This window comes from Halomonas sp. G11 (assembly GCF_001663515.1).
Lineage (GTDB): Bacteria > Pseudomonadota > Gammaproteobacteria > Pseudomonadales > Halomonadaceae > Vreelandella.
Window position 1 is genome coordinate 1 of sequence record NZ_LYXG01000002.1, and the last position, 57,671, is coordinate 57,671.

Sequence of the window (57,671 nt, forward strand, 5' to 3'; positions counted from 1 at the left end):
CCGAACCGTAACCGCCTCTTGTGGCGTGACCCATCGGTCGACGGCTTGAAAACCGGCTGGACCTCCGAGGCGGGTTACTGTCTGGTGTCCTCGGCTAAACGAGACGACATGCGGTTGATTTCCGTGGTCATGGGAACCGATTCTGAAGAGGCCCGGGCTCAGGAAACCCAGAAGCTGCTCAGCTACGGCTTCCGGTTTTTTGAAACCATGAGCCTTTACGAACGTGGTGCCGTGCTGGCCACGCCGCGTATATGGGGGGGCGATGTCAATGAGGTTCGCGTCGGGGTGGATGAAGCCGTCACCATGACATTGCCGCGTAACCGCAATGACGAGCTGCGCGCCCGCCTGAACCTTGATGCTGAGCTCCAGGCGCCGCTCAGCGTTGGCGACAAAGTAGGTACGCTTGAGATTCACATGGGTGACGATGTCGTCGGTGAGCGGCAGCTAGTGGCATTGGAAGACGTTGAGGAGGGGGGCTTTTTCAAGCAGTTGCTTGATCAGGTGCGCCGCTTTTTCTCTAATCTGATCAGTGATTTTACTGACTGATGCTCGGCTGTCTTGCCGTCGAAGCAGGAATATCATTTGCAAAACCAGTGAGTTTGTCATGTCAAAAGGTGGACAAAACAGCTTTCGCGATCTGCGTCAGCCGGCGGCACAAGAAGCGCCCAAGATCAGCTTTCCGTGCCCCTATCCGTTAAAAGTAGTGGGCGATGCCACCGAGGATTTCCCGGCACGGGTTTGCCAGGTGATTGTTCGGCACGCGCCCGACTTTGATGAAACGACGATGCAAGTCATTGATAGCCGAAACGGACGCTTTCAATCCGTAAGGGTCACCATCACGGCCACCGGTGAACAACAGCTGAAGCAATTGTTCGACGAGCTGAAGGCCACAGGCCTCGTGCATATGGTGGTGTAATGACGGCACCGCCCATCGAACTGCATGTATTGGGCCGCAAGCCCTATCTGCCGGTTTGGCAGGCCATGCGTTCGTTGACGGATCATCGAGATCCACAGACGCCTGATCAGTTCTGGCTGGTCGAGCACGACCCGGTGTTTACCCAGGGACAGGCCGGTAAGCCCGAGCATGTGCTGATGCCGGGCGACATTCCGGTCGTGCAGACCGACCGGGGCGGGCAGGTGACCTACCATGGCCCTGGTCAGGTGGTGTTGTACCCGTTGCTCGATGTGCGGCGAGGTAAACTGGGCGTGCGCACGCTGGTGACCGCGCTGGAAAATGCGGTGATCAGCGTACTGGCAGATTACGGTGTGTCGGCAAGGGCGCGTCCCGATGCGCCGGGCGTCTATGTGAAGGGCGACGCAGGGGAGGAAGCCAAGATAGCGTCGCTAGGTCTGCGTATCCGCCGCGGAGCGAGTTTTCACGGTGTGGCGCTCAATGTCGACGGGGACCTGACGCCCTTTTCTTACATCAACCCCTGTGGCTATGCGGGCATGCCGATGACTCGCCTGGCCGACTGGGTAACCTTGTCAAGCGACCACCGGGTAGGCGAGCAGTTGGCTGAGGCGCTGGCTTTTCAGTTAAGTCGTTCTCTGGTATCGGCCGTGCAGCCGCCACCGCTGCTTGCATAGCGGTGGCGCCGTGGGGCTGATTAGCCGACATTGAGGGCCGGTATGATATTGGGATCCGGCTCTTCCTGGCCTGGTACCGCAGCTGGCGACGCCAGCCCGAGGTTGTTCTTCTCGAACACACGGTCGGCACGATAGCTCGAGCGGACAAGCGGACCCGATGGCACTTCCATGAAGCCTTTCTCAAGCCCGATTTCGCGGTAGCGGTCGAACTCTTCAGGCGTTACCCAGCGCTCCACTGGCAGGTGATTCTTGGTCGGACGCAGATATTGTCCCAGGGTCACGATATCGACGCCGATTTCGCGCAGGTCGTCGAATGTCTTGAGAATCTCTTCGTCGGTTTCACCCAGGCCAAGCATCAGGCTGGTTTTGGTGATCACGTCAGGACGGTAACGTTTTGCGTGGGCCAGGACGTCAAGGGTCTTGCGGTAGCCTGCACGCGGGTCACGGACGCGGCTGGTCAAGCGTTCAACCGTTTCGACGTTTTGGGCAAAGACTTCCAGCCCTGAATCGGCAACTTGCTCGATGGCCGCTGGTACCCCGTCGAAATCCGGCGTCAGTGCTTCAACCACGACGTGAGGGGTGCGTGCCTTGATGGCGCGAATGCAATTGGCGTAGTGGCTGGCGCCACCGTCGTCCAGGTCGTCGCGGTCCACCGAGGTAAGCACGATATAGCGTAGGCCCATCAGCTCGACGGATTTTGCCGTGTTGTCTGGCTCCTCATGGTCGAGCCAGCCTTTCGGATTACCGGTATCGACCGCGCAGAAACGGCAGGCGCGCGTGCATACCGACCCCATCAGCATGATCGTCGCCGTACCGTTGCTCCAGCACTCGCCCATGTTGGGGCAGTGGGATTCAGCGCAGACAGTGCTGAGCCGGTGGGTGGCAACATTCTTCTTGACCGCCTCGAAGCGCTCGCCACCAGGGATTTGAGCGCGAAGCCATTTGGGCTTGCGATCCAGAGAAGGGGCATCGGCGTCTGCTTTGCGCTGCTTCATGCCATCTTTAATCACCGTCATGCCGTGTTCATTGCGGAATTTTTCACCGCTGGGGACACGTGGCGAGGTGTTATTGCTCATAGCGAGAGAGCCTCTCTACTGGGCGGCAGGCAAGGTCATGCGGCGATGTAAGCCATGTCCGACTGCATGCCGATTGATACGTAGGTAGTAAGCCATAATGTAACATAGGTTGGCTTTTGCATGACACCGCAGGCTGGATACCTGTTGCCGACGGTCGGCACATCGTTAATAGATTATACCAATGGGTCGGCGTTAGGCATCGACGTGATGCGGGGAAAGGCCTAAACTATATTGCGTTGCAGCATCATTGCTTTCGGGTTCGGTGCTACCGCATCAACCCAATGGGAGACTCTATGAATTTCTTCGCTAACCTTCTGTTGCCGACTCATACCAACCAGGATAAAGCGACGGCATCTGTCGGTGATGCCATGGCCACGCTGTTCGATCCTTTCGGGTTTGGCCGCGCCGCTTTTGATTACTGGCGAGATAGCGTTGAGCGTAGCGTGCTTTACCTGGACGTGATGCGCGAGCGTGGGAATCAATACCTGGCACACATGGAACAGACCAAACCCAGCGTGCTGGGGTTTGACACCGAAGTGCTGGTGGATGGACGTACCTTGCCGCAGCCCACCAACTATGAATTGCTGCGCGTGATACCGCCGGAAGGCATTGAAACGGATCCTGAAAGCCGTCCTTTTGTGGTGGTCGACCCTCGAGCCGGTCATGGACCCGGCATCGGTGGTTTCAAGCCCGACAGCGAGCTTGGCGTCGCGCTGAAAGCTGGCCATCCATGCTACTTCATCGGCTTCCTGCCGTTTCCCGAGCCCGGACAAACGGTTGAAGATGTGGTCGAGTCCGAGGTGGCGTTTCTGCGTCATGTGATCGAGCGCCATCCTGAAACCAGCGAGAAGCCCATGGTGGTCGGCAATTGCCAGGCGGGCTGGCAGATCATGATGGCGGCGGCCCTGGAGCCTGAGGTGTTCGGCCCGATTCTGATCGCCGGTGCGCCGCTTTCGTATTGGGCAGGCGAGCATGGCAAGGCTCCCATGCGCTATACCGGTGGCATGACTGGTGGTAGCTGGATAACCGCCATGACCAGCGACCTGGGTAATGGCCTGTTCGACGGCGCATGGCTGGTACAGAACTTCGAACGTCTCAACCCGGCGAATACCTATTGGAAAAAGCAGTATCACCTGTTTGCCAATATCGATACCGAGTCAAACCGCTACCTCGAGTTCGAGCGCTGGTGGGGCGGCCACGTAGTCCTCGGTGGCGAAGAGATTCAATATATCGTCGATAACCTGTTTGTCGGCAATCGGCTCTCAACTGCCCAACTGGTCACTCGCGATGGCCGTCGCATCGATTTGCGCAATGTGCGCTCGCCGGTGGTGGTGTTCTGCTCGCGGGGCGACGATATTACGCCGCCGCCTCAGGCATTGGGTTGGATCCGCGATTTATACGAAGATGAAAAAGATATCATTGCCAATGAACAAACGATTGTTTATTGCCAGCATGATACAACCGGGCACCTGGGTATCTTCGTGTCGAGCAGCGTGTCGCGCAAGGAGCATACCGAGTTTACGGCCAACATGGATTATATCGATGTGATGCCGCCGGGGCTTTACGAAACCACGATTACGCACGCCGATGACCGCCACGACGGCGAAAGCCTCGAGCGGGACTATCTGCTCGAGTTCTCGCCGCGGGATTTTGAAGAATTAGACCGTGAAGTCATGCACAAGCCCGAAGATGACCGGCGTTTCGCCACCGTGGCGCGTATTTCCGAAATCAATCTTGGGCTGTACCGGCTTTATATGCAGCCCTGGCTGCAGGCGGTCATGACCCCTGAAGCCGCCCGTTGGATCCGTCGCATGCACCCCATTCGGTTGGGCTACAAGCTACTTTCTGACCGAAATCCGATGAGTGTGCCGCTGCCCGTCATGGCCGAGCAGGTGCGTCAGTCGCGTCATCCGGTGGACAAGGACAACCTGTTCAAGGCATTTGAAACCATGGCCTCTGACCAGATCGTGACAGGCCTCAATGCCTGGCGCGATGCCCGTGACGGCGCCACCGAGCGACTCTTCATGGATATCTACGGTCAACCCCTGCTACAGGCCGCAGTTGGGCTTTACGGTGACGCTCACGTGCACCGCCGTCGCCCCGGCGACGAGCCGGAACATCGCCGCTTCCTGGAGCAGCGCGAGAACGAGCTGCTGGCCAAGATTGCCCAGGGCGGGTCTCACGAAGCGGTCATGCGTGCTGTTATTTACGTACTGGGTGGCGCGCCTGCAACGGACGAGCGCAACTTCAAGCGGCTGCGCGCTTCCCGAGCGGCATTGGAGCCCAGCGCCAACTTAAGCGACTTCAAGCGTCTGGTGCGTGAACAGTTCTTTATCCTGAAACTGGATCGGGAGCAGGCGCTCAACACGCTGCCTACGCTGCTCGAGGGCCAGACCAACGACGAGATCGATGCCCATCTTTCGCATCTGGAGGATGTGCTGTCAGCCAGTGGCGAGCTCTCTGAGCATGCCGCATCGCGCTTTGCGCAGGTCAGTGAGTTGTTTAATCAGGCCCGGCCTGTTGAAAAAGCCGTTGCGTCAAGTCCACAGACGCCCCAGCAGGCTCCCCAGGCAGCACCGGACAAGGCATCGACTGCCAATGCCAAGAAGTCCACGACGCCACGGCGCAAATCGCCGCCTAAGCAATAGCGGTTCAATCGAGTGCCACACGCCCCTGCCCAACGGTGGGGGCGTTTTTGCGTTGGGGGCCGCCTTGCGAGGCGTTGATTTTTGGGTTGCCGTTGCGCAATCGGCAGTCTAGTGTCTAGCTACAAATTAGTTGAAAAATGTGATGTTCTTCATCATCGGGTAGACGGCATCCTCGTGCTCACCACTGGCGCTTCGTTATGGGCTGGGGTAGGGTAGGCGCATTTTTTCGCCCGCACGGTTTTGATGACTGTTGCGGCAACGTATTCATCGCACCTCAGCGTGTGCACTCAGAAAGTGGAGCACTATGGGTAAGTCACTGGTCATCGTCGAGTCGCCCGCCAAGGCGAAGACGATCAATAAATACCTCGGCAACGATTTCATCGTAAAGTCGAGCGTGGGTCACATCCGTGACCTGCCGACCAGCGGCTCGGGTAAGACAGCCTCTGACCCCAAGGAGCGCGCTCGCCAAGCCGCGGCTACACGTAAAATGTCGGCGGACGATAAAGCCGAATATAAGAAGCGCAAGGCGCAGGACCAACTGATACGGCGGATGGGCATCGACCCCAACAATGGCTGGAAAGCGCATTACGAAGTGCTTCCCGGCAAGGAAAAAGTCGTTGCCGAACTCAAGAAGCTGGCCGAGAAGGCCGATGCCGTTTATCTGGCAACGGATCTGGACCGCGAAGGGGAAGCCATCGCCTGGCACCTGCGCGAAACCATCGGCGGGGACGACAGCCGCTATAAGCGCGTAGTGTTCAACGAAATCACCAAAAACGCCATTCAGGACGCTTTTAAAGCCCCTGGGGCGCTGAATATTCCGCGCGTTGAAGCCCAGCAGGCCAGGCGTTTTCTTGATCGTGTGGTGGGCTTCATGCTGTCGCCGTTGCTCTGGGCCAAGATCGCCCGGGGGCTTTCGGCGGGGCGTGTGCAGTCGGTTGCCGTGCGCTTGATCGTCGAGCGGGAGCGGGAAATACGCGCCTTCATTCCCGAAGAGTTCTGGGATGTGCACGCTGACCTTGCCTCGCCGGATGGCGAACAGGTGCGCTTCGTGCTGGCTCGTCAGGACGGCAAGGCCTTCCGCCCAACGTCTGAAAAAGACACCCTGGCGCGTATCGAGCGGCTCAGGAGCGCGTCGCTTTCGATCACCTCGCGGGAAGATAAGCCCACCAGCTCGAAGCCGACAGCGCCTTTTATCACCTCGACATTGCAGCAGGCGGCCAGCGGACGGCTGGGGTTCTCGGTCAAAAAGACCATGACCATGGCCCAGCGTCTTTACGAGGCGGGCTATATCACCTACATGCGTACCGATTCGACCAATCTTTCGAAAGATGCGGTGGACAACGTACGGACCTTTATTGGTGAAGAATACGGGCCGCGTTATTTGCCCGAGGAAGCCAACCGATATACCAGCAAGGAAAGCGCCCAGGAGGCCCACGAAGCCATTCGTCCGTCGAGCGTTGACCGGCAGGCAACCGATCTGGTGGGCATGGAGCGTGATGCGGAGCGTCTTTACGAGCTTATCTGGCGTCAGTTTGTGGCCTGTCAGATGACCCCCGCCGAGTATCTTTCCAGCACGCTGAGTATCGACGTTGACGGCTATGAGCTGCGTGCCAAGGGGCGTGTGCTGAAGTTCGACGGCTACACGCGAGTAATGAAACCCAGTGGCAAGAATGAAGACCAGCGCTTGCCGGATCTGCCCATCGGCACGCCCATGTCGCTCGAGGCCCTTGACCCACAGCAGCATTTTACCAAGCCGCCCGCACGCTACACCGAGGCAAGTCTGGTCAAGGAGCTGGAAAAGCAGGGTATCGGGCGTCCGTCGACCTACGCCTCGATCATCTCGACGATCCAGGATCGCGGCTACGTAAAGCTCGAGAGTCGCCGGTTCTACGCCGAAAAGCTCGGCGATATCGTGACGGAGCGTCTAAAGGAGTCCTTCCCTGATCTGATGGACTTTTCGTTTACTGCCCGCATGGAAGACAGCCTGGACGAAGTCGCCGAAGGTGAGCGTAACTGGCAGGCCCTGCTGGATGCCTTCTATGAAGAATTTCGGGAAGAGCTGGTCCAGGCTGAAAGCGAAGACGGCATGCGGCCCAACCAACCGGTGCCCACCGATATCGACTGCCCCGCCTGCGGTCGTCATATGCAGATACGTACCGCCTCGACAGGCGTATTCCTCGGCTGCAGCGGTTATAACCTGCCGCCCAAAGAACGCTGCAAAACCACCATCGACCTGATTCCCGGTGAAGAGGCCGTGGCGGCTGACGCGGGTGAAGAAGCGGAAACCGACGCGCTGCGTGCCAAGCGTCGTTGCCCGGTCTGCAGCACGGCGATGGATAACTATCTGATCGATGAGACCCGTAAGCTGCATATCTGTGGCAATAGCCCGGACTGTGAAGGCTACGAGGTTGAAACCGGCAAGTTCAAGATCAAGGGCTATGACGGCCCGCTTATCGAATGCGATAAGTGCGGTGCGGACATGCAGCTGAAGTCAGGGCGCTTTGGCAAATATTTTGGTTGTACCAACAGTGAATGTAAAAATACCCGCAAGCTGTTGAAGAGTGGCGAAGTGGCGCCGCCGAAGATGGACCCCATCGATATGCCGGAACTGGCCTGCCAGAAAGTCGATGACCACTACGTACTGCGTGACGGTGCCAGTGGGCTCTTCCTGGCAGCGAGCAAGTTTCCCAAAAACCGTGAAACGCGGCCGCCGCTTGTCAAAGAGCTCAAGGCCCATGCCGAAGAGCTGCCTGAGAAGTATCATTTCATCCTCAAGGCGCCCAGCGAAGACCCGGACGGACGCCCTGCGCAGATTCGCTACTCGCGCAAGTTCAAAGAGCAGTACGTGATGACCGACGAGGATGGCAAGGCGACAGGCTGGAAAGCGACCTTTGAAGGCGGCAAATGGCACGTGGAGGATAAGCGCAAAAAATGAGTGATCGTTCGCGTACCAATCAGTTGCTCTATCAGGCTGAACTGCTGGCGACTTCAGCCACTGAAGATGACGAGCATGACGTGGTGAGAGTTATGGCGCAGGAAGAGGGTGCGCTTGCCCTCTTTGAGATGGCGCTTACGTCGTTGCTGCGCGAAGTGACAGAGCACGCTCGTTTGACGCAGCACGATTGGCGCTACCTGTTGTCTGAGGAAGGGCCGGCGATGGCAGAGCTTCAGCGCCTGCGCGACCTGGCTCACCATCCGGATTCTTGGCTAAACTGGCTGGTGGGGCAGCTGGAAAAACTGCACAGCAGTGAAGGCGTGGCCAAGCGCCGAGCTTCCCAGCCCGGGATGATCGCGGTCGGCGATCAAGCCAGTTTGCGCGAGCAGCTTCAGACCCATCTCGAGTCGGCCAAGCGAGAGGTCGCCGCGCTGCGCGAAACCAGTCAAGAGTGGTAATGAGCAGAATGGTAATGAGCGCAGAGTGGTAATGAGCTTAGTACTGTGAGTGGTAATGGGAAGTTAACTAGACCGCGTTGCTCTATGAAGCCGCGATGTAGGAAGGGAGAAACAATGCGCTACAACCAAGTAAAAGATTTGATTAACTGGGTCGAAGCCTACCATGGGCGTCTAGCGGAACAGTACCGGGCCAAAGCCGGTGCTGCCGAAAGCGAAAGACTGCAGATGGTGCTCAACTATCTGGCGGACCATGAAACGCGCATGCAGGCAGGCTTGCGCGCTATCTTCGATGAGTCGCATGAAAAGCGCGACGTGCTGGATACATGGTTTGATGATCCCAATGACTTTCCACAGCCGCCGCAACTGGAGCAATTGGCCGATAAGCCCGTTGGCAATTCCATCGACTCGGTCATGGAATCGGCCGTTGAAGCGCATCGCACCCTTGAGGCGCTCTACCGCCACCGGGTCGACCGGGCGGTCATCGAACCGGAAGCTGAGTTTTTTAACGCCCTGGCGGAAGGCCACAATGCTGAACTCCGCCGTATCGTGGCAGGCATTGAAGAGCTGCAGGGCGTCTAACGCTGTATCGCCCTGACCACCATCTTGATGAGAGTACTGAATGAAGCCGGTAACCCGTCGCCGTTTTCTGGCCTTAGCCCTTGGCTGGCCAGTTGCTGCCAGTGCAGCGGCCAGCGTCACCTTGTCGTCCGAAGTCTACCCCGACCTGGTTGCCAACCAGCTTGAGCGTGCCGCATCGCCCCGTGAGCCCTATGAACAATGGGTGCTGATCGATGATAAAGCCTCAACGCTGACCGTGTTCCGAGGATATACGGTGGTAGAGGAGTTCCATCCTGTCTCACTCGGCCGTGGTGGTGCCAGGACTCAGCGGCTTCGCGGTGATAACACCACGCCTCTGGGCGAGTTCCGGGTTAACCGCTTCAATTACGACAGCAAATGGCATATTTTCATGGGCGTCGATTATCCGACCCCCGCTCACGCTCGGATGGCCCTACAGCAGGGTATTTATTCCCAGGCGGATTATGATGCCTACTTTGATTATTATCGCCGCCACCGGCAGCCGCCCCAGGATACTGTGCTCGGTGGCGCCATTGGCATTCACGGTTTGGGTGAGGCAGATCCCGACATCCATGACCGCTATAATTGGACCCAAGGCTGTGTGGCCGTCACTAATTCGCAAATTGAACGCCTGACTGAGCTTGTCGAGGTTGGCACTCGCGTGGTGATCCGCTAAGCTGGTGTTGTAGAAGGAAGTTCGAGGTTTTAAACACGTGGCTATAGACAACCGTTGTTGATTGTAATAAAACAGCGTTTGACTTACGTGCTTCGCGGCACAAGTCACGGTCAAGAACCTGCACCGCAGGTAGACAAATTTAGGCTCATCTCATAGGCTTATGTTTGTCATACCCTTAACGTTGTACCCAAGGAAGATTCAAGGAGAACACGATGACTTTCAAGACAACTCTGAAGATGTCTGCTGCTGCTGCTTCACTGGCCATTCTGGCTGGTTGTGCCTCTACTGGCGCGCTTGAAGAAGTACGCATGACAGCTGAATCAGCACAAGCTGACGCCGCTGAAGCACGTAGCACGGCTTCTCAAGCTCTGAACACTGCAAACCAGGCTCAGCGCGACGCGCAAGCTGCCCTGCAGATGTCTGAGCAGAACCGTGCAGAAATGGAGCGCATGTTCGAGCGCTCTATGCAGAAGTAATATGACTTAGCGGTTGCGAGAGCTCAGCTTTCGCAACCATTAGGCATATGAAAAACCCCGCCTCGGCGGGGTTTTTTTGTGGCCAGTTGTTGGGCCTGGGCCGTTTATGCCTCTTCATCGGCCCGGCGGCTGTCGGTTAGTTCGATCTGCTTGAAAATGCCTTGCTCCAGAGGGTCGGTTTCCTCTTCGGCTGCGGGCTCTTCCGGCTCGACGGCGGGCGCCTGGGGCCCGTACAGGGCGATAAACTGGCCATTGGGCGACTCAACGGCACGTCTTACCTGGGAATAGTCCACCGGAACATCGTCTTCGGTCAGCTCCGAGATGCGATTGAGGGCTTCCAGCAGCGGTTCAAAGTCTTCCAGGTTTTCTTCCAGCTGCGGGTAAGACTGTACGAACAGGGTGCCGTCAGACGCCCAGCCGGCCTTGAAAGGGACGTCAATCAGGTTCACCGGGGTGCCGCTGGGGACGCGCTCGTAGAGCGACTCGATATCTTCCGGGTACATGCGGATACAGCCGCGGCTGACACGCATGCCGACACCGTCAGGGCGGTTGGTGCCGTGGATCAGGTAGCTGGGAAGCCCCAGCAGGATTGCGTGTTCGCCTAGCGGGTTGTCAGGGCCGGGTGGCACGATGGAAGGGGCGGGTTCGCCGCGCTCGGCGGCTTCGCGTCGCATGGAGGCGGGCGGTGACCAGGCTGGGTCCTTGACCTTGATGGTGGTCTTGGTCTTGCCGACCGGTGTGGCGAATTCGTCACGCCCCACGCTCACCGGATACGTCTCGACGATGCCCGGCTTGTCAGCGGGGTAGTAGTAAAGCCGCAATTCGGACAGATTGATCACGATGCCTTCGCGTTCTACCGGCGGCAGTATGTACCGGGATGGAATGACCACCTCGGTGCCTTCGCCAGGCACCCAGATGCTGACATCAGGATTGGCCATGCGAATTTCTTCATAGCCAATGTTATGTCGCCGGGCCACATCGATAAGCGTGTCTTCCGGATTGTCGATCGTGATGGTGTAGCGTTCGCCAATAATGTCGCCCTCATCGGGAATACGGAACTCCCCGCGCGGCAGGTTGTTTGGCGACTTCTGCGAAACGAGTTCTGCGCTTTCAATGGCGATGTCGCTCAGTTCGGGCGTGTTCTGGTTTGCCTGCTCGTGCTCGTCGTCGGCAGACTGAGCCATCACCGGCGCTGAAAGGCTTGCCGTCAGCAGAACCGCAAGGCTGGTAGGGCCCCAGCGAAAAAAAGTATGACGAATGTTCATGAGTAATCCTAATCAGTGAATACATCGCTAACGCAGGCGATGACAACATGTTCAGTTTGCCGCAACCGTCAGGCTGCCGCCACTTTTTGATTGAGTGTGGTTAACAGTGACTCGATATGTTCAAACCGCTGGTCGACTTTTTCCATGTCGAGTTCAAAACGTAACGTATCCGAACCGTCCAGGCGGTAGTGCTGCGGCGAGCTTTGAATAAGCGTGACCAGAGTGTAGGGATCCACCTGAGTGTGGGTGTCAAAGATGATTCGGCCGCGTTTCTCACCGGCCTCTAAGCGCTTGATGCCAAGCTGTTCGGCTCGCTGGCGCAGTCGCGTTTGGCGTATCAGGTGCTTTAGCGGCGCTGGCAACAAGCCAAAGCGGTCAATCAGTTCCACCTGCAGTTCCTTGAGCTCGGCGTCACTTTGGGTGTTGGCGATGCGTTTGTACATGACCAGCCGCTGTTGGACGTCGTGAATGTAGTCGTCGGGAATCAGCGCGGGCAGGTTCAGGCTGATTTCGACGCCGCTATCGAAGGGGGCATCGATATTCGGCGTCTTGCCGGCACGAATGGCTTTCACGGCGCGGTCGAGCATTTCCATATAAAGGGTATAGCCGATGGTTTCCATTTGGCCACTCTGCTCATCACCGAGCAGTTCCCCCGCACCGCGGATTTCCATGTCGTGACTCGCCAGGGTGAAGCCTGCGCCCAAGTCATCCGAGGCGCTGATCGCCTCCAGGCGCTTGACGGCATCCCGGGTCATGGCCTTGGGCGTCGGGGTGAGCAGGTAAGCGTAAGCCTGGTGGTGGCTGCGGCCCACACGGCCGCGCAGCTGGTGCAGCTGTGCCAGGCCAAACTTGTCGGCGCGTTCAATGATGATGGTATTGGCACTGGGCACGTCGATTCCGGTTTCAATGATGGTCGAGCAGACAAGCACGTTGAAGCGGCGGTGATAGAAATCAGACATGACCCGTTCAAGGTTGCGTTCGGGGAGCTGGCCATGGGCGACGGCGACGCGGGCCTCAGGGATCAAGGAGCGAATACGTTCTGCGGTATTCTCAATGGTCTTGACTTCATTGTGCAGAAAGTAGACCTGGCCACCACGCAGTATCTCACGCAGCAGCGCCTCTTTGATAACGCCGTCCTGATGTTGCTGAACAAAGGTTTTGACCGATAGGCGACGGGGCGGTGGTGTCGCGATGATCGACAGGTCACGAATGCCGCTCATCGCCATGTTGAGCGTTCGGGGAATGGGCGTGGCCGTCAACGTCAGAATATCGATCTGGGCGCGCAGGGTCTTGAGCTTTTCTTTCTGGGCGACACCAAAGCGGTGTTCTTCATCGATGATCAACAGGCCCATCTTGGGCAGCTCAACGTTATTGCCGAGCAGCTTGTGGGTGCCAATCACGATGTCGGTCTGGCCGTTCTTGATATCGTCCAGCGTCTTTTTCATCTCCTTGCCGTGGGTAAAGCGCGAGATGAGGCCGATATTGACCGCGGTGTCGGCAAACCGGTCGCGGAAGTTCTCAAAATGCTGACGGGCCAGCAGGGTGGTAGGGACCAGCACCACCACCTGGCGGCCCGACTGAACCGCCAGAAAGGCGGCGCGCATGGCAACCTCGGTCTTGCCGAAGCCCACGTCGCCGCAGACGACCCGGTCCATGGGTTGCGGCGATGTCATATCGTCGATGACGGCTTCAATGGCGGCTTGTTGATCGGCGGTTTCTTCAAACGGGAAACTGCCCGCGAAACGCGCATATTCATCACCCGGTGCTTCATACACCACGCCCTGCTGGGCTTCGCGACGGGCATAGACATCCAGTAGTTCAGCGGCGGTGTCGCGAATTTTCTCGGCGGCTTTCTTGCGGGCTTTTTCCCATTGGTCCGAGCCCAGCTTGTGCAGCGGGGCCAGCTCATCGTCGGCGCCGCTGTAGCGCGAGATCAGGTGAAGGCTATCCACCGGCACATAAAGTTTGGCGCCGTCGGCATATTCCAATGCCAGGAACTCATTGGCCTGACCGCCTGCCTCAAGCGCTTCCAGGCCGATGTAACGGCCTACGCCGTGGGCCTGGTGGACCACGGGTGCACCCTTGCGCAGCTCTGAGAGGTGGCGAACGGCAAATTCGTTATCGTCGGTGGCCTTCTCACGGCGTCGACTCTGGCGGACCACATCGCCGAACAGCTCTGTCTCGCTGATGACGGCAAGCGGCGGGTCGGTCAGCCAGAGCCCGCTGTCAATCAGCCCCTCGGTGATGGCGATGTGCTGGTCACTGGCAAGGAAGTCTTTAAACCCGTCAACGTGCGGCAGTTTCAGCGACAGTGGTGCCAGCACGTCTTCAAGGGCTTCGCGTCGTCCGCGTGACTCGGCAACCAGCAGCACGCGTGAATCCTGCTCGTGCTCGAGGAAATTGGCAAAGTCGTTCAGCGGCCGTTTGGCCCGGGAATCGATCGCCACCGTTGGCAGTGGCTTGGCTTCGGGCGTCAGGGCGTGCTGCTGTTCCGGGTCGTCACTCAGTTCAACCCGTGGGCGCTGCTTGATGGCAGAAAAGACATCGCTGACCGGAAAGAATGCACGGTGTGGCGGCAAAAGCGGTCGTGTGGGGTCGACCCCCAGGTTGGCGTAGCGGCTTTCGATTGCCTGCCAGTGCTGTTCGGCCGCCGCATAGACACCCGGCAGCAGGGCGACCCGGGTATCCTGGGTCAAGTGGTCAAACAGCGAGGCCGTTTGCTCAAAAAACAGGGGGAGGTAGTGTTCCAGCCCCGGCGAGGGAATGCCTTTGAGGGCATCGTTGTACAGCGGGCACTGGCGCGGATCGACATCGAAAAGCGTCTCGAACTGCTCGCGGAAGCAGGCGATCGATGAGCGGCTCAGCGAGTATTCATGGGCCGGCAGCAGTTCGATCCTGTCGAGCTTGTCGGTTGAGCGCTGGCTGCCCGGGTCAAAATGACGCAGGGTATCGATCTCATCGTCGAACAGATCAATCCGGATGGGGGCGTCCATGCCCATGGCGAACAGGTCGATCAAGGCCCCGCGCATGGCGTATTCGCCCGGCTCATAGACGGTTTCCACGGCCCGGTAGCCCGCTCGTGAGAGTGCCTCGCGAAACGGCTCGCGGTCGAGTTTGTCGCCGACATTCAGGGTCAGGACACGCCCGGCGATGTAATCAACGGGCGGTAAGCGCTGCATCAGCGTATTGATAGGGACCAGAACGAGCCCGCGTACCCCGTCCTGAAGCTGGCGCAGCGTGCGCAGTCGAGCGGAGACGATATCCTGGTGGGGTGAAAAGCTGTCATAGGGCAGCGTTTCCCAGTCAGGGAAGGGCAATACCGGGACATCGCTATAAAACGACAGGTCCTGCTCGAGGCGCTGGGCGCTGGCGGTACTTGGCGTGATCACCAGCAAGGGGGCGTCGGCGGCCAGACGTGCCAGGGCAAGCGCCGACGCGCTACCGGGGGGCGATGTCCAATAAAGTGTATCGCGCACGCCCTCGGGCTGGGGCGGAGCAAGTAGAGAAAACGTGGGCATAATAAAGATGTCGTTCTGCGCTGAAACGGAGCCTAGATCATACACGATCAATGCTTTCAGGCAGAAGCAGCCCGCTTGTAGTCAAACCGCCGTTTATGTAATCCCCCTACATCGTCTGCGACTATCCAGGCATTGCGGCTCATTCAGCGGCTACGGATAATACACTTGAAAATTATTCATTACTTAATGAGGCCGCACGTGAGTCAGCAAACGCTCGATAACGTTTTTCAGGAATGGCAAAGCAACGAAGCTCTGGCGGAGCAGATGATCCCTTTGGTCGGCCGTCTGTACCGTCAGCATAATGTTGTGGCGACCATGTATGGGCGTTCGTTGATCAATCAGTCGGTCATCCGCATTCTCAAGGACCATCGTTTTGTACGCAAAATCGAAGGGACTGAGCTGTCGGTGGAAGACACCTTTCCGATTGTCAAAACGCTGTGCGAGCTGAACCTTGGGCCTGCCCACGTAGATGTCGGCAAGCTGGCCGTAATGTTGAAACGGCAGGGCGGTGGCGATGTCGAGACCTTCCTGCGCAAGGAACTGCACCAGATCGTCGACGGTTACCAGCCGGGGGCCAGCAAGGGTGAGCCCAAGGATGTGGTGCTTTACGGGTTTGGGCGTATTGGCCGTTTACTGGCGCGGGTACTGATCGAAAAAGCCGGTGGCGGCAACCTGCTGCAGTTGCGGGCGATCGTCGTGCGCGGGCGTGGCGATGTGTCGAAGGATCTGGAGAAGCGGGCCAGTCTGCTACGCCGTGATTCGGTTCACGGGCCTTTTGAGGGCACCATTGCCGTTGACGCTGAGGCGCGCACCCTGACGATCAACGGTAACGTGGTGCAAGTGATTTATGCCGATAACCCCAGCGATATTGACTACACGGATTACGGCATCAACAACGCGGTGATCGTCGACAACACCGGGATATGGCGCGACGAGGCAGGCCTGGGTCAACATGTCGCATGTCAGGGCGCTTCCAAGGCATTGCTGACGGCGCCGGGCAAAGGCGATATCAAGAATATTGTCTATGGCATCAACCATGAGTCGATTACCGAGCAGGACCGTATCGTGTCGGCGGCTTCCTGTACCACCAATGCCATCGTGCCGGTGCTCAAGGCGCTCAACGACGAATATGGCGTCGTTAACGGCCATGTGGAGACCGTCCACGCCTATACCAACGACCAGAACCTGATCGATAACTATCACAAGGGCGACCGCCGCGGGCGCAGTGCGGCCCTCAATATGGTGTTGACCGAAACCGGGGCGGCCAAGGCGGTGGCGAAAGCATTGCCGGAGCTTGAAGGCAAGTTGACGGGGAATGCGATCCGCGTACCCATCCCCAATGTGTCCATGGCGATCCTGAACCTGACGCTCGACAAGACGACCGATGTCGACGCCTTGAACGACTATCTGCGGCGTATGTCGATCGACTCGGCCTACCAGAAGCAAATCGACTTCGTGGATTCGCCTGAGGTGGTCTCGTCCGATTTTGTGGGCAACCGGCACGCCGGGATCGTGGACGCCAAAGCCACCATCGCCAACGGTCATCATGCCGTCGTTTATGTGTGGTATGACAACGAATTTGGCTATAGCTGCCAAGTGATTCGCATTCTTCAGCAGATGTCGAACGTGAGCTTTCTCAAACTTCCCCAGCAGGCAAGCTAGCACGCCCATCTTGATTGATAATCATTAATCGAAAAACGCCACCATCAGGTGGCGTTTTTGTAGGCGAACGGAATAAAAAATCTTGAAATGAGGGCGTCTATAGCACTTTAGGCGACCCCGGTTGATGTAGTCATTAGGCCCGGTTGTCTTTATAATACGATAGATTTTTCGGGGTGGTTCAAGTGCTACTTGAGCCTGACTGGTAACAATCTGAACAGATAACAAAAATTCACTGAGCAGAAAATAAGCATTCGAACCCCTTACCTTCGTATATCCGATCCATCAACTGGGCGAGACTATGATCGAAGTCAAAAAAGGCCTGGATCTCCCCATCACGGGAGCGCCCGAGCAGCGTATTGAAGATGCGCGTCCTGTGCGCCACGTGGCAATCCTGGGTACTGACTACGTTGGCATGAAGCCGACAATGGAAGTTCAGGAAGGGGATAAGGTCAAACTGGGCCAACTGCTCTTCACCGACAAGAAAATTGATGGCGTGCGCTTCACCGCACCCGCCTCCGGTGAAGTGGTCGCAATAAACCGTGGCGAAAAGCGTCGTCTATTATCTGTCGTGATCAAAGTCGACGAGCAGGAAGAGGCGGTGAGCTTTGCTTCTCATGAACGTGCCTCGTTAGGTCAGCTCGATCGTCAGGTCGTGGTTGATCAGCTGGTAGAGTCCGGGCTCTGGACCGCGTTACGTACGCGTCCTTTCTCGCGGACACCGGCGATCGACAGCACGCCTACCGATATTTTTGTTACTGCTGTGGATACTCATCCACTCAGCGCTGATCCGGCGTTGATCATCAACGAGAACACACAAGCATTTGAAGACGGCCTCAAGGTGCTAACCCGCCTGACCGAGGGCAACGTTTTTCTGTGCAAGGGCGCTAACGCCTCTGTTCCCGGCGATGATGTCGAGGGTGTTACCACCGAAAGCTTTGCAGGGCCACATCCCGCAGGCCTGGTAGGGACCCATATTCATTACCTGTCGCCCGTCGCCCTGCATAAAAAGGTATGGCACATTGGTTATCAGGACGTCATTGCGTTTGGCAAGCTGTTTGCCGAAGGTAAGCTCGATGTAAGCCGCGTGATCGCGATTGGCGGTCCGCGTGCCGAGAATCCGCGTTTGGTGCGTACCCGTGTGGGCGCGAGCACTGAGGAACTCCTGGCCGGGGATGTCATCCAACCGGAAGACACCCGCGTTATTTCAGGATCAGTCTTCTCGGGCTTTGCCGCTGAAGGAAAGCTGACCTATCTGGGACGTTTCGACAATCAAATCAGTTTGCTTGAAGAGGGCAACAAGCGCTCTTTCATGGGCTGGTTGTCGCCAGGCGCTAACCGCCATTCCGTACTGGGTATTTATCTTTCCAAGATCAAGGGCCTGAGCAACTACGCCCCCACAACATCGACTAATGGGTCCGAGCGTGCCATGGTGCCAATTGGCGTCTATGAAACCGTGATGCCGCTGGACATTATGCCGACGCAGCTGTTGCGTTCGCTGATCGTGGGCGACATTGAGGTTGCCATGCAATTGGGGTGTCTGGAGCTGGACGAAGAGGACCTTGCCCTGTGTACCTATGTTTGCCCCGGCAAATACGAGTACGGTCCCATTCTGCGTGACAATCTCACCATGATCGAGAAAGAGGCCTGATGATGGGTATTCGACAAACACTCGATAACATCGAGCCGCACTTCCATAAAGGTGGTAAGTACGAGAAGTTTTACCCGCTTTATGAAGCCGTAGATACGATTTTCTACTCACCCCCCAGCGTGGCCAAGACCACCGCCCACGTGCGCGATGGTATCGACCTCAAGCGCATCATGATCACCGTCTGGATGTGTACCTTCCCGGCGATGTTCTTTGGCATGTGGAACGCGGGCTGGCAGGCCAATACAGCCATCGAGGCAGGCTATGCATCGATGGACGGTTGGCGCGAAGCCATCATGATGACCCTGGCAGGTGGGCACGACCCAAGCAGCCTATGGGCCAACTTCGTGTTGGGGGCAACCTACTTCCTGCCCATCTATCTGGTGACCTTCGCTGTCGGTGGTTTCTGGGAAGTGCTCTTTGCCATCAAGCGTGGCCACGAGGTCAATGAAGGCTTCTTCGTGACATCCGTGCTGTTCGCCCTGATCCTGCCGGCGACGATTCCGCTCTGGCAGGTGGCACTGGGTATTACCTTCGGTGTGGTGATCGGTAAAGAAATCTTTGGCGGTACGGGCAAGAACTTCCTGAACCCCGCGCTGACCGGTCGGGCATTTCTGTACTTTGCTTATCCGGCGCAAATTTCCGGTGATTCTGTCTGGGTGGCAGCCGATGGCTATACAGGTGCCACGGCGCTATCGCTGGCCTTCCAGGAAGGCATGGGGTCGCTGGCTGACACCTTCAGCTGGTGGGACGCTTTCCTCGGCTTTGTTCCCGGCTCGGTAGGCGAGGTGTCCACACTGGCGATCTTTATTGGTGCCGCCGTCTTGCTGTGGACCGGGATTGCCAGTTGGCGAATCATGCTGGGCGTCTTGCTGGGCATGGTCATCACCAGCACGCTGTTCAATCTGATCGGGTCTGACACCAATCCGATGTTTGCGATGCCGTGGTACTGGCATCTGGTGATCGGTGGCTTTGCCTTTGGCATGGTGTTCATGGCGACGGATCCAGTGTCTGCCTCCATGACCAACCAGGGCCGCCTGGTGTTCGGCGCCTTGATCGGCGTGATGACGGTGCTGATCCGCGTAGTGAACCCGGCATTCCCGGAAGGCATCATGCTGGCGATTCTGTTTGCCAATCTGTTTGCCCCGTTGATTGACCATTTCTTTGTCCAGGCCAATATCAAGCGTCGCGTCAAGCGCACGGGCGTACCGGCCGAGGAGACTGCCTAATGGCACAAGGTAATAACTCCATCAAGAAAGTTCTGATAGTGGCGTTTGCACTGTGTATCGTGTGCTCCGTCATTGTCTCGACGGCGGCGGTGGCGTTACGCCCCGCCCAGCAGTTGAACCAGGAACTGGACCGCAAGACCAACATCCTTAATGTGGCCAAGCTCTACGAGCCGGGCATGGACGTTGAAGAAACATTCAGCAATCAAATCACGGCCCGTGTCGTTGACATGGAATCCGGTGAGTACACCGATGAGTTTGACCCGGAGACCTTCAATAACTTTGAAGCTGCGCGGGATCCGGCCACTGGCCGTACGCTGTCAGGTGAAAAGGACATTGCGGGTCTAAGCCGGGTAGAAAACTACTCCACGGTGTATCTGATTGGTGATGAAAGCGACCCGGAACAGATTGTGCTGCCGATTCGTGGCCAGGGCCTTTGGGGTCTCATGCGTGGCTTCATCTCCGTAGAGGGTGATGGCAATACCATTGTCAGTATCACTTACTACGAGCACAGTGAAACGCCAGGCCTGGGTGCCGAGGTCAACAACCCGCGCTGGCAGGCCCAGTGGGAAGGCAAAGAAATTTACGACGAAGAGGGCGACCTCTCGCCGGAAATCCACCTGACCAAAGGCGGCGCGAGTAACGAACACGAAGTAGATGCCCTATCGGGTGCTACGCTTACCAGTAACGGCGTGACCAACATGCTGCAATTCTGGTTGAGCGAAGAAGGCTTCGGTCCTTATTTGGCAAAATTCCGTAGCGGTACTGACCCGGAAGACGCCGAAGACACCGATACCAACTTCGAAGACGTTGAGGGGGCCTAATCATGGCGGACGTAAATGCAAAAGGCGTCTTGACGGCGCCGATTTTCAAGAACAACCCCATTGCGCTCCAGATATTGGGGATTTGTTCGGCACTCGCGGTGACGACCAGCATGAGTGTATCGCTGGTCATGGCACTGGCGGTTATTTTCGTCACCGCATTCTCTAACCTGTTCGTTTCACTGATTCGGAATCATATTCCGTCTTCTATCCGCATCATTGTTCAGATGACCATCATTGCCTCGCTGGTCATCGTGGTGGATCAGATTCTGAAAGCCTATGCGTATGAAATGTCCAAACAGCTGTCGGTGTTCGTAGGCCTGATCATTACCAACTGCATCGTCATGGGACGTGCAGAAGGCTTTGCGATGTCCAACACGCCTGGCATGTCCTTCCTGGACGGTATCGGTAACGGTCTGGGTTACGGCTTTGTACTGATGGTCGTTGGCTTCTTCCGTGAACTGCTGGGCTCAGGCAGCGTGTTCGGCTTCACCGTACTGCCGACCGTTCAGGACGGTGGCTGGTACGTGGGTAACGGCTTGCTGCTGCTTCCGCCTTCTGCATTCTTCATCATCGGCCTGCTGATCTGGGTGCTGCGTTCACTCAATCCTGAGCAGGTTGAAGAGAACGAGTTCAAGATGAAGGAAAATACTCAGCCGAAGGAGGCCGTGTAACATGGAACATTATCTAAGCCTTTTTGTTGCATCGGTCTTCGTTGAAAACATGGCGTTGGCCTTCTTCCTCGGCATGTGTACCTTTTTGGCCGTCTCCAAAAAGGTATCCTCCGCGATCGGCCTGGGTATTGCCGTTATTGTCGTACTGACCGTCACCGTGCCGGTCAACAATCTGGTATACACCTTCTTGCTTCAGGAGGGTGCACTGACCTGGACCGGCATCAATGGTGCTGAAAACATCGACCTGTCGTTCCTCGGGCTGCTCAGCTACATCGGGGTTATCGCCGCACTTGTCCAGATCATGGAAATGTTCCTGGATAAGTACGTGCCTGCGCTCTATAACGCGCTGGGGGTTTTCCTACCGCTGATCACGGTGAACTGCGCCATTCTCGGTGGCGTACTGTTCATGGTCGAGCGTAGCTATAACTTTGGTGAGTCGGTGGTCTATGGCTTTGGTGCCGGTACTGGCTGGGCGCTGGCGATCGCTGCCCTGGCAGGTATCCGTGAAAAGCTCAAGTACAGTGATGTACCGGCGGGCTTGCAGGGCCTGGGTATCACCTTTATCACCGTAGGGCTGATGTCGTTGGGCTTTATGTCCTTCTCAGGTATTCAGCTTTAATCGGAGCCGGTTTTCCCGTCGGTGCATACGCATCGTCGGGGCAAAGAAAACCCTTCAGCAATAGGAAACCGACATGGTTGATACAGCTGTCATCTTGCTCGGTGTTGTCATGTTTACGGTCATCGTTATCAGCTTAACGGCGATCATTCTGGCAGCGCGAAGCAAGCTTGTGAGTAGTGGGGACGTGACCATTGAGGTCAACGATGACCCTGAACATACCTTGACGACCCAGGCCGGTGGCAAACTACTGAACACCCTGGCCGCCAACGGCATTTTCCTTTCCTCGGCCTGTGGCGGCGGTGGTTCCTGCGCCCAGTGCAAGTGCCGCGTAGAGACAGGCGGTGGTTCTATCCTGCCCACCGAAGAATCGCACTTCACCATGCGCGAGAAGAAGGAAGGCTGGCGTCTTTCTTGCCAGGTGCCTGTCAAGCAGGACATGAAGATTGAAGTGCCTGAGGAAGTGTTTGGCGTCAAGAAGTGGGAATGCGAGGTTATCGATAACCCCAACGTTGCCACCTTCATCAAAGAGCTGAACCTGAAGCTGCCGGAAGGCGAAGAAGTCGCCTTCCGCGCTGGTGGCTATGTGCAGTTGGTAGCGCCGCCGTACGATATCAAGTTCTCCGATTTTGATATCGAAGAGGAATACCGTGGCGACTGGGAAAAATTCGGCTTGTTCGACGTTTCCCACAAGAACAACGAGGAAATCATTCGCGCTTACTCAATGGCGAACTACCCCGATGAAAAGGGTATCCTCAAATTCAACATCCGTATCGCGACGCCGCCCCCCGGCACCAGCCATCCCCCCGGCTTGATGTCCACCTATGTCTTTAGCCTGAAGCCGGGCGACAAGGTGACCGTGATGGGGCCGTTTGGTGAATTCTTCGCCAAGGATACCAACGCCGAAATGATCTTTATCGGCGGTGGTGCGGGCATGGCACCGATGCGCAGCCATATCTTCGATCAGCTCAAGCGGTTGAAAACCGATCGTAAAATTTCATTCTGGTACGGTGCACGTTCATGGCGTGAGACCTTCTACAATGAAGAGTACGACCAATTGGCGGAAGAATTCTCGAACTTCGAATGGCACCTGGCGCTGTCAGACCCGCTGCCGGAAGATAACTGGGAAGGACCAACGGGCTTCATTCACAACGTGTTGTATGAAAACTATCTGAAGGACCACCCCGCGCCTGAAGATTGCGAGTACTACATGTGTGGGCCGCCCATGATGAACGCCTCTTGCATCAAGCTACTGCTTGATCTGGGGGTTGAGCCGGAAAACATCATGCTGGATGATTTCGGCGGTTGATAGCATGCCCAAGGGCAATTGCGGGGCTGGCCATTGGCTGGCCCCCTCTATTTTCGCGTTGTGGAATATCAGGCACTAACGGAACTTGTTGTTGTCTACTGGTAAGCCCCATCGTGAGAGGAGGTAATTATGGCCATCTGGCTACTGGTTTTCGGATTCATGGCCCTTGTGATGACGGTCATGGCCGTGGGCGTCATCATGGGACGCAAGCCCATTGCGGGTTCCTGTGGCGGCTTGAATCAAATCGGCATGAAAGACGGCTGCGATATATGCGGCGGTAAAGACAAGGTGTGCGAGGAAGAGAACCGTAAACGCGGTAGCGCACGTCGCCGCAGCGACGAAAGCCGTGGCGCCGATCTCGGCTACAACGCTTCCCGCCGTTAATTCCCGTCAAACAAGATTGATGATTATCCAAGACGCCGTGGCTTTGCCACGGCGTTTTCAGTTATCTGTCCAGCTGATTTTCCAACACTTCCTGAGCACGCTCCTGCCAGCTGCCTTCGATGGCCGCCGCTTTGCTGAGGGCTTCTCTAGCCGCCTCCGGCTGGTCCCTCTGCAACTGGAGTAGCCCGATATTCAGCCACGCTGCGCCCATCTGCGGATCACGCTGAGCGGCTGCCTGGAAGGCGCTGAGCGCGTTGTCCGGCTGCTGGTTGGCGTAATAGGCATTCGCCAGGCCAAACTGACCAATCGCATTATTGGGGTAACGCTCCGTCATTGCCTGCCAGCTGCCCAGCGTGGCCTCAGGGCCATGCGCTTCCTCGTAGGCACTGATCGCATTGATCGCGTTGCGTGCGGTAATGCCCTCGGGCAGGGTGCCAGGCTTGGCCACCACAAATCCCCAGCGATCGGTTCTTGCCCAGGTGGCGTCAAAGCGGCTGAAGGACAGGGTATGCCGCTCGATTTCGCCACTGCGCAGTATCAGGGTATCGTCATCCAGGTCGTAGCCAATCGCCACCGCGTAATGCCACATGGGAAATGCCGCAAGTGACAGGTTCTGCATGACCAAGACCGGGTCACCGGCGGCCAGATGCCCCAACAGTTCGTCGAAGCTGCCGCGAATGGGATAGGCGATACGCTCATGACGACGCACGGTGGCCAGCATTTCCGGTTGGACACTGCCTTCGCGGCCAGGAATGAATACCTGGGGAATAAGCGTCTCGACGTCGGTATCGACTCCCTGATGGTTCAGGACCATGGCCAGCGCTGCCGGGCCGCACTGGTACTCGGTCTGGGCGTAAAAGGGGACGTCGCTGATCTCGCTGTGGCGGGGCAGGCGCTGCTCAGTGCTATCGCGCAGCTGCGGGGCGCTGGCGCATGCCGTGAGTAACAGTACCAAGACGAAAACGCCCGCGAGGCGGGCGTTTTGAAAACAGTAGATAGTGTTCATGTAGATAGCGTTCATGAAGAAAGGCTTCATGGATTAGCGCGTAAACGGATAAACATCGGTCAGGCCGAGAATGTCAGTGACCAATAGAATAATAAAGACCGCGAACAGAGCGCCAACGACACCGGCGCCAGCTGGCAGCTCTTCCAGCTGGTTGGCCATCTGCTGGGCTTCGGCATCGCTCAAAGCGGCAACACGCGCTTCCACCTCGTCCAGATCAACGCCTTGTTTGACCAGTTCGTCCTGGATGTCGGCGCGGTTAAGCAGCTGGTGGATCCGCTCGCGGTCTGCCTGGGCACTGTCATTGGCAAGCACGGACTGAGTGCTGACAAGGTCCGTTGTGGAGGAAGCCGGTGCCGCCGCAACGGGCAGGCTGGTAATGACCAGGGCAGCAATTAGCAGCGTCGAGAGATAGGCACGTACTTTATTCATCGTCTTGATCCTTAGACATGTTTGTAGGGATGGGCCAAGCACAAATGGCTTGAAACAAAAGTATAGGAAGAATTTAGCCTTTTTTTAAGCCGGGTACACGCTTTGGTACCGAGAATTCACGGTTGTTGCTTATTCGGTCAATAGTGCCTGAATGCAGTAGGCCTAAAAGCTGGTGGCAACGCGGTACGTCCAGGCGGATTCAGCCAGTAAGCCGCGTCCACCGGCCATGGTCATCGCCAGGTCGTGCAACCCTGGCCATAACGGCACCGGTGACGCCCCTTTAACGGCGAGATCCAGTCGTTGAGCCATCAACAGCAGCTTATGTAAACGCTTCATGGGTAGCCGCTGAGTGGCTTTTTGATAGGCCGGGCGGCGCTTGTCGAAAATCATCGGCTTTTGCGCTTTGCAGGCGTGCTCAAAGCTCTGTCCCTGGTCCATGTGTTGATGCAGTGACAGCAGCGTCCGCAGCTCGCGGGTTAGCGCCCAGAGGACGATAGGCGCTTCCACGCCCTCACTGCGCAACCCGGTGATAATCCGCGAGACACGGCTGGGCTCGCCTTTCAGACAGGCGTCGGCCAGGGTGAAAACATCAAAGCGGGTGCTGTCTTCCACGCCCTGGGCGATGCTTTCCGCGGTAAGCCGGGTGCCCTGGGGGTGGATGAGGGCCAGTTTCTGCATGGCCTGGTCAGCGGCCAGCAGGTTGCCTTCGGTGCGTTCGCCCAGCAGGCGAGCAGCGTCCAGATCGATCTGCAAGCCATGAAGCGAGGCACGGTCGCGCAGAAAGTAACCCAGCCGCGAGACATCAACCGGCCATACCGGGACAAACAGACCATGCTTATCGAGCGCCTTGAACCAGGCACTTTTTTGCTGTTTGGCATCCAGCTTGCCCATGCTGATCAACAGCAGGTCATCGTTATTGTCCAGGTGCTGGGCGTATTCGGCCAACGCCTTGCTACCTTCCTGCCCCAGCTTGTGCTGGCCCAAACGCAGTTCAAGCAGCTTGTTGGTGGCGAACAGCGACAGGTTGCTGGCCACCTCAAGCAGCCGCCCCCAGGCAAAGTTGGGCTCGACATCCAGGACTTCGCGCTCCTCGATACCCGCCTGGCGGGCAGCGGCTCTCACGGCATCGCAGGCATCGCGGTGCTGCAGGGGCTCATCGCCGGCCACAATCACGACCTTGGGCAGCGACTTGGCCAGGGCGGCGGGCAGTTGATCGGCAAAGACTTTCACGAGGCGTTATCAAGGGCGCTGAGACGTTCGATAATGCGCTGCGTCAATTCACGATTGAGGCTTTGCTCGGCTTCGCTGAACAGGTCCTCGCGGTTGAGCAGGTCATTATCATTGATGCGAATGCGGGTACTGGTCGACAGCGTCTCACCGTTGAGCAGGTAGGCGTTGTCTTCCCGGCGCTGAACAGACAGCGTTGTGCTGAGCGTCAGCTCGTGGTCCCGGCTACCGCGAACTTCGCCGCCCAGGCGTCGTTCGTCCAACCTGGGTGATCCCAGGGTCACGCGCCATTGGCCGCTATCACCCAGCCGGGTGCCTAGCTGTTCCAGGCGACTGGCAAGCTGGCGGCCCAGGTCGCTGTTGGTATCGCCTTCAAGGGCCAGCGGCGGCAGGCTGGGCATGGAACCCGCACCGCGCAGCCGAAAACCGCACGCGCTGAGGAGCACGGCCGCCGAGGCGGCCATGCTGGTGGCTAAAAAAGTCCGTCGATTCATCCGCTCACCACTATGTTGACCAGCTTGCCCGGCACCACGATGACTTTACGCACCGTCTTGTCTTCCAGGTGACGCTGGACGTTGTCGTTTTCCATTGCCAACTGCTCGATGGCGGCTTTGTCGGCGCTGGCCGGGGCTTCCATGCGGGCCCGCAATTTGCCGTTGACCTGGACCACAAGCTCGATGGTGTCGCGGGTGAGCGCTGCTTCGTCGACGGCAGGCCAGGGCGTTTCAATCGCCGGGGTCGTATGTCCCAACTGCTGCCACAGGCGATGGCACAGGTGCGGCGTGATCGGTGCCAGCAGCAATACGCAGGCTTCCAGTGCCTCACGGCTCACCGCAAGCCCCTGGGCCGAGTCGTCCTCGAAGCGGGCCAGAGCGTTGGAAAGCTCCATCACCGCGGCAATGGCGGTGTTGAAAGTCGTCCGGCGGCCAATGTCGTCGCTGGCTTTCTTGATGGTTTCATGGGTTTTGCGGCGCAGTGCTTTCTGGTCGTCATCCAGCGCGGCTACGTCCAACTTGCCCGGCGAACCGGCTTCAAGATGCTCGTGCACCTGACGCCACATGCGTTTCAGGAAGCGGTGGGCGCCTTCCACGCCGGAATCCGACCACTCCAGCGACTGCTCGGGGGGCGCGGCGAACATCATGAACAGGCGAACGGTGTCGGCGCCGAACTTGTCGATCATCGACTGCGGGTCAACGCCGTTGTTCTTCGACTTGGACATCTTCTCGATGCCGCCCATTTCCACCGGCTGGCCGTCGCTCATCAGCACCGCACTCAGCGGGCGGCCTTTCTCATCGCGCTTCACCTCGACATCGGCGGGGTTAAACCACTCCTTGCCGCCGTTCTCGGTGGTGCGGTAGTAGGTTTCGGCGATCACCATGCCCTGGGTCAGCAGCTGCTGGAAGGGCTCGTCGGAATCCACCAGGCCAAAGTCACGCATCAGCTTGTGGAAGAAGCGGGCGTAGAGCAGGTGCAGGATGGCGTGCTCGATCCCGCCGATGTAAAGGTCGACCGGCAGCCAGTAGTTGGCCCGCTCATCAAGCATGGCCTCGTGGTTATCCGCACAGCAGAAGCGCGCGAAATACCACGAAGACTCCATGAAGGTGTCGAAGGTGTCGGTCTCCCGGGTCCAGCCGTCGCCCAGGTCGGAAAACTCGGGCATCTTCTTGAGCGGTGACCCCGAGGCGTCGACGGTGACTTCCATCGGCAGCTCCACCGGCAACTGGTCATCGGTGAGCGGCACGGTCTGGCCTTCCGGGCCGTATTTGACCGGAATCGGCGCGCCCCAGTAACGCTGGCGGGCCACACCCCAATCGCGCAGGCGGTAGTTGGTCTTGACCTCGCCGCGGCCGATCTCGGCGAGTTTGGCCGCGATTGCATCAAAGCCGTCCTCAAAGCCCAGCCCGTTGAACTCGCCGGAATTGATCAGCGTGCCGTGTTCGGCATACGCGCCCTGGGACAGGTCGGGTGTGTTGCCGTTTTCATCGGCAATCACCGGCTTGATCTCGATGCCGTACTTGGTGGCGAACTCCCAGTCGCGCTGGTCGTGGGCAGGTACGGCCATGACGGCCCCGGTGCCGAACTCCATCAGCACGAAGTTGGCTACAAAGACGGGCACTTCGTTACCGGTAAGCGGATGAATGGCCTTGAAACCCGTGGGCAGGCCTTTTTTCTCCTTGGTGGCCATTTCGGCTTCCGAGGTGCCGCCGCGGGCGCACTCCTCGCGGAAGGCCTGCAGCTCGGCGTTGCCTTCAGCGGCCTGTTTGGCGAGCGGGTGGTCGGCGGCGACAGCCATATAGGTAACGCCGAACAGCGTGTCCGGGCGCGTGGTGTAGACCGAAAGCGGCTCACCGCTCGAGCCGTCGGGGGCCTTGATGTCGAAAGACAGCTCGACACCCTGGGACTTGCCGATCCAGTTGCGCTGCATGGTCTTGACCTGCTCGGGCCACTCGACGTTGTCGAGATCCGCCAGCAGCTCATCGGCGTAGTCGGTGATCTTCAAAAACCACAGCGGGATTTCCTTGCGCTCGACCAGCGCGCCGGAACGCCAGCCGCGGCCTTCAATGACCTGCTCATTGGCCAATACAGTCTGGTCGACCGGGTCCCAGTTGACCGTGGACATCTTCTTGTACACCAGGCCCTTTTCCACCAGCTTGGTGAAGAACCACTGCTCCCAGCGGTAATAACTGGTATCGCAGGTAGCGAATTCACGGCTCCAGTCGTAGGCAAAGCCAAGGGCTTTCAACTGGTTGCGCATGTAATCGATGTTCTGGTACGTCCACTTGGCGGGCGGCACCTGGTTTTGAATCGCGGCGTTTTCCGCCGGCATGCCGAACGCATCCCAACCCATGGGCTGCATGACATTCTTGCCCTGCATGCGCTGGAAGCGGGACACCACGTCGCCGATAGTGTAGTTACGCACGTGGCCCATGTGCAGCTTGCCGCTGGGGTAGGGGAACATCGAAAGGCAGTAAAACTTTTCGCGGTTCGCGTCCTCTACTGCTTTAAAGCATTGATGTTGATCCCAATATTGTTGGGCGTCGCGTTCAATTTCACGAGGGCTGTAGTGTGCGTCCATCGGTTTATTTAATGCCTTGGCGTATCGCCCAAGTTGGGCGCAAAGTGAATGTTAGATGACGACTGTCAGATTAGTGGCGTCGATTGTATCCTATGCAGGTGTATCCTTGAACGGCTAGGCCATGATAGGTCACACCGCGCGTCGACAAAAGGAGAGGGACCATGAGTGAACAACACAACGACCATCGCCTACGCGAAGGCTACGAGCGTTTGCTGGAACGGATGCAGGACGGCGCTGACGAGCTGACCTGGGAAAATTTGCAAAAGGACCTGGACGACGCCGTTGAGTTTGAAGCGGAGCTGGAAGAGTACACCAAGGACGAACTGGCCCTGCTGCGGGCCTGGGTGGAGCGTGACCTGAAAGACATGCGTCACTACATGTCGGATACCGGCAAGCAGGTGGCCAGCTGGTTGGGCATCGATATTGATCACCTTACCCGCCGCGTGGCGGAATCGCTGCTTTCGATTGCCGACCGCAGTATCGTCGACCGTGAGCGCTTCGACGATGACCTGGAAGCCGCCCGCGCCGATTACTGCGAAGGCGAGATGGCCGCTCCCGGCCTGATGGCCTGCGTGCACTGCGATGCCCAGGTGATGCTGGAAAATGTTGCGCGTCTGGAACCCTGCCACCAGTGCGGCCATCGCTACTTCTACCGTTTCCCCGGCAAAATCGTCGAAACCTGATACGCCGCTAGCCGACGATCAAACTGACGCCTGCGATCGCCCCCAGCGAGAGCAGGCTCAGGACAGCCGAGTACAGCAGGTTGTTGGTCATCATCCGGTAACCGCTCACCCCGTAGCGGCCCTGAAGGGACAGGTTGATGCCCGACAGTGGCCCCACGCTGGTGCCCACCGCCCACGAGCTCAACGCCACAAAGGCAAACAGCGTTTGCTCGCCGCCCTCCAGGTTGAGTATCGAGGCCAAAACCGACACGCCGATAATCGGGTGCAGCCCGGCCAGTGCGCTCAGCGAAATGGCGGCGAAGCTGATCATCGCCTGGGGCGTGCCAAAGTCGGCAAACAGGGTCCAGTCGCTACCCGCCGCCGCCGATACCAGGGTGGAAAGCCCCAGGGTCAATAACCCCGCCGCCAGGAACAGCGACACCTCGCCGCGCATGGCAGGCAAGCGGGTGAGCGTATGCTGGCGGACTCGCCGCAGTGTAAAACGCGGCCCCTCGCGCAGGTTGCTCAGCACCGCAACGGCTGGCAGCAGGAAGGTAATAATGCTGACAATGGTCAGCGACGGCGTCAGCCAGAAGTGAAACAACATCACCAGCGCCGCCATGCCCACGGGCATCAACAGGCTGCGCGGTGCCAGCGAATACCCATCCACCTCGCGTAAATCAAACCGCCGCCGCAACTCCAGCGTGGTAAAAAGCCCCGCCATCATCGCCAGGGGAAAGCCCGCCAGGGCAATGTGCGCGTACTCGACGTCGGGCACCAGCGAGATCACCAGACCCATCGAGGCGAAAAACGGCGACCACAGCGCGGCGCTGGAAAGCCCACGGTTCAGTGCCAATAACTGCGGCATCTTAAGCGGCCCGCGCCTCGCCAGCTTGTCGCCAACCATCAGCACGGTGGAAAGGTTCAAGATTGTGCCCAGGAAATGCACGCCCAACCAGGTACGCAGCACGCCACCCGCGCCGGTCACGCGACTCCCCGAGGCACCTTTGCTGCCTTGCTTGCCAATCAGCGTGATAAAACTCACGCCCACCAGCATGGCCACCACGAACACGTTACCCTGCAACATGGTAGGCCAATCGACCTCAGCCCCGTAAACAAACCGCGCCACCAACAGCATGCTCGCGCCCAGGCCAATCAACACCCCCGCCTGGATGCGCGAACGCCTGGGAATATCCCGCCACAGCAACAATACCGCCGCCCACAGCACATAGCTCACCGCCTGCGTGGTCGCCGCCCAGCCGCTAAACCCCATTATTTGCACTACCAAACCAAGCAAAATCAGCACGCCCGCCAAGCGCTGCCGAGAAGTCGTCTCTTGCATCTCAATCCCTTACTGGTTGAGTTAGCAGGCTAATCGGGTTTGCAACGGAAGGCCAGCCCTGAACCGACCGGCAAGGGCCGCAACACCCTGGGTGCGGTAAAAGCACCCACCAAAAAGCACAGAGCCCCACCGCGCCACGCAACCCCCTAAAAGCACCACACCCATGTAGGAGCTCGACTTGTCGGGCGATTGATAAGGCCACAACACCTAACGCATGCATGAATTCAAGAAAGGCACCCACCAAAATGCCTAGAAACTCACTGCGGCACGCACCCCCTACAAGCACCACACCAATGGAGCCAGACTAGCCGAGCGATGAAAAGGCCAAAACCCCGCCATGAACTTGAGGTGAGGAATGCCATAACAAAAAATTAGTGTCTGCTTTGCAATGCCAAAGGAAACTGAGTAACGTCGACGTTATAACGTCTGTGTAATCCAAAATAGGCGACAAAATTGGTGAGACGGTCGCAGGCGGAGCGCTTTAACGCATCCCAGTCGTACCGGAGCGGTAGCGTGCCTTCGTTTAGCGTAAATGTTTTTTCCGTTGCGTGGGCTGTAGCGCTTTACTCGCATAACAGCTTTCACACGATCCATTAATTTCGGGGATCTGCTTTGCATATCCATTTGGTGTCGATCTCTTGATAGTGGATATGCATACAGCATTATTGCGCTTGGCAAAACGCCCAAGCGTGCTAATTCTACAAATTTAGCCTTAATAATATTAATTTAATTGAAAATCATGTGGTTACACGCGAAAAGGTAGGCTACATTTGCTAAGTAAACATGCAGGCGCGTTTATGAAATCATAGGACGCGTTGTCTAATACCTGTTAAGGGTACCAGGAGATTTCTGTGATAGAGAAGGTAGGGCATATAAAGAATCCATTGACAGTAATTGCCATTTTCGCAGCGATAGCGGAGATTAGTGGAACGACGGTGCTACCCTTTATTGACAGCAAAAATCAAGAAACGTATATCTGGTTTTTAATTACATTTCCTGTTTTTCTGGTATCTTCTTTCTTCTTAACCTTGAACTTTAATCATAGGGTTCTATATGCTCCTTCAGACTATAAGTACGAAAGTAATTTTTTAAAGATGTTTGATAAAGCATCTCCTGAAGAGCAAGAGCAGAAATTGAGGGAAGAGGTAGCAGAGAGTTCAGAGGTCTGCGAAGAAGCTGTAGATAACACACCGAATGAATCTACCGAAACCTCCATCAATTCTCAGAACCTTTATAGAAAAAGTAATAAAAATCAGCAGCTTATGGCTAACGTGACTTTAGCTGAAAAACTTGCTGTTAATAGTTTGGCAAAAAAGCTGAATTTGCAATTTAAAACCGATGTAAAGGTTCAGATAAACAAACGCCAGATTTTCTTCGATGCTGTCTCTTATAACGGTGATGAGATTCACGCAGTTGAAGTAAAATTATTTAGAAGCCAGCTGGCTTCGTCCGCTCGATTTGATAAGATTTTGCTAGAAACTGAGAATTTTCAAAGATATTTTTCAGAAAATGGCTCAAAAAAATTGATTTTGCATTTGTATGCAGTGGTAGATAACCCTGAGATTGACAAGCACAAGCTAAAGGAACGGCTTGAGCGCTTTAATTCACGCTATGATGTAGATGCAAGGCTTGAAGTTGTTAGCTTGGATGATTTGCAGAATGAATGGCAATGCAACCCTTAACAAATGCGTCAACCGGATTGTTTTTCCGCTGTCGCTCCAAACCAACCCGTTACGCTGGCGGTTATGCACGGAAAGTATTGAGAAATGTATATGCAACCGATAGAAACGATATATGGTGGGTGTAGGTTCAGATCGCGTCTTGAAGCGAGGTGGGCAGTATTCTTTGACAAACTAGGAATACAATGGCAGTACGAGCCCGAAGGTTATAAGTTGAGTTCTGGTCAAAGTTATTTGCCTGACTTTTGGTTGCCACCCCTTGATTGCTGGTTTGAAGTAAAAGGCCCAGAACCAACTGAGCTCGATAGAAAAAAGGCACACGATCTAAGTGTCGATTCTAAAAAGCTGGTTGTACTTGCTAGTGGCCAGATCAAAACAAACACAACTGATTTCAAAAACTATGAATGGGAGTGGCCGTCAGATGGATTTCGTATGGAGCTTTTTGCAGGTCGAGCATGGGATATCTGGGTAACAAAAGCTTTTACACATGCTATGTGGAATTGGACGCTAGAAACGGATTTGCCACCGTTTATTTCAGAACAGTTTCCAAACAGAGAAATTCCATTAATTGACAATGAAAATCGTCGCCAAATACTCGTTGAGTTAGATGAGGCATATTACTTTAATAAATATGGGAAAAGGCATCCTCGATATGAATGGGGAAGATACGAAGATCAAGTCAACTGGGTCATTGGTAAAAATGGAGAAATAGGTTTTGCGCTTGAGCCAAACGATAGAAAAACTATAATTAGCGACGCTTACAGTGCTGCTAAGAAAGCAAGATTTGAGCACGGTGAAAGTGGTTAAAAGCATAACAAACGGCTCTACGCAGACGCCCAAACCTACGCTGCTTTTGTGGGTTTCGCTGCGCTACACTTTACCACAAAAGCCTCTCTAGTTTGGGCGCTGGTGAGCCGGGCGTTCTGCCGCCTAATTCAATGGGTGAACGTCGGAGTTAGCAACGGAGGTTTAAATGTCGCTGAACTAGTCAGATAATCTTGGCGTCAATTAAAAAACGGTATGGAGATTCGAATTGCTGTTCCAAACATATTACCGATTAGACCCTTGGAGCTTTGAGCCGCCGCTCAAGGATTTTGGGGCAATTCAATTTGATGATCCCAAGCAGATGTTTTCGCTGTTCCTGCGTTATAAGCGTGCATTTAATGAAGGCGAGAAATCGCAAGTTCTGGTACAAACAATTCATCGCAAGGATGACATTCCAGATTTGGTGCGCGAAGTGTTTGCCGGAGAGGCAGAGATTGATTGGAGTATTGGAAGCAAGAATCAGGACGGGTTCACAAACTTGCCGGGCGTCTATCGCGATTTCATAGTTGCGTTGCATAGGGATATGGACCGAATGGCGTCTGAGATATTCAACGTGGTTCGCTGGCGAATGGGAATTGTCGGTGGGCCATTGGGACTTCATAGTGAATGGTCATTCATGAGATGGCACGATGATACCGAGGGAGAGAAGGTCATCGACGAGCATGGTTTTTTAAACAGTCAAATGCTTGCCGGAGGATTTACACTGCATATGCCCAAAATGCAGGAGATCGATTTCGACAAAGAGTGTCGATTGAATGTTGAAAGCTTAATTGAGTTTCAATCGAGGCAACCCTTATATCACGATTTATTTCGTGAAGCATGGCAGAATCAAAGAGACAATCCCCGAAGTGCCGTTGTAATGGGTATTGCCGCAGCAGAGACTGGATTCAAGACGTCTTTAATGGACTTGAATCCTTCGGTGAGTTGGATTGTTGAGAACTTACAATCTCCGCCACTAGATCGCATGTTGCGTGACTACATGGCGCAGCTACCCGCAAGGAATCGGTTTAACGGTGAGGTCCGTCGCCCCCCTAAAAAGATCATTTCTACGATCAAGAAAGGCATAGAACTGCGGAACAAGCTAGTACATGGGCGTGAAAAGTCGTTAATAACCGAAGAGGTACGCCAAATTCTCGAAGCCGTTCGTGACTTGCTGTACATGCTTGACTACTACCGAGGGCATGATTGGGCTATCGAAAGAGTAAGCCCCGAAGTGGCTGCTAGTCTGAACGAGGAGTAGTGCTGGTTGACGACAGAACAAATGCATCCAGGCCGACGCGGCAGAGCCGCACGGCTGATGCCTAACGTTGGGGATCAAAACAATGAACCTATCTCGAGAAGAGGCCATGATCTATGCAGCGCTAATCGCTGCGGTTGTTTCTTTGATATCTGCTTTCTTGAGTTACGTATCGATCAAGTCACATGAAGTCACTAAGGCTAGCAGAAGTCTTTTAGAGAAAAACTTCAACCTTCTTGGGTCATTGATATACGAGTTAATGGCATACAGCACTGGGATGGTAAAAGCAAAATCAGATGATCAATTCGATGAGAAGCGAAAGGTGGCGAACGAAACTATCGTCGCAGTAGACAAGCTCAGGCGTAACGCCAGGTATTCCCTCTGGGGATTAGATAAAGGATTGCGCACCATTCAATGGATGCCAAACTATATCGCACACAACAAGAATGATCGAAAGAGTGATCGAGTTAAGAAAATCCTAAAACTTGGAAACGAGCTACGTGATGCGATAGATAAAGCACTTATGCAAGCGTACTTCACTAACGGACGCTCACGATTGCGCGATAGAATGCGAGTCAATTATAGAGCATGGAAACTTCGCAAATATTTCGATAACTCCAAGCCAAGTGACAATGAAGCCCAACAAAGATAATCCAGCCGACGCGCCAAAGGCGCGCGGTTGATTAGCGACGTTATGCAGAGCGTACGCTTTGGCGTACGTACACAAAAGCGTACACTTAGTGGAAAGTTGAACTCGTAAGAGGTGCGTCATGACCGGAATCACAGCAACTGAAGCGCGCAGCAACCTATATCGGTTGATTGACGAGACCGCCGAGTCCCACCAACCAATCGTCATTATGGGTAAGCGGAACAAAGCCGTCCTGGTTTCCGAGGAAGACTGGTCTGCCATTCAGGAAACACTTTACCTGCTCTCCGTACCGGGTATGCGTGAGTCTATTCGCGAGGGGATGGACACCCCCGTGAATGAATGCGATGAGGAGTTGGACTGGTGACATGGACGTTGTTTTACACCCAGCAAGCCCAGAAAGATGCAAAGAAACTGGCCTCCAGCGGCCTCCAACCAAATGCCCAGGAATTGTTGGCACTGATTTCAGAGGACCCTTACCGCAAGCCGCCTCCGTTCGAGACACTCATAGGGGATCTCGCGGGGGCCTATTTGCGCCGAATCAATATTCAGCATCGTCTGGTCTACCAAGTATTGGAAGAGGAACGGGTGGTGAAAGTTCTGAGGCTCTGGAGCCACTACGAATAATGCATAATCAGCCGGTGTTGCCCGATGCCAGAGAGAGCAACAATGCTGGCGCCGAGATTTATAAGATTCGCGAAGCCAGTGCGATCACTGAGGGCAATGCATGAACCAAAGCGCTTTTTCAGTCTACACTTTCAGTATTTGCCGCAGTCACCAAGGCTCAGCACCACTAGAGTCTGCCTGATACGTGACAACAGACGGAGGAGCCTATGAGCGACAACCGCATCAGTGTGCAGTGCGTGGTGGGCGATATTGCCCAACAGCCCGATGTTGATGCCGTGGTCAATGCGGCCAATGCGCAATTGAGAACCGGCGGCGGCGTCGCCGGGGCGCTTCATCGCGCTGCCGGGCCAGGCTTGGCGGAAGAGGGGCGGCCGATGGCGCCTATTTCCCCGGGCCAGGCGGTACTTACTGGCGGCCATGACCTGCCTAACCGGTGGGTGATTCATTGTCTGGGCCCGGTGTATGGCGTGGACAAGCCCGAGGATCAACTGCTGGCAGACTGCTACCGTAATGCGCTCAAACTGGCTGACGAGCACGGCATTGAGCGGTTGGCCTTTCCGGCGCTCTCCACTGGCGCCTTTGGCTACCCGGCGGAGCAGGCAGCACAAGTGTGTGCTACGACCCTTGAAGCCATACTGCCCACCTTGCACAAAGTGCGCCTGATCCGCTTTGTTTTATTCGATGAAGCGGCCCGGCAAACACTCCACGAAGCATTGGCCCAACGCTTAACCATCGACCCAGCGGACTAGCAACTGCGTTTATTCCTTCTTTGAGACGGCAGTGGGGGCATAAGAGTTGATGGAAGCACAACTGAAGGAGACAAAGATGGCATCTACCACACAGCGTCAGGGGGCCTGCCTGTGCGGTATGGTCAGCGTCACTGTTACCACCAACAACAAGCATGTCGGCGTTTGTCACTGCTCAATGTGTAGAAAGTGGGGTGGTGGCCCGATGTTTGCGGTTGAGTTTGCCGGTGATGTGGACTTCAAAGGTGCAGATAATATCTCCACCTTTAGTTCCTCAGAATGGGCCGAGCGTGGTTTCTGCCAACAGTGTGGCACTCATCTCTTCTATCGCTTAAAGCAGGATGGTCATTACGCGCTTCCCGTGGGTCTTCTTGATGACTCGGATGATTGGCAAATAACCGAGCAAATATTCATCGACCAAAAGCCGCGCTACTATTCGCTAGCAGAAAAAACCAAGCAGCTGACCGGCGAAGAAGTGTTCGCCCAGTATGGTGAATAATGGCCAATCGACTGGTGCGTCTCCGTTTAAGCGATGAGGCGGGTCATTTCTGAAGAGGGAAACATCAATGTCAGAAAAAGGTCGGCACGATTATGCCGCTACCGTTGTCTGGACGGGGAATTCAGGCGAAGGTACCAAACATTATCGCGCCTTCTCGCGTGACCACGAGATAACGTGCGCCAGTAAACCGACAATTTTCGGATCGGCAGATCCCGCCTTCCTGGGCGACTCGTCCCGTTATAATCCGGAAGAGCTATTGCTAAGCTCGCTCTCGGCATGCCATATGCTTTGGTATCTGCATCTGTGCGCCAACGCTGGCATTACGGTAACGGAGTACATAGACAACGCCACGGGTCTAATGATCGAGACGACCAATGGCAGTGGCTATTTCGAGAGCGTAACGCTGAAGCCACGCATCCGAATCGGGGCGGCTGACGACAGCGAGCTGGCGACAGCTCTGCACGATAAAGCGCATTCGTTCTGTTTTATTGCCAATTCCGTCAATTTTGACGTCGGATGTGACCCGGAAATTCTCACCGGGTAATAGACGTGCCTAACAAGTGCAGGCATTAACGGTACATGACGAATAAGGATGTGGCGTGGTAGAGCATTATGAACACCAGTTCATCAGCTTCATTAACGCTGAAATGGAGCAAGACTCGGCGCATGATTTGAATCATGTATTGAGAGTCGTTAAAACCGCTAAATCGTTATGTGCAATAGAAGGGGCGAAACTTGAAGTGGTTTTGCCGGCCGCTTATTTACATGATTGCTTTTCATTCCCCAAGAATCACCCCGACAGGGCGCGGAGTTCTTCTATCGCCGCCGAGAAGGCGTTGGATTTTCTGGCGGTCATCGATTATCCGTCTGAGTATCACAGTGACATAGGGCATGCGATCATCGCGCATAGTTTCAGTGCGAATGTATATCCTCAAACGATAGAAGCACAGATTGTACAAGACGCCGATAGGCTGGATGCGCTTGGGGCTATCGGGATTGCAAGGTGCCTTCAGGTGAGCACCTGTTTAGGGGTGGGGCTGTATGACCCGGAGGACCCGTTCTGTGATGTTCGTGCGCCAAATGACCGTGCTAATACGGTTGATCACTTCTATACAAAGCTACTGAAGATTGCTGAAACCATGAACACGAAATCTGCCAAGGAAGAGGCGGAAAAGAGAACCGCCTTTATGAAGCAGTATCTGGCTCAGTTAGGCGCTGAAATATAAAGGGAAGTACGTATTCGAAAGGCAAGGCATTCACGCCTGCTTTCAGAAGGTTGAGCCGTTCAAGACGGCCTCACCTAGCCATGCGAAGGAATACGTCTTTGATACATTGGGAAGAACTTGAAGGCTGGCCGACGCTACTGCCCTTGCCAGGCCATCGAGGATCCGAAATACGTCAGTTTTAGGCATCAGGAGGTTAAATCACGTGCAGATCGAAGACGCTACCTGGCAGACATTGCGTGAAGAGGTGCGCGCTCTGGCAGGGTCAGAGCCGATCCTGGCGAGCTACCTGCATGCGACGGTGATCAACCATTGCGAGCTGGAAGATTCGCTGTCTTATCTGCTTGCGGGCAAACTTTCCTCCCCTGATCTCCCGGCCATGAGCCTCCGGGAGGTGATCTCTCAAGCCTTCGCTGATTCCCCCGATATCAGGAAGGCGATCCGCAATGATCTGACGGCGGCCGCTGACCGTGACCCGGCTGCGCATGGCCTGGCGAATCCTTTTCTGAACCACAAGGGGTTTCACTCCTTGCAGGCGTATCGGGTATCCCACTGGTTCTGGACGAGAGGGCGACGGTCTCTGGCGCTCTATCTGCAGAGCAGGGTCTCTGAAGTGTTTGCTGTGGATATCAATCCTGCTGCCGTCTTGGGTGATGGCATATTCATCGACCATGGCAATGGCGTCGTCATCGGTGAGACAGCGGTGGTTGGCGACAACGTGTCCATGCTTCAAGGCGTAACATTAGGTGGCACGGGAAAAGAAGAAGGGGATCGGCACCCCAAGGTTGAGAGTGGCGTCCTGCTTTCGGCAGGTGTCAAAGTGCTTGGCAATATCCGCATAGGCGCTGGCTCCAAGGTTGGAGCAGGCAGCGTGGTGCTTCAGGATGTGCCGCGGCGTACAACGGTCGTCGGCGTCCCGGCACGAGTCGTCGGTAAGCCAGGCAACGAGCACCCGGCTATTTGCATGGATCAGCGCTGTGAACAGGCAGGTAATACCTGACCACTGCCGCCGAGAAGCGGCCACCTGCCAAGGCAGTTAGTCAGAATACCAACAACAAGACTCAAGGAGGATCACCAATGCGTTCGTTAATCACGGGCATCATGCTCTTGCTATTGTTGCCCAACCTTGCCTTTGCAGGGCAGCTTTGGGGGCCGACCAACGCCGGGATGACGGTAAAGGAGGTGTTGCACGCGGTGGATGGGGCCTACCGGGTAGAGGATGGTGGTCGCCTGGCCACCACGGCGGTAGAGGAAGTGCGCAAGGATGATGTGGCGCTCGCTGGTGAACTATTTACCCAGCAGTTTTACTTCATGGACGGCCAACTTACTCAGGTCACCTTCAAGCTGGATGACGCGCGAGATTTCGACACCAATCTGGGGCTGGTGGAGGCGCTGACGAAAGACCTGCGCGAGCAATATGGGGAAGAAACGGATGCCGAAACCACTAAGGCAGGTATCATGCGGAAAGCTACCGTGACCTGGGTCGAAGGTAGCCGCAAGATAAGAATTTTTCTGATGTCGATGGGGCAGGACAGTTCGTTGCTGAAGGTGAACTACCAGGCCTATTTTGGCGATTAGCCGTAAGCCGAGGGATTGCGCGCCAAATACCCCACCCTGGCACCCAAGTCTGGCATTGCCGCTTTGATGTGCCTTGTCGTCAATTATTCGCTTCTGCTTTCTTCCAGTGCCTCGATCATCATGTTAGCGGCGTTGGAGAGCGTGCGGTTGTTGTGCACCAGATAACCCAGCGGACGGTGGAGCGGGGCGGTGGCAACCTTGAGCTCCACCAGATCGTTGTCGATCATCTTTTCGGGTAGCAGGCTCCAGCCGAGCCCGACGCTGCACATCATCTTGAGGGTTTCCAGGTAGTTGGTCGCCATGCTCACCGGCAGCTCTAGCCCCGCTTGTTCAAACCGTTGGGCGATCAGCGAGCCGGTAAAGGTTCTGGCCCCCGGCATCACGCAGTTGTGTTGGCACAGGTCGGCCAGTGACAGCGCGCGTTTCTGGGCGGCGAGCGGGTGGTCGGTGGCGCAGACAAAGCACAGCCGGTCACGCCAAAGCTCCACGACATGCAGTTGCTCCACGGGGTGGGGCGCCAGGGTGACCACGCCCATTTCCAGCGAGCCATCGCGTACGCCCTGATAGGCAAATTCCGAATCAAGAAAGTGCAGGTCCAGCGCCACCGCCGGGTGGCGCTGGGTATACTGCTTTAATACCGGCGGCAAACGGTGCAGACCAATATGGTGGCTGGTCGCGAGCGTCAGCGGCCCGCCCACCTGGCCGGACAGGTTGGCGAGCGCCCGGCGGCTGTCTTCTACCGTGAACAGAATTTGCCTGGCCTGGGGAAGAAGCACGCTACCCGCCTCGGTTAACGCGATGCGTCGGCCAATGCGGTCAAATAGCCGTGCGTCTACCTGAGATTCCAGGGTGGCAATGCGTTTGCTCACCGCCGGTTGGGTCAGGTGAAGCTGTTCCGCCGCCCGGGAGAAACTTTGTGTGTCGGCTACGGCCAAAAAGGCTTGAAGGCTTTGGGTGTCCATCGCGTCGTGTATCCACTTGGCAAAGTGTCTTGTATTCCAGTTTGGAATCTAATCTATGAATAACATGAATTGCTTTTATCTTCGAGCCGCGTGACACTCCTACTACACGTTAAAAAAGCAGCGCCAAAAAGCTGCCGCTATGAACTAGCAGGGCCTAGCCCGGGAGAAGCACATGTCAGGTCAAACGCTTTACGACAAATTGTGGAATCAGCATCTGGTCAAGCAGCGCGATGACGGCACCGCGTTGATCTATATCGACCGCCATATGCTCCACGAAGTGACCTCGCCCCAGGCCTTTGAAGGACTGCGTTTGGCGAACCGCAAGCCATGGCGCCTGGATACCAACCTTGCGACCACTGACCATAACGTGCCGACCACCTTGATAGAGCGTTCTCAGGGTAACAGCGGTATCAAAGACCCGGTGTCGTTGATCCAGGTTCAAACCCTCGACGACAACTGCGTCGAATACGGCATCACCGAGTTCGGCATCAACGACCCGCGCCAGGGCATCGTGCACGTGGTCGGGCCGGAGCAGGGCGCAACCCTGCCAGGCATGACCGTCGTCTGCGGCGATTCTCACACCGCCACCCATGGTGCTTTTGGTGCGCTGGCCCACGGCATCGGCACCTCGGAAGTCGAGCACGTACTGGCGACCCAGTGCCTGCTGACCCAGAAGATGAAGAACATGCAGGTGCGGGTTGAAGGCGAGCTGGGCCTGGGCGTGACCGCGAAAGACGTGGTGCTGGCGATTATCGGCAAGATTGGCACGGCGGGCGGCACCGGCTATGCCATCGAGTTTGCCGGTAGCGCCATCGAGTCGCTGTCCATGGAAGGCCGCATGACCGTGTGCAACATGGCCATTGAGGCGGGCGCGCGGGTCGGCATGATTGCGGTGGACGACACCACGATTGACTACATCGGCAACCGTCCCTATTCGCCGACCGGCGAGCAGTGGGAAGCCGCCGTGGCAGACTGGCGCAACCTGGTTTCCGACCCGGATGCCGTCTTCGACAACGTGGTGACCCTTAATGCCGAAGACATCGAACCCCAGGTGAGCTGGGGCACCAGCCCTGAAATGGTCACCGGTATTTCCGGCCAGGTGCCCGACCCTAACGCCGCGCCGGATGAAACCGTGCAGCGCAGCCACACCCGTGCGCTTGAGTACATGGGCCTGCAGGCCAACCAGAAAATTACCGATATCAAGCTGGACAAGATTTTCATTGGTTCCTGCACCAATGCGCGTATTGAAGACCTGCGCGAAGCTGCCAAGGTGGCGAAGGGCAATAAAATCGCCGACTCCATCAAGCTTGCCATGGTGGTGCCCGGTTCCGGCTTGGTGAAGCGCCAGGCGGAAGAAGAAGGCCTGGACAAGATCTTCATCGACGCAGGCTTTGAATGGCGCGAGCCGGGCTGCTCCATGTGCCTGGCGATGAACGCCGACAAACTGGGCGCGGGCGAGCACTGTGCCTCGACCTCCAACCGCAACTTTGAAGGGCGCCAGGGCTACGGCGGTCGCACTCACCTGGTGAGCCCCGCCATGGCGGCAGCAGCGGCGATTGCTGGCCACTTTGTCGATGTGCGCAGCCTGCCCGCTAACGATGCAACCCACGCTCAGGAGGCCTAAGCCATGAAAAAGTTCGAACGTTTTGAAGGCGTCGTCGCGCCTCTTGATCGCGCCAACGTGGACACCGATCTGATCATCCCGAAGCAGTTTCTGAAGTCGATCAAGCGGACCGGCTTCGGGGTCAACCTGTTTGACGAGCTGCGCTATCTGGATGAAGGCGAGCCAGGGCAGGATTGCTCGCAGCGGCCGCTGAATCCCGATTTCGTGTTGAACAAGCCGCGTTACCAGGGGGCCGAAATACTGCTGACGCGGCGTAACTTCGGTTGCGGCAGCTCCCGCGAGCATGCGCCCTGGGCGCTGGAAGACTTTGGCTTCAAGGTGGTGGTGGCGCCCAGCTTCGCCGATATTTTCTATAATAACGCCTTCAAAAACGGCATTTTGCTCATCACGCTCGACGAAGACACGATCGATCGCCTGTTCGATGAAGTGGAAGCGAAAGAAGGCTACCGCATGGACGTGGACCTGGAGAATCAGCGCGTGATTACCCATCGCGGCGAAATTCTTGAGTTCGAGGTCGATGAGTTCCGCAAGCACTGCCTGCTGGAAGGCCTGGATGATATTGGCCTGACCTTGAAAGACGAAGACGCCATTCGACGCTTTGAGGAAAGCCATCGCCAGGCACGGCCTTGGTTGTTCCGCCAGCCTGCTTAAGTCACCGCTTGAATAAATGTTAAGGACGTTGCATGACACACAAGGTTTTATTACTGCCCGGTGACGGTATCGGCCCCGAAATTGCTGCCCAGGCAGCGCGCCTGCTGAAAGCCTGCCAGGACGCCGGGCTGGATATCGAGGTAGATGAAGCGCTGGTTGGCGGCGCCGCCTACGATGCCCACGGCGATCCATTGCCTGAGCAGACGCTGGATAAAGCCAAGGCCGCAAGCGCCATTCTGCTTGGGGCAGTGGGTGGTCCCAAGTGGGACAAGATTGAAGATCTATCCAAGCGGCCCGAAAAAGGCCTGCTGGGCCTGCGTAAAAACCTGGGGCTGTTCGGCAATCTTCGCCCGGCCATGCTCTACCCCCAGCTTGCCAGCGCCTCCAGCCTGAAACCTGAACTGGTGGCCGGGCTGGATATCATGATTGTCCGCGAGCTAACCGGCGGCATCTACTTCGGCCAGCCGCGCGGCATCGAAGAACGCAACGGCGAGCGGGTAGGCTTTAATACCTACGTATATTCCGAAAGCGAGATCGAGCGTATCGGTCGCGTGGCCTTTGAAATGGCCCAGAAGCGTGGCAAGAAGCTTTGCTCGGTGGATAAAGCCAACGTGCTGGAAGTGACGATCCTGTGGCGTGAGGTCATGGAGCGGCTGGCACCGGAATACCCGGACGTTGAGCTGTCGCACATGTACGTGGATAACGCCGCCATGCAGCTGGTGCGTGCGCCGAAGCAGTTTGACGTGGTGGTGACCGGCAACATGTTCGGGGACATTCTCTCCGACGCCGCCGCCATGCTCACGGGGTCCATCGGTATGTTGCCTTCTGCTTCGCTAAATGAAAGCGGGCAGGGCATGTACGAGCCCTGCCACGGCAGCGCACCGGATATCGCCGGTAAAAACATTGCCAACCCGCTGGCAATGATGCTCTCTGTGGCCATGATGCTGCGCTACTCGCTGGGTGAAAGCGCCATGGCCGAGCGTATCGAAGCCGCCGTGGGCAGCGTGCTGGATGACGGCCTGCGCACCGCGGATATCGCTTCCGAAGGCATGCAGACCATCGGTACCGACGCCATGGGCGATGCGGTGCTGGCGGCGTTTGCCAAGCAGTGAAACCCTCGGTTTTGCGCTTATAAAATCACCATGAAGAATCGTGTATAATGCAAGTACTCATTCTTTGCAGGAGGACTTCAGATGTTGAAAGTCGGTTTCGTGGGATGGCGCGGCATGGTCGGCTCGGTGCTGATGCAGCGCATGCAGGAAGATGGTGATTTCAACGGCATTGAGCCGGTGTTCTTCACCACTTCCCAGGTTGGCCAGCCCGGCCCCGACATCGGTGTGGACGTCCCTCCGCTGAAAGACGCCTTTGATATCGAGGCGCTCAAGGCGCTGGATGTGGTGGTCACCTGTCAGGGCGGCGACTATACCAAGCCGGTCTACAAGGACCTGCGCAGTGCAGGCTGGAAAGGCTACTGGATCGATGCCGCCAGTACGCTGCGCATGGAAGACGAAGCGACCATTGTGCTGGACCCGGTCAACCGCGGCGTGATCGACGCACAGCTGGCCAAGGGCGCCAAGACCTTCGTTGGCGGCAACTGCACCGTGAGCCTGATGCTGATGGGGCTGGGCGGTCTGTTTGAAGCCGATATGATCGAGTGGATGACGTCCATGACCTATCAGGCGGCGTCCGGCTCGGGTGCCAAGCACATGCGCGAGCTGCTCAACCAGATGGGCACGCTGCACGATAGCGTCGGCGAAGAACTGAAAGACACCTCCAGCGCGATTCTGGATATCGATCGCAAAGTGACGGCGGCCATGCGCAGCGGCAACTTCCCCACCGAGAACTTCGGTGCGCCCTTGGCCGGTAGCCTGTTGCCGTGGATCGACAGCAAGCTGGATAACGGCCAAAGCCGCGAAGAGTGGAAGGGCAGCGTTGAGACCAACAAGATTCTGGGTCTCGACAACAACCCGATCCCCATCGATGGCCTTTGCGTACGTATCGGTGCCATGCGGTCGCACAGCCAGGCGTTCACTATCAAGCTGAAGAAGGACGTGCCGCTGGACGAGATCGAAGACCGCATTGCCAAGCACAACGAGTGGGTCAAGCTGATTCCCAACGAGAAAGACGCCACCAACGAAGGCTTAACGCCTGCGGCGGCGACAGGTACGCTGCAAGTGCCGGTTGGCCGTCTGCGCAAGCTGCAAATGGGCGGTGAGTACCTCTCGGCATTCAGCGTTGGTGACCAGTTGTTGTGGGGCGCGGCTGAACCGCTCAAGCGGATGCTGATGATCCTGCGCGAGCAGTAAGTTTCCGCCGAGGCCAAAGACGCATCCTAAGCGGATGAAAAAGCCGCATCCCAAGCGGACAAAAACGGGGGGCGAATCAAACGCTTCCCGTTTTTTATGTGCGCGGATTTTGTCCTACAAAGACGGTACTGTGGTAAAAACGCTATTGTGGTAAAAAAGTATGAAAGCGCTGCACAATGAAGCGGCGGGTTATATAAAAAAGTTCAATTGGCAACAGGGGCATCCATGAAACAGCTAGGCGCGCTGGCCGTAGGGCTTTGGCTAAGCATGGTGGGGTCAATTGGCTGGGCGCTTGAGTTGGGACCTGCCCAGGTGCAGTCCCGGTTAGAGGCCCCATTGCAGGCCATACTGCCGCTTGTGGATGGCGATGGGTATTCGCCGTCAGCGATTGAGGTAAGCGTCGCCGGTGAGGGCGCCTTTGCCGACGCGGGCGTTGAGTGGACACCGATGGCGGGGCGCGTCCAGGCCGTTATTCAAGAGCGCCAGGGGCAGCCCGTGGTGGTGTTGACCAGTAACCAGCCCATTACCTCGCCTTGGCTGGACCTGCTGCTGACCGTGGAATCCCCCGATGGTCGGCAGTCCCAGGCCATCACCCTGTTGTTTGATCCTGCTGACTACGGTGCTGCCGATCGACCGGCGGCGTCAGTAGCGCCTCAATCTGCCGCCGAGAATCCTGCCGCCGAGAATGATGCCCCTGCCGTGCCGCAAAACCGTGAGGCCGCCCAGGGCGACGCGTACGTGCGCAGCGGCGATACGCTATGGAGCGTTGCGGCGCGTACCAAGCCCGAACAGGCCAGCGTCCAGCAGATGATGCTGGCACTGCTGGAAGCCAACCCCAGCGCCTTTCCCTCGGGCAATATCCACGAAATGCGCGCCGCCCAGCGGCTGACGTTGCCCGACGAGTCGCGGGTGATGGCGCGTTCGGCGGAGCAGGCTGCCGAGACCATCCGTGCAATGAACGCGGCCTGGCAGCGCCGCGACGAAAATGGCCCGGCGCCGGTGGCGATGCCCGAGGTCGATGCAGATAACGCCACGGCCACTGACGCCGGTCCAGCCGCAAGCGAGCCTGCGGAAGAGGTTCAGACAACCTCGCAGACACAGGCCTCCTCCTTCGAGGCGACTGCGCTCAGTGCGGCGCGAGTGCTAGCCAATGCGGCGACGAATGCAGCATCGCCGTCCGCCACGTCATCACCGGCGCCTTCCGCTGAAGCCGAGCCCAGTCCGCGGGTCCAGCAGGCGCTTGAGGATATGCGCGAGGAAATCACCACACTCCGCGAGGAGGTGGATCGGCTGAGTGAAACCGTGGCAGCGCAGCAAGCGGTGCCCGCGTCGCCGACGCCGACAGCTGAACCGCCGTCTTTCATGGAGCGCGTCAGCGACTATCAGTGGTGGCTGCTGTTGCTCGCGCTGGTGCTGCTGGTGGTATTGTGGGTGGTGATTCGCCGTCGTCGCCAGCAGTGGGAAACGCCGCCGACCATGTCGGCGGCGGGCGCAAAGGCTCCTCAACAGCCTGCACCATCGACCGCTGGCCAGCCCCGCGTGTCTCCCTCGGTAGCACCGGCCGCATCTTATGACGATGCACCAGCGGTGACGCCAGAAGCGATGGATCCACCCGCGGCAAGCGAGGCGGCGAGCCAGGCGCCACCCAAGCATACCGACGGGGAATATACCGAGGACGAGACGCCCTTTGATCGCTCGGCCATGGTCAATACCCAGGCGGCCGGGCTGGTCGAGTTGGGAGACGAGCGGCGGTTGGCGTTAAAGGCAACCTCTGGAGGGCATAAGCCGTCGTTATGGCTGGCGCCGCCTGCCGACCCTGAGGCTGTGGCGGCCATGCTTTCGTCAATGGCTGCCAGCAAGGTGGATGAGGCCCCGGCGTCTGAACCCAGCCAGGCGACAAGGGCCCCAGACGATGAGGGGGCATGGATTATCGATTATGAGCCGCCCACGCTTGCCTCGGAAAGCGCAACCCGGGAAGAAACACCCATGCAGCCCACCGTTGATTTTGACAGCAAGCCAGCGACGCCATCGACGGCGCCTGCGTCTGCCGCTGCCCGCGAGCAAGCCCCAGAGCAGGAGTGGGAAATCGAAGAGGTGGCATTTGCGCCCACTCCTCGCGATAATGGCGCGCCTTCCACCCCTGGCAATGTTGATAAGAGGCGATGACGCTGTTTTACCATTTTGATGAGACACAACCGTTAACCGGCCGCCTGGCGATGGGCATCGAATACGATGGCACACGCTTTTGTGGTTTTCAGCGACTCAAGCACGCCGCCTCGGTGCAGGCATCGGTGGAAGACGCGCTGAGTAAAGTGGCGGGTGCGCCGGTACAAATTCATGCCAGCGGGCGAACCGACTCAGGCGTGCATGCCACCCGTCAGATTATCCACCTGGACCCACCCGCCCAGCGCTCGGAAAAGGCCTGGGTATTTGGCGCGAACACCTACCTGCCGCGGGATGTGTCGGTTCGCTGGGTCAAGCCGGTATCCGATGATTTTCACTCGCGGCTGGGCGCGCTGGGGCGCCGTTACCGTTACCTGCTGTTGAACCAGATAAGCCGCCCGGTACTGGAACGGCACAATGTCACCTGGTGCCGCGATCCGCTGGATGCCGACGCCATGCATAGAACCGCACAGGCGCTGGTGGGGGAGCATGATTTCTCGACGTTCCGCGCAGCGGGCTGTCAGTCGAAAACGCCGTGGCGACAAATGCACTTTATCGATGTCAAACGGTTTGGCCCGCTGGTCATGATCGATATCCAGGGCAATGCCTTCCTGCACCACATGATCCGCAACATTGCCGGTGCCCTGGCAAGCGTGGGTCGCGGTGCCCAGGATGAGGACTATATCGAACGGCTGCTGGCGCTCAAGAACCGCAAGATGGGCGATGTCACCGCGCCGGCCTGTGGACTGCACTTTGTCGACTCGATCTACGACGAGCGGTTTGCGTTGCCCAAAGAGCCGCTGGGGCCAAACCTGCTGGCCTTTTCCGGCGAATGGACCGGCGAGCGCGAACTCCCCGAGACCCCGCGCGTGGCGGCACGGCGAAAGCTGACCTTTGCCAAGAAGCCCCAGGAGACACCGTGACACATACTGAGTCCATGCAACGCACACGCATCAAGTTCTGTGGCTTTACCCGCCAGGCCGACATCGACACGGCGGTGGCGCTAGGCGTGGATGCCCTGGGCTTTGTGATGTGGCCCAAGAGTTCGCGCAGCGTGGGTGTTGAGCAGTTGGCATGGCTGGCGGCGAAGGTCCCGGCCTTTGTCAGCCGTGTGGGGCTATTTGTCGACCCGTCTGCCGAGTGGGTCGAGGCATGTCTGCCGCACCTGGACCTGCTGCAATTCCATGGTGATGAAACGCCCGAATTCTGTGCCAGCTTTGACCGCCCCTGGATCAAGGCGCTGCGCATGCACGACACCATCGATCTAGCCTTTGAGGCAGAGCGGTATGCCCGGTCGCAAGCCTTGTTGCTTGACGCTTATCGCCCAGGCACGCCCGGCGGTACCGGTGAGTCGTTTGATTGGTCGAGAATCCCCGCAACGCTGGCAAAACCTGTTATTCTCGCAGGGGGATTGACGCCGGAAAATGTCTCGCAGGCCGTCCACCAGGTGAGGCCCTATGCGGTGGATGTTTCCGGCGGGATCGAGGCCTCGCGCGGCTGTAAAGATGCTTCCAGGATGGCGTCTTTTGTCCGCCAAGTGGCGTTGGCCGACGCCCGTTAAGTTCCTGGGTCCGCCCGGCTTTTCCCGGGCTGCGTTTTAAAGTGAATTCATTTATTGTTTGCCTGTTCTGGCGATCTTGTGAGGTATCCCTGTGACAGTCTCAGCAACTGGTGCTTCTGAAAGCGTTTCAAAAACACGTTTCAGTGAGTTGACTCAAATGCCGGATGCCCGTGGCCATTTTGGCCCCTACGGCGGCCGGTTCGTGTCGGAAACCCTGAGCTTTGCCCTGGAAGAATTGGAGCAGACCTACTTGAGTCTGCGTGACGACCCCGACTTTCAGGCTGAGTTTGACCGTGATCTTGCCCACTTCGTGGGGCGGCCATCGCCGTTGTATCACGCTGAACGATGGTCACAGGCCCTCGGTGGGGCGCAAATCTGGCTCAAGCGCGAAGACCTGAACCATACCGGCGCTCACAAGGTAAACAACACCATTGGTCAGGCGTTACTGGCCAAAAAGACCGGCAAACCCCGTGTCATTGCCGAAACCGGCGCGGGTCAGCACGGCGTGGCAACCGCCACGGTGGCGGCGCGTCTGGGGCTTGAGTGCGATGTTTACATGGGCGCTGCAGACGTCGAACGCCAGAAGCTGAACGTCTATCGCATGCGTTTGCTGGGCGCGCGGGTGATTCCGGTCGAGTCGGGCACCCGTACCCTGAAAGACGCCATGAACGAAGCGCTGCGTGACTGGGTCACCAACGTCGATAACACCTTTTATATTATCGGTACCGTGGCAGGGCCTCACCCGTATCCCCAACTGGTGCGTGATTTCAACGCCGTGGTGGGGCGTGAGGCACGCCGCCAGTCACTTGAGCAGATTGGCCGCCTGCCTGATGCACTGGTTGCCTGCGTGGGCGGTGGCTCCAACGCCATTGGCCTGTTCTATCCCTTCGTGGAAGACGACGATGTGGCCATGTATGGCGTCGAAGCCGGTGGTGACGGGGTGGAAACAGGGCGTCACGCGGCGCCGCTGTCGTCCAACGCACCGCGCGGTGTGCTGCACGGTAACCGTACCTACCTGATGTCGGATGAGGCCGGGCAGGTGTCGGATACCCACTCGATTTCTGCCGGGCTGGATTACCCGGGCGTGGGCCCCGAGCATGCCCTCTGGAAAGACGTCGGTCGGGTAAATTACGTGGCCGCCAACGACAATGACGTGCTTGAGGCGTTTCGCGAACTCACGCACATGGAAGGCATCATGCCTGCCCTCGAAACGGCCCACGCGCTGGCTTACGCCAAGGTGCTGGCGCCCACCATGCGCCCTGATCAGCATATCGTGATTAACCTGTCAGGCCGTGGTGACAAAGACATTATGACAGTGGCCAAGATCGACGGCATCGACATTTAAGGGCCAGTAGTTTCCAGAGTCACAAGTATCCAAGGTCATAAGTTTCCAAGGTCATAAGTTTCTAAGGGCAAGCATGAACCGTATTGATCAGCGTTTCAGTGAACTAAAACAGCAGGGCCGCAAGGCCCTGATTCCCTTCATTACCGCCGGGGACCCGGCGCCCCAGTACACCGTTGGCTTTATGCATGCCCTGGTGGAAGCCGGTGCGGATATCATCGAGTTGGGCGTACCCTTCTCAGACCCCATGGCAGACGGCCCGGTCATTCAAAAGGCCTGCGAGCGCGCGCTCAAGCAGGGCACCCGGCTGGTCGACCTGCTCGACATGGTGGCCGAATTCCGCCAGACCGATACCACCACGCCTGTGGTGTTGATGGGCTATCTCAACCCCATCGAGCGTATCGGCTACGATACCTTTGCCGATAAAGCCGCAGCGGTAGGCGTCGATGGTGTATTGACCGTGGATATGCCCCCGGAAGAAGCGGACGTGTTTGGCCCGCTTCTGAAAGCACGCGACCTGGCGGCTATTTTTCTCGTTGCACCTACCACTTCCCATGCCCGGGCCGCTACAATATGCGCCCACGGCGAAGGGTATCTGTACTATGTGTCACTCAAGGGGGTGACCGGTGCCGCGACGCTCAATGCCGCCGACGTGGCAGAGCATCTCGAGCCGTTACGCGGCATGACCGACCTGCCGTTGTGTGTGGGTTTCGGTATTCGTGACGGCGCAACCGCCGCGGAAGTCGCCAAGGTGGCTGACGGCGTGATTGTGGGGAGTGCGTTGGTCAACCGCATCGCCGAGAGTGCCGATGCCCCGGATACCATTGCCGCCCAGTTAAAGCAGGTGCTTGGCGAAATGCGTTCGGCCATGGATGCCTGATAAGTTATTTCATCGTCTACACTAACTGACATTAGTTTGACCCCATTCATCAAGCTTGGTCCCGCCAAGCGTTGACGTACAACGGAAGTCTTTTTGATATGAGCTGGTTAGATAAGATTGTGCCCTCCATGGGGCGTATCCAGCGTAAGGACCGTCGCGCTAGCGTTCCCGATGGTCTCTGGCGCAAATGCCCTAAGTGCGAAGCCGTTCTCTATCTTCCCGAGTTAGAGAAGCATCAAAGTGTTTGCCCGAAGTGCAATCACCACCTGCGGTTGACGGCGCGCAAGCGGCTGGATTGGTTCCTGGACAAGACGGGTCGCGAAGAAATTGCGGCCGAGATTGAGCCGGTCGACCGCCTCAAATTCCGCGATTCCAAGAAGTACAAGGATCGCTTGACCGCAGCACAAAAAGAAACCGCCGAAAAAGACGCGCTGGTTGCCATGCGTGGTGAGTTGAATGGCTTGCCCGTAGTGGCCGTGGCGTTCGAATTTACCTTCATGGGCGGCTCCATGGGCGCGGTGGTTGGCGAGAAGTTCGTGCGCGCCGCCACCCTGGCGCTGGAATCTCGAGTACCGTTGATTTGCTTTGCGGCTTCCGGCGGGGCGCGCATGCAGGAAGCGCTGTTCTCGCTGATGCAGATGGCGAAAACCTCGGCAGCGCTTGAAAAGCTCAAGCAGGAAGGCATTCCGTATATCTCGGTGCTGACCGATCCGGTCTTTGGGGGCGTCTCTGCATCGCTTGCCATGCTTGGTGATCTGAATATTGCCGAACCCAATGCGCTGATCGGTTTTGCCGGCCCGCGGGTCATTGAGCAAACCGTGCGCGAAACCCTTCCGGAAGGCTTCCAGCGCAGCGAGTTTCTGCTTGAGCACGGCACGGTAGACATGATCGTGCATCGTCACGATATGCGCGAGCGCGTTGGTGGTGTGCTGCGCAAGCTGACCCACCAGCCGCTGGCCGGTAGTGATCCTGAGCCCGAAGAAGAGCCCATGGTATTTGAGCCGGTGGTCGACGAACCCCAGGTGGCCGAGCAGGCGGAAGACCCCGAGTGGATCGAGGCGATTAACGGTAATAGCCAATCAGACACTGCCAAGCGCGACGATTCCTCCCGCAATGCCTAAAACGCTGGCGCAGTGGCTTGACCATCTGGAAACCCTCCACCCGGTGGGGATCGAACTGGGGCTGGATCGGGTCAGTCAGGTGGCTGACCGAATGGGCCTGTTGCAACGTCCCATTGCCAAGCGGGTCATCAGCGTTGCGGGCACTAACGGCAAGGGCTCGACCCTGGCAATCATCGATAGCGTGGCGCGCGCTCATGGTCTGCGAGTGGGGACCTATACGTCTCCCCATTTGCTGCGCTACAACGAGCGCGTTCAGCTTGATGGCGGCATGGCGAGCGACGAACAGCTGGTCGCGGGCTTTGAAGCCGTCGAGCAGGCAAGGCTAGTCGCACCGGCGGTTAGTCTGACCTACTTCGAAGCCGGGACGCTATGTGCTCTCTGGTGCCTGTGCCAGCAGCCGCTTGATCTGGCCGTGCTGGAAGTAGGGCTTGGTGGGCGCCTGGATGCCGTCAATATTGTCGATGCCGATGTGGCGATCGTCACGACCATTGCCCAGGACCACGCCGGTTTTTTGGGTACCGACATTGCCCAGATAGGGCGCGAGAAAGCCGGTATCTTCCGTTCGCAACGGCCTGCTGTCCTGGGCAGCCGCGATCTGCCAGAGAGCGTGGCGGATATCGCCGACGCCCTGTCAGCCCCCGTTTATCAACTTGGACGTCACTTCGAGCATACAGTCGACCCCGCGTCGGCCTGCTGGCGCTGGCAGGGCCACACCGCCGCAGGCGATGCGCTGACACTCGATGCCTTGCCCGACCCAGGCTTGCCCATAGATAACGCCGCGACGGCACTGCAAGCCTTGGTGCTGGCTGGCGTTGTGCTGGAGGCGTATCCGACCCAGACGGCCCTGACCAACCTGGTGGTGCCCGGGCGAATGCAGTGGCACGGTCAATGGTGTCTCGATGTAGGGCATAACCCCCATGCAGCGGATTATCTGGCGCGCCATCTGCCCCCTGTCGCGGCAGGTGCGACGCAATGGGGACTCATCGGCATGTTAAGCGATAAAGATGCCGATGGCGTGATCGCCGCGCTATCATCGCGTATTGATGACTGGGTGTGCGTGAGCCTTGACGGTGAGCGCGGCCGTGAAGCCACTGAACTCGCCGAGCGGATTGCAGCCCAGGGCGGACGCGTGCATCATTGCGCGGCATCCCCGATGGCGGGAGTGGAATGGCTGGCGACGCGGCTGGGCCCGGAGGATCGTGTGCTGGCGACAGGCTCTTTTTTCACGGTGGCGGCGCTATCAGCGCAGCCATTGCCACAGGCGTAGCATCGCTTGATGGAGAGGGATATGAAATACGGTAAAACGGAACGGATCAGCGGTATCGTCATTCTGCTCGCGCTGTTGGCCATCATCGTGCCGTGGCTGATGAGCGACCCAGCGCCGCGCGAAGAGCGTCCCCAACCGAATTTTGTCATCGAGCAACCGGTGGAAGTCGAGCGCCGTGATGTTGACCCTCCGCAGCGCCCTGAATCGATTGGCAACCCCGCCGAACAGGTAGACCCGAGCGTGGCCGCTCAGGCAATTGACGAGCCGCTTGAAGTGGATCCCGCCAGCCCGGATACTGATCAACTGACTAGTAATGATGATGGCGCCTCAGACGAAGCGCAGGCGGCCAGTGACGCCGACGAAGCACCAGTGAGCGAGCAGAGCGATCCGATTGCCGACCTGATCGCGTCAAATAGCCAGTCAGTGAGTGATACGCCTGAGGAGCAACCCGCCGACGACCAGGCAGAGTCGACTTCGCAGGCCGATTCAGCTGGCGAATGGGCGGTTCAGGTTGGCAGCTTCGGCAACCCTGATAACGCGCGACGCTTGAGCGAACAGCTAAGCGGCGAAGGCTTTGCCGTTTACCAGCGCGACCGGGATAATGACATGACAACCGTCTATGTCGGCCCCTTTGCGACCTCGGAAGAGGGCGAAGCGGCAATGAGCGATGTTAAACAGCGAGCCAATGTCCAAGGCCTGCTGGTTCGAGTTCGGGAATAACCATGGCGCTTACCTGGATAGACGCCGCCTTTTTAGCGGTGCTGGCGCTGTCAATGCTGGCGGGGTTTGTACGCGGTTTTGTCCGCGAAGCGCTGGGTCTGGCGGCCTGGGTGATTGCCCTGATGGTGGCCAGGGTGCTGGCCGAGCCCGTCGCCGAGTTGATGAGCGGTTTCATCGACAGTTTTGACGCGCGCCTGGTGCTGGCCTTTGCGCTAGTGATTTTTGCGGTCATTCTGCTATGCGGCATTGTCATCAGGTTGGTGCATGCGGCGGTCGAGTGGGTCGGCATGGGGTTGCTTAACCGCTTTGCCGGTGCTGCGTTTGGCATCGCGCGTGGGGCGGTCATCCTGCTGGTGGTGACCGTGCTGATTATGCTGACGCCACTGTCAGAGCTTCAGGCGTGGCAGCAGGCAACGCTACGCCCCACCTTTATTGAATTGCGCAACTACGCCATTAACCGGCTGGATCAATGGGGCGGTGAACTTCCCGAAGCGCCGTCCACGCTCAACGACATCACGCTGCCGGATTTACGCCAGGGGCGTGAACTTTGATAGTTTTATCTGACATGTACCGGCTTACGTAGGTTAAGCCAGCATCAAGCGAGGTAACGGGAATGTGCGGTATCGTCGGCCTTCTGGCCAAGCAAGCGGTAAATCAGGGTATTTACGATGCCCTGACCGTTCTTCAGCATCGCGGCCAGGACGCTGCCGGGATGATGACTTGGAGCGAGGGACGCTTTTTACTGCGCAAGAGTAACGGCCTGGTGCGCGATGTGTTTCATACCCGTCACATGGCGCGTTTGAAAGGCAACCTAGGTATCGGGCACGTCCGTTATCCCACCGCCGGTTCCTCCAGCGAAGCCGAATCGCAGCCTTTTTATGTCAATTCCCCTTATGGTATCGCGCTTGCCCACAACGGCAACCTGACCAATTCCGAACAGCTCAAGCAGGAACTGTTTTCGACGGACCTTCGCCATATCAACACCAGCTCGGACTCCGAGGTGCTGCTCAATGTATTTGCCCACGAGCTGGGCAAGCAGGGCCTGCACCTGGAAGCCGAGGATATCTTTGATGCCGTACGCCGGGTGCATCGTCGTTGCCAGGGGGGCTATGCAGCCGTCGCGATTATCAACGGGTTTGGCATGGTGGCGTTTCGTGACCCCCACGGCATTCGGCCGGTGGTGTTCGGGACCCGCCAGGCCGAAAACGGCCAGGATGTCATGATCGCCTCCGAGTCGGTTGCCCTGGATGTGGGTGGCTTTGAGCTGGAGCGTGACCTGTCGCCGGGTGAAGCGGTCTTTGTCGATATGCAGGGCAACGTGCATACCCAGGTGTGTGCCGACCGTCCCCAACTGCGCTCGTGTATTTTCGAACACGTTTACCTGGCGCGGCCCGATTCGATTCTCGACGGCGCCTATGTCTACGGTACCCGCATGCAGATGGGGCGTAAGCTCGGCGACCGTGTGCTCAACGAATGGCCCGATCACGATATCGACGTGGTGATTCCGATTCCCGATACGTCGCGTACCTCGGCGCTGGAAATGGCGCAGCACCTGGGTGTTACCTACCGCGAAGGGTTCATGAAGAACCGCTATATCGGCCGAACCTTCATCATGCCGGGGCAGACCCAGCGCAAGAAATCGGTGCGCCAGAAGCTGAATGCCATCGACATCGAGTTTAAAGATAAAAATGTGCTGCTGGTGGATGACTCCATTGTGCGCGGCACCACCTGCAAGCAGATCATCCAGATGGCCCGCGACGCCGGAGCGCGAAAGGTCTACTTTGCCTCTGCAGCGCCTCCGGTGCGTTATCCCAACGTTTACGGCATCGACATGCCCGCGGCCTCTGAATTGATTGCCCATGGGCGTACGGAAGAAGAAGTCGGCGAGTTGATAGGTGCCGACCGGATTTTCTATCAGGATATTGAAGACCTGAAAGATGCCTGCCGTGAAGTGAACCCTGAACTGGAAGCCTTTGACTGTTCGGTGTTTGATGGCAACTACGTCACGGGTGATATCGACGATGCCTACCTGGCGGTACTGGAGGCCAGCCGTAACGACCTGGCGAAAGACCAGAGCGCCGGTGACCACGCCCTGGTCGATATGCATAATCAGGATGACGACGACCTGGACGATTAAACGGTGTGTTTGAACAAGAGACTAGCCCATGCAAGATGACAGCCAGCAAGACGCGTGGTCGCTGGAAACGCTAGCGATTCGGGCGGGACACGAGCGTACCTTTGAGCAGGAACACGCGGAGCCGATTTTTCCCACATCCAGCTTCGTGTATGAGAGCGCCGCTGAAGCAGCGCGCAAGTTTGGCGGTCACGAGGCCGGTAATGTCTATTCCCGCTTTACCAACCCGACCGTGCATACCTTCGAGCGCCGGTTGGCAGCCTTGGAGGGCGGCGAACGCTGCGTGGCCACCAGTTCGGGGATGTCCGCTATCCTGTCAACGGTGCTGGCGCTGCTGTCGGCAGGCGATGAAATCGTTGCGTCGCGGTCATTGTTTGGTTCAACGGTCAGCCTGTTCGATAAATATTTCGCCAAGTTGGGTATTACCACGCGCTATGTGGAGCTTTCTGACCTGGCGGCGTGGGAAGCGGCGATCACCCCCAAGACACGCTTGCTGTTTGCTGAAACGCCGTCGAACCCGCTGTCTGAAGTAGCCGATATCGCCGCACTGTCAGCGTTGGCTAAACGCCATGATGTCTGGCTTGCG

The 57,671-nt window shown here is 57.3% G+C and carries 54 protein-coding genes and 1 pseudogene (1 of these 55 running past the window's edge); 45 read left to right on the forward strand and 10 right to left on the reverse strand.

All coding sequences use genetic code 11. The features are described 5' to 3' along the window. The 3 genes and pseudogenes from ADS46_RS01170 to lipB all read left to right on the forward strand — a co-directional run. A pseudogene (locus tag ADS46_RS01170) lies at positions 1-546 on the forward strand (D-alanyl-D-alanine carboxypeptidase); the annotation flags it as partial. 58 nt (positions 547-604) lie between these two features. Then, positions 605-916 carry a YbeD family protein gene (locus ADS46_RS01175; RefSeq protein ID WP_066315147.1) on the forward strand — a complete coding sequence of 104 codons (312 nt, stop codon included), beginning with the start codon at positions 605-607 and terminating at the stop codon, positions 914-916. Then, entirely contained in the window at positions 916-1,587 is a 672-nt protein-coding gene (gene lipB / locus ADS46_RS01180) for a lipoyl(octanoyl) transferase LipB (RefSeq protein WP_066315149.1), read from the forward strand. Before ADS46_RS01175 ends, lipB begins: the two co-directional genes overlap by 1 nt. Before the next feature lie 20 nt (positions 1,588-1,607). On the opposite strand, the gene lipA is transcribed toward lipB, so the two are convergent. Continuing rightward, positions 1,608-2,663, reverse strand: coding sequence for a lipoyl synthase (lipA, locus tag ADS46_RS01185; protein ID WP_066315151.1), 1,056 nt, complete (start codon positions 2,661-2,663; stop codon positions 1,608-1,610). A gap of 293 nt (positions 2,664-2,956) precedes the next feature. Between lipA and ADS46_RS01190 the strand changes: the two genes are divergently transcribed. From ADS46_RS01190 to ADS46_RS01215, 6 genes are all read left to right on the forward strand, one after another. Then, positions 2,957-5,311: a DUF3141 domain-containing protein gene (locus ADS46_RS01190; RefSeq protein WP_066315153.1), complete on the forward strand. Its 2,355-nt coding sequence runs from the start codon at positions 2,957-2,959 to the stop codon at positions 5,309-5,311. A gap of 304 nt (positions 5,312-5,615) precedes the next feature. After that, positions 5,616-8,246, forward strand: coding sequence for a type I DNA topoisomerase (topA, locus tag ADS46_RS01195; RefSeq protein WP_066315155.1), 2,631 nt, complete (start codon positions 5,616-5,618; stop codon positions 8,244-8,246). After that, positions 8,243-8,704: a DUF6586 family protein gene (locus tag ADS46_RS01200; protein ID WP_066315157.1), complete on the forward strand. Its 462-nt coding sequence runs from the start codon at positions 8,243-8,245 to the stop codon at positions 8,702-8,704. Before topA ends, ADS46_RS01200 begins: the two co-directional genes overlap by 4 nt. 114 nt (positions 8,705-8,818) lie before the next feature. Beyond that, positions 8,819-9,283, forward strand: coding sequence for a hypothetical protein (locus ADS46_RS01205; protein ID WP_066315158.1), 465 nt, complete (start codon positions 8,819-8,821; stop codon positions 9,281-9,283). Between the two features lie 40 nt (positions 9,284-9,323). After that, on the forward strand, positions 9,324-9,956 hold the full coding sequence (locus tag ADS46_RS01210) for a L,D-transpeptidase family protein (RefSeq protein WP_066315161.1): 633 nt from the start codon (positions 9,324-9,326) through the stop codon (positions 9,954-9,956). 212 nt (positions 9,957-10,168) lie between these two features. Continuing rightward, on the forward strand, positions 10,169-10,432 hold the full coding sequence (locus ADS46_RS01215) for an Lpp/OprI family alanine-zipper lipoprotein (RefSeq protein WP_066315164.1): 264 nt from the start codon (positions 10,169-10,171) through the stop codon (positions 10,430-10,432). 104 nt (positions 10,433-10,536) lie between these two features. On the opposite strand, the gene ADS46_RS01220 is transcribed toward ADS46_RS01215, so the two are convergent. After that, positions 10,537-11,697, reverse strand: a complete 1,161-nt coding sequence (locus ADS46_RS01220) for a L,D-transpeptidase family protein (RefSeq protein ID WP_066315166.1) — start codon at positions 11,695-11,697, stop codon at positions 10,537-10,539. A 68-nt stretch (positions 11,698-11,765) separates the two neighbouring features. After that, positions 11,766-15,215, reverse strand: a complete 3,450-nt coding sequence (gene mfd, locus ADS46_RS01225; protein WP_199825168.1) for a transcription-repair coupling factor — start codon at positions 15,213-15,215, stop codon at positions 11,766-11,768. Positions 15,216-15,413: 198 nt separating this feature from the next. Between mfd and ADS46_RS01230 the strand changes: the two genes are divergently transcribed. From ADS46_RS01230 to nqrM, 8 genes are all read left to right on the forward strand, one after another. Continuing rightward, entirely contained in the window at positions 15,414-16,877 is a 1,464-nt protein-coding gene (locus ADS46_RS01230; RefSeq protein ID WP_066315177.1) for a glyceraldehyde-3-phosphate dehydrogenase, read from the forward strand. 298 nt (positions 16,878-17,175) lie between these two features. Continuing rightward, a complete protein-coding gene (locus ADS46_RS01235) occupies positions 17,176-18,525 on the forward strand; it encodes a Na(+)-translocating NADH-quinone reductase subunit A (protein ID WP_066315179.1) in 1,350 nt (449 codons plus the stop codon). Beyond that, positions 18,525-19,751, forward strand: a complete 1,227-nt coding sequence (locus ADS46_RS01240; RefSeq protein ID WP_066315181.1) for an NADH:ubiquinone reductase (Na(+)-transporting) subunit B — start codon at positions 18,525-18,527, stop codon at positions 19,749-19,751. Before ADS46_RS01235 ends, ADS46_RS01240 begins: the two co-directional genes overlap by 1 nt. After that, the gene (locus ADS46_RS01245; protein ID WP_066315183.1) at positions 19,751-20,572 is read left to right on the forward strand and encodes a Na(+)-translocating NADH-quinone reductase subunit C; all 822 of its coding nucleotides are present in this window, start codon (positions 19,751-19,753) and stop codon (positions 20,570-20,572) included. Before ADS46_RS01240 ends, ADS46_RS01245 begins: the two co-directional genes overlap by 1 nt. A 2-nt stretch (positions 20,573-20,574) precedes the next feature. Then, positions 20,575-21,243: an NADH:ubiquinone reductase (Na(+)-transporting) subunit D gene (locus tag ADS46_RS01250; protein WP_066315185.1), complete on the forward strand. Its 669-nt coding sequence runs from the start codon at positions 20,575-20,577 to the stop codon at positions 21,241-21,243. Position 21,244: 1 nt separating this feature from the next. Then, the gene (nqrE, locus tag ADS46_RS01255) at positions 21,245-21,862 is read left to right on the forward strand and encodes an NADH:ubiquinone reductase (Na(+)-transporting) subunit E (protein ID WP_066315191.1); all 618 of its coding nucleotides are present in this window, start codon (positions 21,245-21,247) and stop codon (positions 21,860-21,862) included. A gap of 73 nt (positions 21,863-21,935) precedes the next feature. Further along, positions 21,936-23,168: an NADH:ubiquinone reductase (Na(+)-transporting) subunit F gene (gene nqrF / locus ADS46_RS01260; RefSeq protein ID WP_066315194.1), complete on the forward strand. Its 1,233-nt coding sequence runs from the start codon at positions 21,936-21,938 to the stop codon at positions 23,166-23,168. 129 nt (positions 23,169-23,297) lie between these two features. Then, the gene (nqrM, locus tag ADS46_RS01265) at positions 23,298-23,552 is read left to right on the forward strand and encodes a (Na+)-NQR maturation NqrM (protein ID WP_066315197.1); all 255 of its coding nucleotides are present in this window, start codon (positions 23,298-23,300) and stop codon (positions 23,550-23,552) included. A 61-nt stretch (positions 23,553-23,613) separates the two neighbouring features. Here nqrM and ADS46_RS01270 read toward each other — a convergent pair whose 3' ends face one another. The 5 genes from ADS46_RS01270 to leuS form a co-directional block, all read right to left on the reverse strand. After that, the gene (locus ADS46_RS01270) at positions 23,614-24,573 is read right to left on the reverse strand and encodes a PA2778 family cysteine peptidase (RefSeq protein WP_234346740.1); all 960 of its coding nucleotides are present in this window, start codon (positions 24,571-24,573) and stop codon (positions 23,614-23,616) included. Between the two features lie 18 nt (positions 24,574-24,591). Then, the gene (locus tag ADS46_RS01275) at positions 24,592-24,987 is read right to left on the reverse strand and encodes a PA2779 family protein (RefSeq protein ID WP_066315200.1); all 396 of its coding nucleotides are present in this window, start codon (positions 24,985-24,987) and stop codon (positions 24,592-24,594) included. A 162-nt stretch (positions 24,988-25,149) separates the two neighbouring features. Continuing rightward, a complete protein-coding gene (gene holA / locus ADS46_RS01280) occupies positions 25,150-26,217 on the reverse strand; it encodes a DNA polymerase III subunit delta (RefSeq protein WP_066315202.1) in 1,068 nt (355 codons plus the stop codon). After that, positions 26,214-26,708 (reverse strand): twin-arginine translocation signal domain-containing protein, encoded by a 495-nt coding sequence (locus ADS46_RS01285; protein WP_066315205.1) that lies wholly within the window; start codon positions 26,706-26,708, stop codon positions 26,214-26,216. The genes holA and ADS46_RS01285 overlap by 4 nt, the downstream gene beginning before the upstream one ends. After that, entirely contained in the window at positions 26,705-29,290 is a 2,586-nt protein-coding gene (gene leuS / locus ADS46_RS01290; protein ID WP_066315207.1) for a leucine--tRNA ligase, read from the reverse strand. The genes ADS46_RS01285 and leuS overlap by 4 nt, the downstream gene beginning before the upstream one ends. A 161-nt stretch (positions 29,291-29,451) precedes the next feature. Here leuS and ADS46_RS01295 point away from each other — a divergent pair, with 161 nt between their 5' ends. Continuing rightward, on the forward strand, positions 29,452-29,973 hold the full coding sequence (locus tag ADS46_RS01295) for a zinc ribbon-containing protein (protein ID WP_066315209.1): 522 nt from the start codon (positions 29,452-29,454) through the stop codon (positions 29,971-29,973). Positions 29,974-29,980: 7 nt separating this feature from the next. Here ADS46_RS01295 and ADS46_RS01300 read toward each other — a convergent pair whose 3' ends face one another. Then, entirely contained in the window at positions 29,981-31,294 is a 1,314-nt protein-coding gene (locus ADS46_RS01300; protein WP_066315211.1) for a hypothetical protein, read from the reverse strand. Between the two features lie 851 nt (positions 31,295-32,145). Between ADS46_RS01300 and ADS46_RS01305 the strand changes: the two genes are divergently transcribed. The 12 genes from ADS46_RS01305 to ADS46_RS01360 all read left to right on the forward strand — a co-directional run bounded on the left by ADS46_RS01305 (position 32,146) and on the right by ADS46_RS01360 (position 40,354). Further along, positions 32,146-32,976 carry a hypothetical protein gene (locus tag ADS46_RS01305; protein WP_066315214.1) on the forward strand — a complete coding sequence of 277 codons (831 nt, stop codon included), beginning with the start codon at positions 32,146-32,148 and terminating at the stop codon, positions 32,974-32,976. Positions 32,977-33,066: 90 nt separating this feature from the next. Beyond that, positions 33,067-33,780: a hypothetical protein gene (locus tag ADS46_RS01310; protein ID WP_066315215.1), complete on the forward strand. Its 714-nt coding sequence runs from the start codon at positions 33,067-33,069 to the stop codon at positions 33,778-33,780. A 226-nt stretch (positions 33,781-34,006) separates the two neighbouring features. Beyond that, entirely contained in the window at positions 34,007-35,038 is a 1,032-nt protein-coding gene (locus ADS46_RS01315; RefSeq protein WP_066315216.1) for a hypothetical protein, read from the forward strand. A gap of 82 nt (positions 35,039-35,120) precedes the next feature. Next, complete coding sequence (locus tag ADS46_RS01320; protein ID WP_066315217.1) at positions 35,121-35,687, forward strand: hypothetical protein; 567 nt, start codon at positions 35,121-35,123, stop codon at positions 35,685-35,687. 118 nt (positions 35,688-35,805) lie between these two features. After that, the gene (locus tag ADS46_RS01325) at positions 35,806-36,048 is read left to right on the forward strand and encodes a type II toxin-antitoxin system Phd/YefM family antitoxin (protein WP_066315220.1); all 243 of its coding nucleotides are present in this window, start codon (positions 35,806-35,808) and stop codon (positions 36,046-36,048) included. After that, positions 36,045-36,308 carry a Txe/YoeB family addiction module toxin gene (locus ADS46_RS01330; RefSeq protein WP_066315221.1) on the forward strand — a complete coding sequence of 88 codons (264 nt, stop codon included), beginning with the start codon at positions 36,045-36,047 and terminating at the stop codon, positions 36,306-36,308. The genes ADS46_RS01325 and ADS46_RS01330 overlap by 4 nt, the downstream gene beginning before the upstream one ends. Positions 36,309-36,514: 206 nt before the next feature. Next, positions 36,515-37,057 (forward strand): macro domain-containing protein, encoded by a 543-nt coding sequence (locus tag ADS46_RS01335; protein WP_066315224.1) that lies wholly within the window; start codon positions 36,515-36,517, stop codon positions 37,055-37,057. 76 nt (positions 37,058-37,133) lie between these two features. Further along, positions 37,134-37,553, forward strand: a complete 420-nt coding sequence (locus tag ADS46_RS01340) for a GFA family protein (protein ID WP_066315228.1) — start codon at positions 37,134-37,136, stop codon at positions 37,551-37,553. Between the two features lie 67 nt (positions 37,554-37,620). Further along, complete coding sequence (locus ADS46_RS01345; protein WP_066315230.1) at positions 37,621-38,097, forward strand: OsmC family protein; 477 nt, start codon at positions 37,621-37,623, stop codon at positions 38,095-38,097. 55 nt (positions 38,098-38,152) lie between these two features. After that, complete coding sequence (locus tag ADS46_RS01350; protein ID WP_066315234.1) at positions 38,153-38,779, forward strand: HD domain-containing protein; 627 nt, start codon at positions 38,153-38,155, stop codon at positions 38,777-38,779. A 202-nt stretch (positions 38,780-38,981) separates the two neighbouring features. Further along, positions 38,982-39,776: a serine O-acetyltransferase gene (gene cysE / locus ADS46_RS01355; protein ID WP_066315236.1), complete on the forward strand. Its 795-nt coding sequence runs from the start codon at positions 38,982-38,984 to the stop codon at positions 39,774-39,776. A 77-nt stretch (positions 39,777-39,853) separates the two neighbouring features. After that, a complete protein-coding gene (locus ADS46_RS01360) occupies positions 39,854-40,354 on the forward strand; it encodes a hypothetical protein (RefSeq protein ID WP_066315237.1) in 501 nt (166 codons plus the stop codon). Positions 40,355-40,437: 83 nt separating this feature from the next. On the opposite strand, the gene ADS46_RS01365 is transcribed toward ADS46_RS01360, so the two are convergent. Beyond that, positions 40,438-41,316, reverse strand: coding sequence for a LysR family transcriptional regulator (locus tag ADS46_RS01365; RefSeq protein WP_066315240.1), 879 nt, complete (start codon positions 41,314-41,316; stop codon positions 40,438-40,440). A gap of 172 nt (positions 41,317-41,488) precedes the next feature. Between ADS46_RS01365 and leuC the strand changes: the two genes are divergently transcribed. From leuC to ADS46_RS01440, 15 genes are all read left to right on the forward strand, one after another. Then, complete coding sequence (leuC, locus tag ADS46_RS01370) at positions 41,489-42,940, forward strand: 3-isopropylmalate dehydratase large subunit (RefSeq protein WP_066315242.1); 1,452 nt, start codon at positions 41,489-41,491, stop codon at positions 42,938-42,940. A gap of 3 nt (positions 42,941-42,943) precedes the next feature. Next, positions 42,944-43,591, forward strand: coding sequence for a 3-isopropylmalate dehydratase small subunit (leuD, locus tag ADS46_RS01375; protein WP_066315245.1), 648 nt, complete (start codon positions 42,944-42,946; stop codon positions 43,589-43,591). 32 nt (positions 43,592-43,623) lie between these two features. Beyond that, positions 43,624-44,703, forward strand: a complete 1,080-nt coding sequence (leuB, locus tag ADS46_RS01380) for a 3-isopropylmalate dehydrogenase (protein ID WP_066315247.1) — start codon at positions 43,624-43,626, stop codon at positions 44,701-44,703. 81 nt (positions 44,704-44,784) lie between these two features. Next, entirely contained in the window at positions 44,785-45,897 is a 1,113-nt protein-coding gene (gene asd, locus ADS46_RS01385; protein WP_066315253.1) for an aspartate-semialdehyde dehydrogenase, read from the forward strand. A gap of 225 nt (positions 45,898-46,122) precedes the next feature. After that, positions 46,123-48,063: a FimV/HubP family polar landmark protein gene (locus ADS46_RS01390; protein ID WP_066315256.1), complete on the forward strand. Its 1,941-nt coding sequence runs from the start codon at positions 46,123-46,125 to the stop codon at positions 48,061-48,063. Further along, complete coding sequence (gene truA / locus ADS46_RS01395) at positions 48,060-48,983, forward strand: tRNA pseudouridine(38-40) synthase TruA (RefSeq protein WP_066315258.1); 924 nt, start codon at positions 48,060-48,062, stop codon at positions 48,981-48,983. Before ADS46_RS01390 ends, truA begins: the two co-directional genes overlap by 4 nt. Then, positions 48,980-49,621: a phosphoribosylanthranilate isomerase gene (locus ADS46_RS01400; RefSeq protein WP_267886926.1), complete on the forward strand. Its 642-nt coding sequence runs from the start codon at positions 48,980-48,982 to the stop codon at positions 49,619-49,621. The genes truA and ADS46_RS01400 overlap by 4 nt, the downstream gene beginning before the upstream one ends. 157 nt (positions 49,622-49,778) lie before the next feature. Beyond that, positions 49,779-50,966 carry a tryptophan synthase subunit beta gene (gene trpB, locus ADS46_RS01405; RefSeq protein WP_199285239.1) on the forward strand — a complete coding sequence of 396 codons (1,188 nt, stop codon included), beginning with the start codon at positions 49,779-49,781 and terminating at the stop codon, positions 50,964-50,966. Between the two features lie 73 nt (positions 50,967-51,039). After that, positions 51,040-51,843: a tryptophan synthase subunit alpha gene (gene trpA, locus ADS46_RS01410; RefSeq protein WP_066315273.1), complete on the forward strand. Its 804-nt coding sequence runs from the start codon at positions 51,040-51,042 to the stop codon at positions 51,841-51,843. A 98-nt stretch (positions 51,844-51,941) separates the two neighbouring features. After that, a complete protein-coding gene (gene accD / locus ADS46_RS01415) occupies positions 51,942-52,964 on the forward strand; it encodes an acetyl-CoA carboxylase, carboxyltransferase subunit beta (protein WP_066315276.1) in 1,023 nt (340 codons plus the stop codon). Further along, positions 52,957-54,231, forward strand: a complete 1,275-nt coding sequence (gene folC, locus ADS46_RS01420; RefSeq protein WP_066315278.1) for a bifunctional tetrahydrofolate synthase/dihydrofolate synthase — start codon at positions 52,957-52,959, stop codon at positions 54,229-54,231. The genes accD and folC overlap by 8 nt, the downstream gene beginning before the upstream one ends. Before the next feature lie 21 nt (positions 54,232-54,252). After that, complete coding sequence (locus tag ADS46_RS01425) at positions 54,253-54,951, forward strand: SPOR domain-containing protein (RefSeq protein WP_066315283.1); 699 nt, start codon at positions 54,253-54,255, stop codon at positions 54,949-54,951. A 2-nt stretch (positions 54,952-54,953) separates the two neighbouring features. Then, entirely contained in the window at positions 54,954-55,502 is a 549-nt protein-coding gene (locus ADS46_RS01430) for a CvpA family protein (protein WP_066315286.1), read from the forward strand. 62 nt (positions 55,503-55,564) lie between these two features. Further along, a complete protein-coding gene (gene purF / locus ADS46_RS01435) occupies positions 55,565-57,088 on the forward strand; it encodes an amidophosphoribosyltransferase (protein WP_066315288.1) in 1,524 nt (507 codons plus the stop codon). Positions 57,089-57,116: 28 nt separating this feature from the next. Continuing rightward, a protein-coding gene (locus tag ADS46_RS01440; protein WP_066315290.1) for an O-succinylhomoserine sulfhydrylase crosses the window boundary here: on the forward strand, positions 57,117-57,671 show its start. The gene runs 645 nt beyond the window's last position; 555 of the gene's 1,200 nt are visible here — the first part of the coding sequence; the start codon lies at positions 57,117-57,119; its stop codon lies beyond the right edge, outside the window.

Excerpts from the sequence above, each read along its gene's own strand:
- ADS46_RS01175 (WP_066315147.1), top strand. The coding sequence starts at position 605 with ATGTCAAAAGGTGGACAAAACAGCTTTCGCGATCTGCGTCAGCCGGCG.
- ADS46_RS01365 (WP_066315240.1), bottom strand. The coding sequence starts at position 41,316 with ATGGACACCCAAAGCCTTCAAGCCTTTTTGGCCGTAGCCGACACACAA.
- leuS (WP_066315207.1), bottom strand. The coding sequence starts at position 29,290 with ATGGACGCACACTACAGCCCTCGTGAAATTGAACGCGACGCCCAACAA.
- ADS46_RS01340 (WP_066315228.1), top strand. The coding sequence starts at position 37,134 with ATGGCATCTACCACACAGCGTCAGGGGGCCTGCCTGTGCGGTATGGTC.
- leuC (WP_066315242.1), top strand. The coding sequence starts at position 41,489 with ATGTCAGGTCAAACGCTTTACGACAAATTGTGGAATCAGCATCTGGTC.
- lipA (WP_066315151.1), bottom strand. The coding sequence starts at position 2,663 with ATGAGCAATAACACCTCGCCACGTGTCCCCAGCGGTGAAAAATTCCGC.
- folC (WP_066315278.1), top strand. The coding sequence starts at position 52,957 with ATGCCTAAAACGCTGGCGCAGTGGCTTGACCATCTGGAAACCCTCCAC.
- ADS46_RS01285 (WP_066315205.1), bottom strand. The coding sequence starts at position 26,708 with ATGAATCGACGGACTTTTTTAGCCACCAGCATGGCCGCCTCGGCGGCC.
- nqrF (WP_066315194.1), top strand. The coding sequence starts at position 21,936 with ATGGTTGATACAGCTGTCATCTTGCTCGGTGTTGTCATGTTTACGGTC.
- trpA (WP_066315273.1), top strand. The coding sequence starts at position 51,040 with ATGAACCGTATTGATCAGCGTTTCAGTGAACTAAAACAGCAGGGCCGC.
- nqrM (WP_066315197.1), top strand. The coding sequence starts at position 23,298 with ATGGCCATCTGGCTACTGGTTTTCGGATTCATGGCCCTTGTGATGACG.
- ADS46_RS01275 (WP_066315200.1), bottom strand. The coding sequence starts at position 24,987 with ATGAATAAAGTACGTGCCTATCTCTCGACGCTGCTAATTGCTGCCCTG.
- topA (WP_066315155.1), top strand. The coding sequence starts at position 5,616 with ATGGGTAAGTCACTGGTCATCGTCGAGTCGCCCGCCAAGGCGAAGACG.
- nqrE (WP_066315191.1), top strand. The coding sequence starts at position 21,245 with ATGGAACATTATCTAAGCCTTTTTGTTGCATCGGTCTTCGTTGAAAAC.
- ADS46_RS01215 (WP_066315164.1), top strand. The coding sequence starts at position 10,169 with ATGACTTTCAAGACAACTCTGAAGATGTCTGCTGCTGCTGCTTCACTG.
- accD (WP_066315276.1), top strand. The coding sequence starts at position 51,942 with ATGAGCTGGTTAGATAAGATTGTGCCCTCCATGGGGCGTATCCAGCGT.
- ADS46_RS01295 (WP_066315209.1), top strand. The coding sequence starts at position 29,452 with ATGAGTGAACAACACAACGACCATCGCCTACGCGAAGGCTACGAGCGT.
- ADS46_RS01390 (WP_066315256.1), top strand. The coding sequence starts at position 46,123 with ATGAAACAGCTAGGCGCGCTGGCCGTAGGGCTTTGGCTAAGCATGGTG.
- lipB (WP_066315149.1), top strand. The coding sequence starts at position 916 with ATGACGGCACCGCCCATCGAACTGCATGTATTGGGCCGCAAGCCCTAT.
- ADS46_RS01235 (WP_066315179.1), top strand. The coding sequence starts at position 17,176 with ATGATCGAAGTCAAAAAAGGCCTGGATCTCCCCATCACGGGAGCGCCC.
- ADS46_RS01250 (WP_066315185.1), top strand. The coding sequence starts at position 20,575 with ATGGCGGACGTAAATGCAAAAGGCGTCTTGACGGCGCCGATTTTCAAG.
- truA (WP_066315258.1), top strand. The coding sequence starts at position 48,060 with ATGACGCTGTTTTACCATTTTGATGAGACACAACCGTTAACCGGCCGC.
- ADS46_RS01240 (WP_066315181.1), top strand. The coding sequence starts at position 18,525 with ATGATGGGTATTCGACAAACACTCGATAACATCGAGCCGCACTTCCAT.
- ADS46_RS01190 (WP_066315153.1), top strand. The coding sequence starts at position 2,957 with ATGAATTTCTTCGCTAACCTTCTGTTGCCGACTCATACCAACCAGGAT.
- ADS46_RS01425 (WP_066315283.1), top strand. The coding sequence starts at position 54,253 with ATGAAATACGGTAAAACGGAACGGATCAGCGGTATCGTCATTCTGCTC.
- ADS46_RS01300 (WP_066315211.1), bottom strand. The coding sequence starts at position 31,294 with ATGCAAGAGACGACTTCTCGGCAGCGCTTGGCGGGCGTGCTGATTTTG.
- purF (WP_066315288.1), top strand. The coding sequence starts at position 55,565 with ATGTGCGGTATCGTCGGCCTTCTGGCCAAGCAAGCGGTAAATCAGGGT.
- ADS46_RS01360 (WP_066315237.1), top strand. The coding sequence starts at position 39,854 with ATGCGTTCGTTAATCACGGGCATCATGCTCTTGCTATTGTTGCCCAAC.
- ADS46_RS01345 (WP_066315230.1), top strand. The coding sequence starts at position 37,621 with ATGTCAGAAAAAGGTCGGCACGATTATGCCGCTACCGTTGTCTGGACG.
- ADS46_RS01200 (WP_066315157.1), top strand. The coding sequence starts at position 8,243 with ATGAGTGATCGTTCGCGTACCAATCAGTTGCTCTATCAGGCTGAACTG.
- ADS46_RS01325 (WP_066315220.1), top strand. The coding sequence starts at position 35,806 with ATGACCGGAATCACAGCAACTGAAGCGCGCAGCAACCTATATCGGTTG.
- ADS46_RS01245 (WP_066315183.1), top strand. The coding sequence starts at position 19,751 with ATGGCACAAGGTAATAACTCCATCAAGAAAGTTCTGATAGTGGCGTTT.
- trpB (WP_199285239.1), top strand. The coding sequence starts at position 49,779 with ATGCCGGATGCCCGTGGCCATTTTGGCCCCTACGGCGGCCGGTTCGTG.
- ADS46_RS01320 (WP_066315217.1), top strand. The coding sequence starts at position 35,121 with ATGAACCTATCTCGAGAAGAGGCCATGATCTATGCAGCGCTAATCGCT.
- leuD (WP_066315245.1), top strand. The coding sequence starts at position 42,944 with ATGAAAAAGTTCGAACGTTTTGAAGGCGTCGTCGCGCCTCTTGATCGC.
- leuB (WP_066315247.1), top strand. The coding sequence starts at position 43,624 with ATGACACACAAGGTTTTATTACTGCCCGGTGACGGTATCGGCCCCGAA.
- ADS46_RS01335 (WP_066315224.1), top strand. The coding sequence starts at position 36,515 with ATGAGCGACAACCGCATCAGTGTGCAGTGCGTGGTGGGCGATATTGCC.
- ADS46_RS01270 (WP_234346740.1), bottom strand. The coding sequence starts at position 24,573 with ATGAACGCTATCTACATGAACACTATCTACTGTTTTCAAAACGCCCGC.
- ADS46_RS01210 (WP_066315161.1), top strand. The coding sequence starts at position 9,324 with ATGAAGCCGGTAACCCGTCGCCGTTTTCTGGCCTTAGCCCTTGGCTGG.
- ADS46_RS01205 (WP_066315158.1), top strand. The coding sequence starts at position 8,819 with ATGCGCTACAACCAAGTAAAAGATTTGATTAACTGGGTCGAAGCCTAC.
- ADS46_RS01430 (WP_066315286.1), top strand. The coding sequence starts at position 54,954 with ATGGCGCTTACCTGGATAGACGCCGCCTTTTTAGCGGTGCTGGCGCTG.
- ADS46_RS01310 (WP_066315215.1), top strand. The coding sequence starts at position 33,067 with ATGCAACCGATAGAAACGATATATGGTGGGTGTAGGTTCAGATCGCGT.
- ADS46_RS01220 (WP_066315166.1), bottom strand. The coding sequence starts at position 11,697 with ATGAACATTCGTCATACTTTTTTTCGCTGGGGCCCTACCAGCCTTGCG.
- mfd (WP_199825168.1), bottom strand. The coding sequence starts at position 15,215 with ATGCCCACGTTTTCTCTACTTGCTCCGCCCCAGCCCGAGGGCGTGCGC.
- asd (WP_066315253.1), top strand. The coding sequence starts at position 44,785 with ATGTTGAAAGTCGGTTTCGTGGGATGGCGCGGCATGGTCGGCTCGGTG.